Origin of the sequence: Williamsia sp., from assembly GCF_036566845.1 — a bacterium.
Classification (GTDB): domain Bacteria; phylum Actinomycetota; class Actinomycetes; order Mycobacteriales; family Mycobacteriaceae; genus Williamsia.
In genome coordinates, this window is sequence record NZ_DATCVM010000041.1 from 1 (window position 1) to 41,838 (window position 41,838).

General features: G+C 64.8%; 39 protein-coding genes and 4 pseudogenes. 18 read left to right on the forward strand and 25 right to left on the reverse strand.

All coding sequences use genetic code 11. The features are described 5' to 3' along the window. On the reverse strand, positions 1–1,322 hold a 1,322-nt coding region (dnaB, locus tag VIQ49_RS03545; RefSeq protein ID WP_331880818.1), incomplete at its 3' end, for a replicative DNA helicase. Positions 1,323–1,827: 505 nt separating this feature from the next. Between dnaB and VIQ49_RS03550 the strand changes: the two genes are divergently transcribed. Beyond that, positions 1,828–2,388 carry a hypothetical protein gene (locus VIQ49_RS03550; RefSeq protein WP_331880821.1) on the forward strand — a complete coding sequence of 187 codons (561 nt, stop codon included), beginning with the start codon at positions 1,828–1,830 and terminating at the stop codon, positions 2,386–2,388. Between the two features lie 19 nt (positions 2,389–2,407). Here the strand turns inward: VIQ49_RS03550 and VIQ49_RS03555 are convergent, their stop codons facing one another. Next, positions 2,408–2,854, reverse strand: coding sequence for a MarR family winged helix-turn-helix transcriptional regulator (locus VIQ49_RS03555; RefSeq protein ID WP_331880904.1), 447 nt, complete (start codon positions 2,852–2,854; stop codon positions 2,408–2,410). A 129-nt stretch (positions 2,855–2,983) separates the two neighbouring features. On the opposite strand from VIQ49_RS03555, the gene VIQ49_RS03560 reads away from it, so the two are divergent. Then, complete coding sequence (locus tag VIQ49_RS03560) at positions 2,984–5,119, forward strand: MMPL family transporter (protein ID WP_331880824.1); 2,136 nt, start codon at positions 2,984–2,986, stop codon at positions 5,117–5,119. 11 nt (positions 5,120–5,130) lie between these two features. Next, positions 5,131–5,748: a lipocalin family protein gene (locus tag VIQ49_RS03565; protein WP_331880826.1), complete on the forward strand. Its 618-nt coding sequence runs from the start codon at positions 5,131–5,133 to the stop codon at positions 5,746–5,748. A 165-nt stretch (positions 5,749–5,913) separates the two neighbouring features. Here VIQ49_RS03565 and rplI read toward each other — a convergent pair whose 3' ends face one another. From rplI to rpsF, 4 genes and pseudogenes are all read right to left on the reverse strand, one after another. Continuing rightward, complete coding sequence (gene rplI, locus VIQ49_RS03570; protein ID WP_331880829.1) at positions 5,914–6,369, reverse strand: 50S ribosomal protein L9; 456 nt, start codon at positions 6,367–6,369, stop codon at positions 5,914–5,916. A gap of 18 nt (positions 6,370–6,387) precedes the next feature. Then, positions 6,388–6,651: a 30S ribosomal protein S18 gene (rpsR, locus tag VIQ49_RS03575; RefSeq protein WP_020106984.1), complete on the reverse strand. Its 264-nt coding sequence runs from the start codon at positions 6,649–6,651 to the stop codon at positions 6,388–6,390. 61 nt (positions 6,652–6,712) lie between these two features. Then, on the reverse strand, positions 6,713–7,243 hold the full coding sequence (locus tag VIQ49_RS03580; RefSeq protein ID WP_331880832.1) for a single-stranded DNA-binding protein: 531 nt from the start codon (positions 7,241–7,243) through the stop codon (positions 6,713–6,715). Positions 7,244–7,483: 240 nt separating this feature from the next. Then, a pseudogene (gene rpsF / locus VIQ49_RS03585) lies at positions 7,484–7,759 on the reverse strand (30S ribosomal protein S6); the annotation flags it as partial. Between the two features lie 172 nt (positions 7,760–7,931). Here rpsF and VIQ49_RS03590 point away from each other — a divergent pair. Together VIQ49_RS03590 and VIQ49_RS03595 are read left to right on the forward strand one after the other, a co-directional pair. Continuing rightward, the gene (locus tag VIQ49_RS03590) at positions 7,932–9,389 is read left to right on the forward strand and encodes a hypothetical protein (RefSeq protein ID WP_331880834.1); all 1,458 of its coding nucleotides are present in this window, start codon (positions 7,932–7,934) and stop codon (positions 9,387–9,389) included. Next, the gene (locus VIQ49_RS03595) at positions 9,386–9,997 is read left to right on the forward strand and encodes a GNAT family protein (RefSeq protein WP_331880836.1); all 612 of its coding nucleotides are present in this window, start codon (positions 9,386–9,388) and stop codon (positions 9,995–9,997) included. Before VIQ49_RS03590 ends, VIQ49_RS03595 begins: the two co-directional genes overlap by 4 nt. A gap of 18 nt (positions 9,998–10,015) precedes the next feature. Here VIQ49_RS03595 and VIQ49_RS03600 read toward each other — a convergent pair whose 3' ends face one another. The 3 genes and pseudogenes from VIQ49_RS03600 to VIQ49_RS03610 form a co-directional block, all read right to left on the reverse strand. Further along, entirely contained in the window at positions 10,016–11,680 is a 1,665-nt protein-coding gene (locus VIQ49_RS03600) for a glycosyltransferase family 87 protein (protein WP_414731565.1), read from the reverse strand. A 40-nt stretch (positions 11,681–11,720) separates the two neighbouring features. After that, entirely contained in the window at positions 11,721–13,961 is a 2,241-nt protein-coding gene (locus VIQ49_RS03605; RefSeq protein ID WP_414731566.1) for a transglycosylase domain-containing protein, read from the reverse strand. A gap of 104 nt (positions 13,962–14,065) precedes the next feature. Further along, positions 14,066–14,455: pseudogene (locus VIQ49_RS03610) on the reverse strand (DUF5318 family protein); the annotation flags it as partial. A 348-nt stretch (positions 14,456–14,803) separates the two neighbouring features. On the opposite strand from VIQ49_RS03610, the gene VIQ49_RS03615 reads away from it, so the two are divergent. Next, complete coding sequence (locus VIQ49_RS03615) at positions 14,804–15,445, forward strand: PadR family transcriptional regulator (RefSeq protein WP_331880838.1); 642 nt, start codon at positions 14,804–14,806, stop codon at positions 15,443–15,445. After that, positions 15,438–16,535, forward strand: a complete 1,098-nt coding sequence (locus VIQ49_RS03620; protein WP_331880840.1) for an inositol-3-phosphate synthase — start codon at positions 15,438–15,440, stop codon at positions 16,533–16,535. Before VIQ49_RS03615 ends, VIQ49_RS03620 begins: the two co-directional genes overlap by 8 nt. A gap of 113 nt (positions 16,536–16,648) precedes the next feature. Here the strand turns inward: VIQ49_RS03620 and VIQ49_RS03625 are convergent, their stop codons facing one another. Both VIQ49_RS03625 and VIQ49_RS03630 read right to left on the reverse strand, forming a co-directional pair. Beyond that, on the reverse strand, positions 16,649–17,395 hold the full coding sequence (locus VIQ49_RS03625; protein WP_331880842.1) for a FadR/GntR family transcriptional regulator: 747 nt from the start codon (positions 17,393–17,395) through the stop codon (positions 16,649–16,651). Positions 17,396–17,587: 192 nt separating this feature from the next. Next, positions 17,588–17,752: a hypothetical protein gene (locus tag VIQ49_RS03630; protein ID WP_331880845.1), complete on the reverse strand. Its 165-nt coding sequence runs from the start codon at positions 17,750–17,752 to the stop codon at positions 17,588–17,590. A 586-nt stretch (positions 17,753–18,338) separates the two neighbouring features. On the opposite strand from VIQ49_RS03630, the gene VIQ49_RS03635 reads away from it, so the two are divergent. From VIQ49_RS03635 to VIQ49_RS03645, 3 genes are all read left to right on the forward strand, one after another. Beyond that, positions 18,339–18,647, forward strand: coding sequence for a hypothetical protein (locus VIQ49_RS03635; RefSeq protein WP_331880847.1), 309 nt, complete (start codon positions 18,339–18,341; stop codon positions 18,645–18,647). Positions 18,648–18,836: 189 nt separating this feature from the next. Further along, positions 18,837–20,282 (forward strand): DUF1254 domain-containing protein, encoded by a 1,446-nt coding sequence (locus tag VIQ49_RS03640; protein WP_331880849.1) that lies wholly within the window; start codon positions 18,837–18,839, stop codon positions 20,280–20,282. 16 nt (positions 20,283–20,298) lie between these two features. Further along, positions 20,299–22,536, forward strand: coding sequence for a LuxR C-terminal-related transcriptional regulator (locus VIQ49_RS03645; RefSeq protein ID WP_331880851.1), 2,238 nt, complete (start codon positions 20,299–20,301; stop codon positions 22,534–22,536). Between the two features lie 30 nt (positions 22,537–22,566). On the opposite strand, the gene VIQ49_RS03650 is transcribed toward VIQ49_RS03645, so the two are convergent. From VIQ49_RS03650 to VIQ49_RS03670, 5 genes and pseudogenes are all read right to left on the reverse strand, one after another. Continuing rightward, positions 22,567–22,875 (reverse strand): hypothetical protein, encoded by a 309-nt coding sequence (locus VIQ49_RS03650; protein WP_331880854.1) that lies wholly within the window; start codon positions 22,873–22,875, stop codon positions 22,567–22,569. Positions 22,876–23,016: 141 nt separating this feature from the next. Further along, positions 23,017–23,478: a ThuA domain-containing protein gene (locus tag VIQ49_RS03655; RefSeq protein WP_331880857.1), complete on the reverse strand. Its 462-nt coding sequence runs from the start codon at positions 23,476–23,478 to the stop codon at positions 23,017–23,019. Next, positions 23,475–23,798 carry a hypothetical protein gene (locus VIQ49_RS03660; RefSeq protein WP_331880859.1) on the reverse strand — a complete coding sequence of 108 codons (324 nt, stop codon included), beginning with the start codon at positions 23,796–23,798 and terminating at the stop codon, positions 23,475–23,477. Before VIQ49_RS03660 ends, VIQ49_RS03655 begins: the two co-directional genes overlap by 4 nt. Positions 23,799–23,827: 29 nt before the next feature. Beyond that, positions 23,828–24,829 (reverse strand): annotated as a pseudogene (locus tag VIQ49_RS03665) (FAD-dependent oxidoreductase); the annotation flags it as partial. 134 nt (positions 24,830–24,963) lie between these two features. Beyond that, positions 24,964–25,623 carry a TetR/AcrR family transcriptional regulator gene (locus VIQ49_RS03670; protein WP_331880861.1) on the reverse strand — a complete coding sequence of 220 codons (660 nt, stop codon included), beginning with the start codon at positions 25,621–25,623 and terminating at the stop codon, positions 24,964–24,966. Between the two features lie 103 nt (positions 25,624–25,726). On the opposite strand from VIQ49_RS03670, the gene VIQ49_RS03675 reads away from it, so the two are divergent. From VIQ49_RS03675 to VIQ49_RS03690, 4 genes and pseudogenes are all read left to right on the forward strand, one after another. Next, complete coding sequence (locus tag VIQ49_RS03675) at positions 25,727–26,521, forward strand: TetR/AcrR family transcriptional regulator (RefSeq protein WP_331880863.1); 795 nt, start codon at positions 25,727–25,729, stop codon at positions 26,519–26,521. Between the two features lie 76 nt (positions 26,522–26,597). Next, positions 26,598–27,344 carry a ThuA domain-containing protein gene (locus tag VIQ49_RS03680; protein ID WP_331880865.1) on the forward strand — a complete coding sequence of 249 codons (747 nt, stop codon included), beginning with the start codon at positions 26,598–26,600 and terminating at the stop codon, positions 27,342–27,344. A 144-nt stretch (positions 27,345–27,488) separates the two neighbouring features. After that, positions 27,489–27,794 (forward strand): hypothetical protein, encoded by a 306-nt coding sequence (locus VIQ49_RS03685; RefSeq protein ID WP_331880868.1) that lies wholly within the window; start codon positions 27,489–27,491, stop codon positions 27,792–27,794. Between the two features lie 47 nt (positions 27,795–27,841). Further along, positions 27,842–28,072, forward strand: a pseudogene (locus VIQ49_RS03690) (alcohol dehydrogenase catalytic domain-containing protein); the annotation flags it as partial. A 90-nt stretch (positions 28,073–28,162) separates the two neighbouring features. On the opposite strand, the gene VIQ49_RS03695 reads toward VIQ49_RS03690, so the two are convergent. Next, complete coding sequence (locus VIQ49_RS03695) at positions 28,163–29,464, reverse strand: TrpB-like pyridoxal phosphate-dependent enzyme (protein ID WP_331880871.1); 1,302 nt, start codon at positions 29,462–29,464, stop codon at positions 28,163–28,165. Positions 29,465–29,557: 93 nt separating this feature from the next. On the opposite strand from VIQ49_RS03695, the gene VIQ49_RS03700 reads away from it, so the two are divergent. Then, positions 29,558–30,463 (forward strand): alpha/beta hydrolase, encoded by a 906-nt coding sequence (locus VIQ49_RS03700; RefSeq protein ID WP_331880874.1) that lies wholly within the window; start codon positions 29,558–29,560, stop codon positions 30,461–30,463. Here VIQ49_RS03700 and VIQ49_RS03705 read toward each other — a convergent pair. The 3 genes from VIQ49_RS03705 to VIQ49_RS03715 form a co-directional block, all read right to left on the reverse strand. Then, positions 30,460–32,004: a hypothetical protein gene (locus tag VIQ49_RS03705; protein WP_331880877.1), complete on the reverse strand. Its 1,545-nt coding sequence runs from the start codon at positions 32,002–32,004 to the stop codon at positions 30,460–30,462. The two genes, VIQ49_RS03700 and VIQ49_RS03705, sit on opposite strands and share 4 nt — an antisense overlap. Positions 32,005–32,153: 149 nt before the next feature. Further along, a complete protein-coding gene (locus VIQ49_RS03710; RefSeq protein ID WP_331880880.1) occupies positions 32,154–32,948 on the reverse strand; it encodes an LLM class F420-dependent oxidoreductase in 795 nt (264 codons plus the stop codon). Positions 32,949–32,969: 21 nt separating this feature from the next. After that, entirely contained in the window at positions 32,970–34,400 is a 1,431-nt protein-coding gene (locus VIQ49_RS03715) for an NAD(P)/FAD-dependent oxidoreductase (protein WP_331880882.1), read from the reverse strand. A gap of 127 nt (positions 34,401–34,527) precedes the next feature. Here VIQ49_RS03715 and VIQ49_RS03720 point away from each other — a divergent pair, with 127 nt between their 5' ends. Further along, positions 34,528–36,606 carry a PhoX family protein gene (locus VIQ49_RS03720; RefSeq protein WP_414731567.1) on the forward strand — a complete coding sequence of 693 codons (2,079 nt, stop codon included), beginning with the start codon at positions 34,528–34,530 and terminating at the stop codon, positions 36,604–36,606. 160 nt (positions 36,607–36,766) lie between these two features. Next, on the forward strand, positions 36,767–36,925 hold the full coding sequence (locus VIQ49_RS03725; RefSeq protein WP_331880885.1) for a hypothetical protein: 159 nt from the start codon (positions 36,767–36,769) through the stop codon (positions 36,923–36,925). A gap of 39 nt (positions 36,926–36,964) precedes the next feature. Here VIQ49_RS03725 and VIQ49_RS03730 read toward each other — a convergent pair whose 3' ends face one another. The 3 genes from VIQ49_RS03730 to ggh all read right to left on the reverse strand — a co-directional run bounded on the left by VIQ49_RS03730 (position 36,965) and on the right by ggh (position 40,030). After that, entirely contained in the window at positions 36,965–37,585 is a 621-nt protein-coding gene (locus VIQ49_RS03730) for a TetR/AcrR family transcriptional regulator (protein WP_331880888.1), read from the reverse strand. Then, on the reverse strand, positions 37,585–38,628 hold the full coding sequence (locus VIQ49_RS03735) for an alpha/beta fold hydrolase (RefSeq protein WP_331880891.1): 1,044 nt from the start codon (positions 38,626–38,628) through the stop codon (positions 37,585–37,587). The genes VIQ49_RS03730 and VIQ49_RS03735 overlap by 1 nt, the downstream gene beginning before the upstream one ends. A 61-nt stretch (positions 38,629–38,689) precedes the next feature. Continuing rightward, a complete protein-coding gene (gene ggh, locus VIQ49_RS03740) occupies positions 38,690–40,030 on the reverse strand; it encodes a glucosylglycerate hydrolase (protein WP_331880915.1) in 1,341 nt (446 codons plus the stop codon). A gap of 113 nt (positions 40,031–40,143) precedes the next feature. On the opposite strand from ggh, the gene VIQ49_RS03745 reads away from it, so the two are divergent. Then, positions 40,144–40,824 carry an SDR family oxidoreductase gene (locus VIQ49_RS03745; protein WP_331880894.1) on the forward strand — a complete coding sequence of 227 codons (681 nt, stop codon included), beginning with the start codon at positions 40,144–40,146 and terminating at the stop codon, positions 40,822–40,824. Positions 40,825–40,952: 128 nt separating this feature from the next. Here VIQ49_RS03745 and VIQ49_RS03750 read toward each other — a convergent pair whose 3' ends face one another. After that, positions 40,953–41,327, reverse strand: a complete 375-nt coding sequence (locus tag VIQ49_RS03750) for a nuclear transport factor 2 family protein (protein WP_331880898.1) — start codon at positions 41,325–41,327, stop codon at positions 40,953–40,955. 110 nt (positions 41,328–41,437) lie between these two features. Continuing rightward, a partial coding sequence (locus VIQ49_RS03755; RefSeq protein ID WP_331880901.1) for a DNA starvation/stationary phase protection protein occupies positions 41,438–41,838 on the reverse strand: 401 nt, incomplete at its 5' end.

The following is a 41,838-nucleotide window of genomic DNA, read 5'->3' on the forward strand; positions in this document are numbered from 1 at the left end:
GTCGGTCCGTTACGGTGTTTGCCCACAATGATATCCGCTTCGCCGGCGCGTGGGTCGTCGCGTTCGAAGGCGTCGGGGCGGTGGAGCAGGATGACCATGTCGGCGTCCTGTTCCAGTGATCCCGATTCGCGAAGGTCGGACACCTGGGGACGTTTGTCGGTACGTTGTTCGGGACCACGGTTCAGCTGGCTGATCGCGACCACCGGAACTTCGATCTCTTTCGCCAAAAGCTTGATGCTGCGGGAGAATTCGGAGACTTCCTGCTGACGGGACTCGACCTTCTTACCCGATGACATCAGCTGCATGTAGTCGATCACGACGAGTTTGAGATCGTGCTTCTGCTTCATACGCCTTGCCTTGGCACGGATTTCCATCATCGTGAGGTTGGGCGAGTCGTCGATGAACAGTGGCGCCTCGGAGATTTCACCCATGCGTCGCGCCAACCGCGTCCAGTCGTCGTCGCTCATCCGGCCGGCGCGCATGTCACCGAGTTTGATCTTCGCCTCGGCGGACAGCAGGCGCATGACGATTTCGGTTTTGCTCATTTCCAGCGAGAACATGGCACTGGCATAGCCGTGCTTGATTGAACAGGACCGCAAAAAGTCCATGGCGAGAGTCGATTTGCCCACACCTGGTCGGGCCGCGACGATGATCATCTGGCCTGGATGCAGCCCGTTGGTGAGTTCGTCGAGGTCATGGAAGCCGGTCGGCACACCCTTGGACATGCCGCCGGCCGATGCGATGGAGTCGATCTCGTCCATCGTCGGCTGCAGCAACTCTTCCAGCGGCACATAGTCTTCGGTGGTCCGGCGCTCGGTGACCTCGTAGATCTCGGCCTGCGCGCGGTCGACCACTTCGGCCACGTCCTGGCCGTCGGCACCGGCGTAGCCGAACTGCACGATGCGCGTACCGGCCTCGACGAGTCGCCGCAGGATCGACTTCTCGGCAACGATCTCGGCGTAGTAGCCGGCGTTGGCGGCAGTGGGAACCGTGGAGATCAGCGTGTGCAGATACGGCGCACCGCCCACTCGACGCAGCTCACCCATGCGGTCGAGCTGACCGGCCACGGTAACAGCGTCGGCCGGCTCACCTTTGCCGTACAGGTCGAGGACGGCGTCGTACACGGCCTGATGGGCGGGCTTGTAGAAGTCGCCCGGACGCAGCTTCTCGAGGACGTCGGCAATGGCGTCTTTCGAGAGCATCATGCCGCCCAGGACGGATTGCTCTGCAGCCATGTCCTGCGGGGGTTGACGACCAAAATCCTCGCTCGGCGGTGCCTGATCCCTAGCTTCAGCATGTCCGCGGTCATCAACGACGGCCAAGACGCCACCCTTCGCTCGTTTGTTCGGTTCAAGTCTCGCAGGCCTGTCCGACAAGGCGGTGCAGGCATGCCGGAGCCGACTCGATTCGACACACTCCGGCAGACACTAAGGGGTGGTGCCAATCCGACCAAATGGACCTGTGGACCATCCTGTTGACCAACTGTGGACCGTCCGACGCATCTTGTTAGCGCCCTGTGTGGAACTTGTGGATAACACATATCACAGTTGGCATATGCGCAGCTCAGGTGGTGTTTGGAGATTTTAGTTACTGTGGATAGCATTCTTGCGGCGTGTCCCGAGATGTCCGATTTCGGGCGTGTTCGGTTTGACTCAGGGTGAATCACGGGTGGCGCAGGCACTTCGTGTGGTCAAACAACCGGAGACTTCGCTCCGCCAAGAAACTTGATCGTCACGATCATTCCTGCTCTGACGCCGAACCGGCCACGTGGGCGCGAGCAAAGTGGTGCAATGATGTGTTCACGGCATCGATTGCGGGGAGGCGTTCGTGCGAAAGATACTTGGGGTGATCGCTGCGCTGGCCGCGGCGGCGGTGCTGACAACGGGATCGGTGGCCTCGGCGGCTCCCACCCCCGACTACCACCAGCTGCCCGATCTGTCCGGATACTCTGCGGTTGATCCTGGGCCTTACCGCTCCCCCGACTACGCCGACAACGGCCGCACCTTCTTCGTCACCCCCAGCGGACGCACCTGCGCGCTCGGCCCCGGCTACGGCTACAACGGCTGCAGCGGACACCCGAAGACCGCACCGCCGGGGAACGTCGGCGTTGCGATCTCCGGCGGACAGATCGGCCCCAAATGGACTCCCTCCGACACCAGCTACCGAACCACGCCACACGGATGGTTCAAGGCGCCCCTTCTCGACATCGGACAATCCATCACTCTCGACGGATCAACCTGTGCGGTAAGCCCTGTCGGCGTGACGTGTGTTGCCGGACCGCGCGCATTCACCATCACCGCGTTCTGGTTCAAGTTCGTCTACCCGCCCGGCGACCAGTGGCACGACGCCAACTCCGACCCGAAGTTCCTGCCTGCCGATCAACGGTGACAGCGAGCCGCCGCCTGCCTCACTTGTCGTCGGCGGCCAGTTCTGCCGAATAGGTCTGCATGGCACCGCACATCGCCTCGAAGACGCGGTGCGCGGCTTCGAGGTCGGCGTCCGGTAGGTCCGCAAAGGCTTCGCGCATATGCGCGCCGAGCGGAGAAAAGAATCCCCGTGCTACGGACATCCCGTGATCGTCGTAGTGCAACATGACTTTTCGACGGTCGTGCTCGTGCGGCGCTCGCCGGATGTGCTTGCTCGCGATCATCCGCTCCACCAGGTGGGTCACTGCACCGCCGGTCACCTGCATTCGCTGACCCAGCGCACCGGCGGTCAGCGGTTCACCGTTGGAGTCCGCGACCATGACATACAGAAGCGCACGAAAGTCGTTTGCGGTGAGGTTGTTCCGTTGCGCGAAGACCCGCGAGATCTGATCCGATTCGGAGTTCAGTTTCTGCAGGTCGGCAGACATCCGGGCTTCCAGAGCCCCGCGTGTGTCATCGATCGGCGGTCGGTCGGACACCGTTGTTCCTCCTGACGGCCGCCTCAGCGAACCAATAGTTTAGTTGCTCAATAGTTGAGTATGTGAGACGGTTTTGCAATGGCGACCACCGAACACCCCATCGATTCTCGCACCCCCTGGCACGGGTTCGCCGCGGCCGTCACCGGACGCCGGTCGTGGTTGATCGCGCTGGTCGTCTTGATCCTCGCCGGTGGCGCGATGGGATTGATCGGCGAGAACGACTCCGCCGGCCAAGCGCCCCAGTCGCTGCCAGCATCTGCCGATTCGGCTCAGGTGAAAGACATTCTCGAGGAGTTCCCCGACGCCGGTGTCGCCCCCGCGGTGCTGGTGGTCGAACGCACAGACGGCACACCGTTGACCTCGGCCGATCAGCAAGCCGTGGTCGCCGCCCAGGAGCGCATGCTCGCCATCGAAAGATCCGTGCCCGCCGATGCCCCGGCAGGCCCGCCGGTCATCACCTCTCCCGACGGTATGGCCGCGATCTCGATCGCCCCGGTCAACACCGACCTCAGCGGCTTCGAACTCACCGACCTCGTCGACGAACTCCGCGCTGCTGCCGACAACGGACTGCCCGCCGGCCTCGAGAGCCACGTCACCGGCGGCCCGGCCTTCGGCGCCGACACCGCCAACGCGTTCTCCGGCGCGAACACCACACTGCTTGCCGTGACCGCCCTGGTGGTGGCGATCCTGCTCATCGTCACCTACCGGTCACCGACCCTGTGGCTGATTCCCCTCATCGTCATCGCGTTCGCCGACCGGTTGGCCAACTCGATCGGCACCTGGCTGTCCGAGCTCACCGACTTGTCGTTCGACGGTTCCACCGCCGGTATCACCAGCGTTCTGGTCTTCGGCGCCGGTACCAACTACGCGCTGCTGCTGATCTCCCGATACCGGGAGGAACTCCGCGCCGAACCCGAGCACCGGATCGCACTCCAGCACGCGGTGCGCCACGCCGGCCCGGCGATCCTGGCGTCCAACGCCACCGTCGTCCTGGCGTTGCTGACCCTGCTGTTCGCCGTACTGCCCAGCACCCGCAGCCTCGGCGCCCTTGCCGCCGCCGGCCTGGTGATCGCCGTACTGTTCGCCCTTCTGGTGCTGCCACCGGTGTTGGCACTCTTCGGAACTCGCGTGTTCTGGCCGTTTGTCCCCACAGTCGGTGACCCGATCCCCACCGAGGGCGGTGTGTGGTTCCGGATCGCCGGCGGCGTCTCCCGACATCCGGTACGCGTGCTGGCAGTCGCCCTGACCGTGCTCATCGGTTGCGCGCTCGGCTTGGCCGGCGCCAACATCGGACTGTCTCAGACCGAACAGTTCCGAACAAGCTCCGATTCCGTGGATGGCTACGACGTTCTCGCCGAACACTTTTCGCCCGGTCAGGCGGATCCGACCACTGTGGTGGCAAAAACCGGTTCGGCAGAACAGGTTCAGGCCGCCATCGACAACACCGGCGGTGTCGTCTCCGCCACCGAGAATGGGCAGTCCGACACCGGATGGACCAAGTGGTCAGTCGTGATCGACGCCGCGCCGGCATCGCAGCAGGCCTTCGACATCATCGACGACCTACGCTCGTCCACCGGCGACGTCGCAGGCGCGGACGCACTGGTCGGTGGTTCTGACGCCCAAGCGCTGGACACCCGAAATGCCGCTGCCACAGACCGATTCGTGATCATCCCGCTGATCCTCGCCGTCGTGTTCATCATCCTCGTTGTGTTCCTTCGAGCCCTGGTGGCGCCCGTGCTGCTGGTTGCGACCACAGTCCTGAGCACCCTCGCCGCGATCGGTATCGGCAGCCTCATCAGCGAACACGTCTTCGGTTTCCCGGCCCTCGACGACAACGTGCCGCTCTACTCGTTTTTGTTCCTGGTCGCGCTGGGTATCGACTACACCATGTTCCTGGTGATCCGAGCACGTGAGGAGACCCCCGGCCACGGAACCCGCGACGCGATCGTGCGGGCCGTCGCCGCGACCGGCGCCGTGATCACCAGTGCCGGGATCGTGTTGGCCGCAGTGTTCTGCGTGTTGGGCATTCTCCCGCTGATCACACTCACTCAGCTCGGCATCATTGTCGGAATCGGCATCCTGCTCGACACCTTCCTGGTACGCACGGTGGTGATACCGGCGATCTTCAGTCTGATCGGGCCACGGATCTGGTGGCCCGGCAACGTGGATACACAAGCGCGTCCACACTCACAGTTAGAACCGCTCTCGAAGTAGGAGACGACAATATGGCGTTTTCATCTCGACGAATCAGTCAACTGGTGACCGCAGGCCTGGCGGTGGTGTTCGCACTCGCCTGCGCCGCACCGGCATCCGCCGACACCAGCTCCGCCCCACCGCCGCTGAAGCCGGTTGCGAAACTCGACACCCAGCGCTATCTCGGTACCTGGAATCAGATTGCGGCACTTCCGCAACCGTTCAATCTCATCTGCGCCCGCGACACCCAGGCCAACTACCAGCTGATCGACCCAGCGAACATCCGGGTGGAGAACACCTGCACCACCTGGACCAACGATCTGAACCGGATCGTCGGCAACGCACGTGTCAACGACACCGTCACCGGCGCGCAGTTACACGTCAGCTTCCCCGGAGTCCCGTCGCAGGAGTCCAAGAGCGGCCCCACGAATTACGTGGTCTCCCATATCGCCGATGACTACTCATGGGCGTTTGTCGGCAACCCGACGCGCACGTCGGCGTTTGTGTTGTCCCGTGAACCGGCGGTCAGCGCCGAGCGGTGGAAGGAAATCCGCAAGGTCGCCGAGGATGACGGCTACAACGCCTGCCTGATCCTCACTTCACCGACCACCGGTGGGTCGAACGAGATCCGGCCACTCTGCACAGTCTGATCCTGACGACTCACCCATCTTGCCTCTCGCCCACCCGTTTTCGCACGGCCCAGCCACAATTGTGGCTGGATGACGCAAAAACGGGTGGGCAGCGGGCGAGGGTGGCCCCAACTACGAGAAAGACCCCCGACCAACCGGCCGGGGGTCTTTCTTGTAGAACAGCGACTACTCGGCAGCAGCCACGGTCAGGTCGAACTTCGCAACGATGTCGTTGTGAAGGCTGACCACAACCGGGTACTTACCGGTGGCCTTGATGTGCCCCTTGGGCAGGTTGATGCTGCGCTTGTCGAGCACCGGTCCACCGGCGGTCTTGATCGCACCGACAACATCGTTGACGGTCACAGAACCGAACAGCTTGCCGGAGTCATGAGTCTTGACACCCAGCTTGACCTCGGAGAGCCCTTCGATGGCCTGCTTGATCTCGTTGGCGTGCTCGACACCGCGAACTTCGCGGGCTGCACGTGAACGACGGATGCCTTCGACCTGCTTCTCTGCACCGCGGGTGGCAACGATCGCCAGTCCGCGCGGGAGCAGGAAGTTACGGCCGTAGCCGTCTTTGACCTCGACGGTGTCGCCGGGGACGCCCAGGTTCTCAACCTCTGCGGTGAGGATCAGTTTCATGTTCTTGGTCCTTTCCGCTTATCGAGAGGTGGAGGTGAAGGGCAGCAAGGCGACCTCACGCGAGTTCTTCACCGCGATGGCCACGTCACGCTGATGCTGGACGCAGTTACCGGTGACCCGACGCGAGCGGATCTTGCCACGATCCGACAGGAAACGACGCAGCAGCGCGGTGTCCTTGTAGTCGATCAGTAGGTTCTTCTCTTTGCAGAAGGTGCAGGCCTTGGCCTTCACAACCTTTTCTGCGCCACGGACCTTCCGTCCGCCTTTAGCTTTTCCAGCCATGTGTACTTACTCCAAAATGTTCAGACGCTCGGGGTGACCCGATGGTGTCTGGAAATGTTCGTCAGAACGGTGGTTCGTCGTCCCCGCCACCGAACGATCCACTCGCGGGAGCACTGCCCCACGGATCGTCGTTCGATGCAGCTGCATTCGAGTTGCCCTGACCGCCACGGTTTCCACCGCCGCCGCCGGATCCGAAGTTGCCGCCGCCTCCGCCACTTCCGCCGCCGCGTGAGGCCCGATTGACCTTGGCGGTGGCGTAACGCAGTGAGGGACCGATCTCGTCGACCTCTAGTTCCACCACTGTGCGCTTCTCGCCCTCACGGGTTTCGTACGACCGCTGCTTGAGCCGGCCGGACACGATCACCCGCGAGCCCTTGGTGAGAGATTCGGCAACATTTTCTGCCGCATCGCGCCAGATGTTGCACCGCATGAACAGTGCTTCGCCGTCTTTCCAGTCATTGGTCTGCCGGTCGAACGTGCGCGGCGTGGAGGCCACGGTGAAGTTCGCGACAGCGGCACCGGACGGTGTGAACCGGAGTTCCGGATCGGCTGTCAGGTTTCCAACGACGGTGATGACGGTATCGCCTGCCATGTGTATCTCCCGAGATCAGTTGCGGTTGCGCAGTGGTTTGGGGTCGATGTGCACCGAGCGAGCCCCTTTGTGAAAGGAGCCTAGAGCCCGGCACCGACACGCACTAGGACGTTCGCGGAGAACGTTCGGTTCTCCATGAACACCAGATAGCTACTTGGCTACCTTCGGCGGCTTGGCCGCGGCCTTGGCGGCGAACTTGGCAGCAATCTTTGCCCGTCGCACCTTGGCACGCTCGTCCACGCGCATCACCTTGGTGCGGAGCACCGACTCGTTCAGCTTGAGCTGGCGATCGAGCTCGGAGACCGTCGCCGGTTCCGCGTTCAGATCGACAACTGCGTAGATACCCTCAGTGTGCTTGAGGATTTCGTAAGCAAGACGACGCTTGCCCCAGACATCGACGCCTGCAACATTTCCGCCATCCTGGCGAATCACATTGAGGAAAGTATCCAACGATGGAGCAACTGTTCGCTCATCCAGGTTGGGGTCAAGAATGACCATCAATTCGTAGTGACGCATAAGACCTCATCACCTCCTATGGACTAGGTCGGCCACGGACGTTCCGTGGCAGGAGGGTCGCCTGCGTCGGCAACCGGCCCAGGGTACCCCACGTGACCTTGACCAGCGAAATCCCGTCGACCCCCATGGGTGGCACCGCCGGTGCGCCATCCCATCTCCTACCCTGTAGCCCATGCCTTCGCCGCCGGTCCCTTCAACGTGGGAACTGACGACTCCCGACAAACCGTCCTGGCGCACGCGTCTGAGCTCGGGTCGCGGCGAACTGGTTTTGATCCTGCTCATCGCGCTGGTGATCAGTTCACTGTTCATGTGGCTGGGCTATCTCGGCAAGGCGACCTGCGGCGGAGCACCGTTCGACGAGTTCGGCCGGAGCGCTCACTGGCCGGTCGGGACCGGCGAGATCATCATGCCGTGCTACTCCGATCTCCAGTTCCTCTGGATCGGTCGGGACATCAACAACCACGTCTTCCCGTTCATCCACGGCGGCATCACTGACAACGGCGTGCTCTTCGGCGGTGTTGTCGAGTACCCGGTGCTGTCAGGGCTGCTGATGTACTTGGGCGCCAGCGGCGCTCACACCGACTCCGACTTCCTCTTCCAGTCGGCTCTGCTCATCGCGCCATTCGGTGTTCTGATCGTCATCCTGCTCGCGCTCCTGGCCCGCTGGTGGGTGCTTCTGTGGGCGGCCGCGCCGGCGCTGATCCTCTACGCGCTCCACAACTGGGAACTCCCGGTCGTCGCAACCACGGTCGTCGCCGTGGCGATCATGGTGTTCGGTGCACGCATGAATCCCCGGACGGGATCGCCCTGGCTGTCGTTGCGGACGAGCGCGTGCTGGACATCGTTTGTCCTGGCGATCGGATTCTGTCTCAAGATCTACCCCGGACTGTTTGTCGTACCGCTGGCGATCCTCGTGCTCACCCGGGCACTCCGTCCGGCCCAGGTCTCGAAATCCGAACTGGACTGGAAGGGCGCCGGCGGTGTGGTCGGCGTGGCGATCGCGACGGTGATCGCCGTGCAGTTGCCGTTCATGATCGCCGGATTCGACGGTTGGAAGGCGTCGCTGACGTTCCAGGGCAAACGCAAGGCCGACGTCGACACCAACTCCATCTGGTACTGGGGCCTGCGCCATCTCGTCGGCGACGGACCACAGGATCCGGGCAGTCTCTACAACTCGGTCGTCGGTGTTGCCTCACCGCTGCTGATCATCGTCGGGATGGCCGCAGCCGTGTGGTTCGGTGTTCGGCATTGGCAGCAGGGCAACGTCTTTCCGTGGGTCGGCACGAGCGCCGCGATGTTGGCCGCGTTCATGCTCTTCCACAAGGTGCACTCACCGCAGTACACACTGTGGATCCTGCCGTTCTTCGTGTTGCTCGCCGTCGACTGGCGGATCATCGTGCTCTATCTGATCGGCGACATCGCCCTCGACCTCACCATCTTCCGGATGTTCGGCATCCTCACCCGTGGCGACGACATGACGTGGTGGGTGATGGGCGGTGTCCAGCTGGGCGTCTGGTCGCATGCGGTGTGCCTGCTGATCCTGATCTACCACTTCGTCGGAGCTCCGCTACGGGTACCGCCGAAAATCGCTTCGCCGGAGAAGTCCGTAGGCGCTACCGTTCCGGCATGAGCTGGTTCACCGCACCTGTCCTGACCGGAACCCGAGTCACCCTGCGCCCGTTGGCCTTGTCCGACGCAGCAGAATTATCTGCCGCCGTCGACCGGCCGGAAGCCTACGGATGGACAACCGTCCCGACCGACGTCGACAGCGCCACCCGCTACATCCAGACCGCTCACCACACCCCCGACCGGGTGGCGTTTGCGGTGGTCGACAACAACAGCGGGCGGATCGTCGGGTCCACCAGTTTCTACGACATCGCGCCCGCGAGCTGGGCGCTGGCGATCGGTCATACCTGGTATTCGACCGCGGTCCAGGGCACCACGGTCAACCCCGACGCCAAGCTCCTGCTGTTGCAGCGGGCCTTCGAACAACTCGGTGTGGTCCGGGTTGTGTGGCACACCGACGAGCGAAATGCCCAGTCCCGCGCCGGGATCGCCAAGCTGGGCGCGGGTTTCGAAGGACTCCTACGCAAGCACCGGGCGCTCCCCGGACCGCCGGAGCAGACACCGCACAACGGCCCTCGACCTTCCCTGTGGCGCACCACGGCGCAGTATGCGATGACCGACGTCGACTGGCCGGCCGCGAAGGCCGCACTCGAACAGCGCACGCTGAGATGACGAGGCCCTGATCCGCCGTCAGACCCGGGCAGCCGTCTCGAACGCCTCGGTCGGGGGATCAGCTTCTCGAGCAACAGTTTTGGTCGATCGACGGGGCCACGGCATCCGGTCCGATGCGTTGTCCAGGACTCCGCCACCGGGGTCGTCGACCACGATGCTGCGCCATCCCCGACCGCGGCGGACGAGGTCTTCCACGGGGTGATAGATCTGCCAGATCACCATCACACACAGACCGATCACGGCCAGGTCGCGAATCACCACCATCGACAGGAACCAGGGTTCGTCGAGCCCGTCGCCGGTTTCCTTGTACAGGTACCACATCATCCGCGGCACCCAGACCAGTGCGTCGATCAGCATCCAGCCCAACAGGATTCGCGTATGCGGCAATGCCAGCACCGCCAACGGCACCAGCCACAGCGAGTACTGCGGGCTCCACACCTTGTTCACCAGCAGGAAGCCGGCCACGGTCAGGAACATCAACTGCGCCAGACGTGGACGCATCGGCGCGTGGAATCCGATGAACACCACGGCAAGACAGACGAGGATGAACAGACCCATGCTGATGGCGTTGAGCAGAGCCGGTGGCTGACCTGCCTGATTGCCCCACTGATAGCCGGTGATCTGCGAGATGACGTTGAACAGGGTGTCGGGGTCGGTGCCGCGATCGGAGTTGTACCGGAAGAACTCGGTCCAACCCCGGTAGTGCGTGATCATGATCGGCAGGTTGATCAACAGCCACGTCGCAGCCGTCAGCGCCGCGGTCACACCGAAGTCCCGAACCTTGCCCGCGCGCAGGCACAACACCAGCAACGGGATCAGCAACAGCCCCGGATACAGCTTCGCCGACATGCCTATGCCCAGGAAGATCCCGGTGAGCCAAGGGTTTCGACGGGACCATGCCAGCATGGCCACCGAGAGCGCCGCGATGGCGACGGCATCGAAGTTCGTGAAAATGTGCACGATCACCAGCGGTGACGCCGCGGCCAGCGCCGCCGCCCACACCCGCCGCTGCGCCGTGAGCGCCGTCGCCCAGATGATCACCAGCCAGCACAACGCCAGCCCCAAGGCCACCAGGTTGAAGAACAGTACAACGTCCAATGCCGCAGGCACACCCCAGTTCTCGTGCGCCCACGCCCACCCCTGTGCGGTCTGGGCGGCGGCGTACATGAACATGCCCGTGACCACCGGGTACTCCATGAACCGCTGCTGCTGCCCGCCGGCGCCGTCGTCCTCGTACCAGGATGTCTTGTACGGGAAGGCGCCCTCGTCGAGGCGTTCTGCGCTGTAAAGCGGGATGGTGTCGGCGTAACACATTGCGGTGTACTGCCGCCGGTTGTCCCAGTCCAGGCCCATCTCCCCGGTGTCGGCGTTGGGGGCCTGCTGCAGACACCCGGCCTTCGCGTACCAACCAAGGGCCAGGAACACCAATGCGATCAGCATCAGTACCCGAACCGGGGTCCAGGTGCGGCTGCGCCCGACCACGGCGTGCAAGCCGATCGGACCGCCGATCACAATACTGCCGGGAGCGACGACGGGGTCGGTGCGACTGGGCAGGTCGCGGGTGGTGACCTCACGCCGATCCGCCGCGTACTCCCCCGGCGAATCGAACAGGTTCAGCGCGGCGGTGGGGTGGTTGTCGTCGGGATCTGCCTCCCGCTGCGGCACCTGGTGTTCGCCCGGCACCGCAGACCCCCCCGGCTCCCCCTCGGTAGCCACAACCCGCCTACGGATTCCTGGTGGGCGGCCCGCCCTCGTCAGAGGGCACGGCCGGTTCCGTCTCGGTCTCCGGTTCGGTCTCGGTCTCGGGGTCCGGTTCCTCGTTCGGCCCACCCGGCAACGGAAGGACGATGCCCGGCGCCAAGGTCAGACCGGGCCGGCTGGTCGTCGTCTCGGTGGTCGTGGGCGGCGCCGTGCTGCGGGTGGTCGGTGTCGATGTCTGAACCGGGGCCTCGTACGGAATACCCGACACGCCACCGATCGCAGCCGGTTTGGGGAAGTCCTCGATCGGCTGTCCCTCGAGCGCGGAGTTCATCGCCGTGCGCCAGATCTGCGCGGGCAGTCCCGAACCGTAGATCGTGGAGCCGGAGTAGTTCACCAATTCGGTGCCGTTGTCGGTGCCGACCCAGACCGCCGTGGACAGCTGCGGCGTGTAACCGACCATCCAGGCGTCCTTGTTCATCCCGGTGTCCCCGAGCTGGGTGGTGCCGGTCTTGGCGGCAGACGGCCGCTCACCCCCGTCGAGGGCGTTGCCGTTGGAGTACGCGGCGATCGGCTGTAGTGCGGCGGTGGTGTTGTCGGCGACCTCGGCCGGGAGCCGGCGTTCACCCTGGTTGTCGGTGCGTTCGAAGAGCACGTCGCCCTTCGAGTTCTCGACCTTCTGCACGAAGTGCGGCGTGTGGTACATCCCGGACGCCGCCAGCGTTGCGTACGCCGACGCCATGTCGATGACACGCGAGTCGTACTGACCCAGCACCACACCGCCTTCGACGCCACCGTCCTCGTTCTGCAGGGTTGCGGTGCCGTCGGGACGTGTCTCCGGGATGCCGGCGCGATGAGCGGCGTCGGCGACCGCGTTGGGGCCTCCGTTGAGGTCCATCATCAGCCGGTAGAACACGGTGTTGAGCGACATCTTCATCGCGGTCGCCAGGTTGCAGCTACCGCAGGACTCGCCGTCCGAGTTGTTGATGGTCACGCCGGAGCTCTCGAACGGCGCCGAGCTGTACGTCTTCGACAGTCCGATGCCCTGCTCGAGAGCGGCCACCATCGCGAAGACCTTGAACGACGAGCCGGTCTGCAGATCGGCCTGCGCGTAGTCGAAGCCGTTGCCGTCGTTGCCACCGAAGTAGCCCTTCACGGCGCCACTGCGCGGATCCACCGAGACCACCGCGGTGCGCAGATCCTTCGGTTCGCCTTCCAGCGAGCCGTTGGCTGCCTGGACGTTCGCGTTCTGCACCTGCGGATCGATCGTGGTGGTGATTTTCAGGCCGCCGGTGCGGATCTCGTCTTCGGAGATGTCGAGGCCGCCGAGTTCGGCAAGAACCTGGCGTTTGATGAGCCCGTTGGGTCCGTCGCTGGCCGGGTCGCCGGTCTGGGCCTGCTGCTCGACGACGTCGGGGTACTGCTGGGCCGCAGCTTCTTCCTCGGTGATCGCACCGGTACTGACCATGCCGTCGAGCACGTACTGCCAACGACCTTGGGCGGCTTCCAGATTGGTGGCCGGATCGTAGTACGAGGGCGACCGGATGGAACTGGCCAGCACCGCCGCCTCGGGCAACGTGATGTCGCGGATGTCCTTGTTGAAATACGCCTTGGATGCCGCGGCCACACCGTAGGCTCCGCGGCCGAAGTAGATGGTGTTGAGGTAGGCGGCCATGATCTCCGACTTGGACCACTCGTTGGCCATCTTGGTGGAGATCGCCAGTTCGCGGAACTTGCGCTGGTAGCTCGCCTCATCGCCGGTCAGGACGTTCTTGACGTACTGCTGGGTGATCGTCGAGCCACCGCCTGCGCTTTCGTTGCCGGTGATCTTGCCGACCACGGCCCGGCCGTAACCGCTGATCGAGAAGCCCGCGTTCTCCTCGAACTCGCGATCCTCGGCGGCGATGACGGCCTGCTGGAGCACCATCGGGATGTCTTCGATCGGGACGTCGGTGCGATTGCCTTCCGCGGGGACGATCCGGGCGATCTCACCGCCGTTGGTGTCGACCACGGTCGCGACCTGACTCTGCTTGATGTCGCCGGGTGCGGGCACGGTCACATCTGCGTAGGTGAAGAGGAACACCGCGGCCATCACCAGAACGAAGCCCGGCAGCAATGCGCCACCGAGCCCGAGGATCCACGCGACAACCTTCTGCCAGGTCCGCTTCTTCTGCACCGGACTCCGACCGGGAGGCGCCGTTTGGCGCGCGTCACCCGCGTCGGTGGTCCAACCGGACCGGTTCGGTCCGTCAGGGCCGTTACTCACAGATACTTCTCCATACCTTCTGTGCCCATACCTGCTGGGCCCCCATCGGCGTCCACGTTCCCGGAACGACCGGTGGTCGCGTTGTTGTTCGATGCCCGACTGCCGGCAACCCGACGGGTCCGCCGCACCGGTGGCCGCGGTGGCAATCCCGACACGTACGACTGGACCAGATGGTTCCAGCTGCAGGTGCGGCACACTTCCACCACATGTACCGAGAACTCTTCCTGGCTCAGGGCCAGGCGCTGAATCTCTTCATTTGTACGGGCCGAACCTGAAATCTGCCCAAGTTTCTCGCCGAACACCCAGGAAACGATCGTGACCTGCTCTTTTCGGCAGATCGGACAACGTTCCGAACTGGTCAGACCATGAAACTTGGCCGCCCGCAGCAGATAGGGGCTGGCGTCGCAGACCTCGGCCACACCGGTACGCCCGGCGTAGACCTCGGCCAGCCGGGACTTCCGCTGAAGCGCGTAGTCCACCACCTGTCGCTGCAATCGCACTCGTCAAGAGTACGTGGCTCCGACCAGCAGACGTTCATCGTTGCCCGCAGTGACCGCCGACACCACACTCGTCACCCCCTCCGCCGAGCGGGCCCCTGACCCCGTCGACCGGGCCTTTCCAACCACTGACCGCGCCCAACGATCGACGTCGGCACCACGTTCGACCCTGTCGGCGGGACTTGAGGCCCGGTCGGCGGTGATTTCGGCACGGTCGGCGGCGGGGACACTGCGGATCTGCACAGGTCAGCCCATGACGCCACACCGGTTATATCGGCGCGATACATATGTGTGTAGCATCAGTCGCACAGGTTTCTGCAACACGTCGGAGGAGGTGTCATCCCGATGCTCGAACTCGCAGTACTGGGGTTGCTCCTCGAGTCGCCGATGCACGGCTACGAGTTGCGCAAGCGGCTCACCGGCCTGCTCGGCGCATTCCGCGCGTTTTCGTATGGATCGCTGTACCCGTCGCTGCGCCGAATGCAGGCGGACGGTTTGATCGCTGAGGATTCGGGTGTACCGGGGACCTTGAAGCGACGTGCTCGCCGCGTCTACGCATTGACCCCGAAGGGACGGGAGCGGTTCGCCGAACTGCTCGCAGACACCGGCCCGCAGAACTACACCGACGATGGCTTCGGAGTGCACCTCGCATTCTTCAGCCGGACCCCTGCGGAGGCGCGCATGCGCATCCTCGAGGGTCGGCGACGGCAAGTGGAAGAGCGCCGCGAGGGACTCCGAGAGGCTGTCGGTCGCTCGAACCGCACAGTCGATCGCTATACCAAGCAGCTCCATCAGTTGAGTCTCGAGTCCAGCGAACGTGAAGTCCGCTGGCTCAACGAGCTCATCGCCGCCGAAGGTTCGGAGCGGACCGAGGATTCGACAACAGTGTCGAGAAACCCCGGCCCGTTGCCTTCGGAAACGGTCATTGCAGAACCCGAAACAACCTCAGTAACACCACACAAAGAAGGGGAACCCGACCATGGGTGACAACAATTCAGTTCGCGTGGCGATTGTTGGCGTTGGTAACTGCGCCTCATCCCTGGTCCAGGGCGTGCAGTACTACCAAGACGCCGACGAGAACGCCAACGTTCCCGGCCTCATGCACGTGAAGTTCGGCCAGTACCACGTCCGCGACGTGCAGTTCGTCGCCGCGTTCGACGTGGATGCCAAGAAGGTCGGTTTCGACCTCTCCGACGCCATCTTCTCCAGCGAGAACAACACCATCAAGATCGCTGACGTGCCGCCGACCGGCGTCAACGTCCAGCGCGGCCACACCCTCGACGGTCTCGGCAAGTACTACCGCGAGACCATCACCGAGGCCGACGGCACCGGCGTCGACGTGGTCCAGGTCCTGAAGGACAACAAGGTCGACGTCCTCGTCTCGTACCTGCCCGTCGGTTCGGAAGAGGCCGACAAGTTCTACGCACAGTGCTGCATCGACGCCAACGTCGCCTTCGTGAACGCCCTCCCGGTGTTCATCGCCAGCGACCCGGTGTGGGCCAAGAAGTTTGCCGATGCCGGCGTTCCGATCGTCGGCGACGACATCAAGAGCCAGGTCGGTGCCACCATCACCCACCGCGTCATGGCGAAGCTGTTCGAAGATCGCGGCGTCACCCTCGATCGCACGTATCAGCTGAACGTCGGCGGCAACATGGACTTCAAGAACATGCTCGAGCGTGAGCGCCTGGAGTCCAAGAAGGTCTCGAAGACCCAGGCCGTGACCTCCAACCTGACCGGTGCACTGGCCAACAAGATCTCCGACAAGAACGTCCACATCGGACCTTCGGACCACGTCGAGTGGCTCGACGACCGCAAGTGGGCCTACGTCCGCCTCGAAGGCCGTGCCTTCGGCGACGTGCCGCTGAACCTGGAGTACAAGCTCGAGGTCTGGGACTCCCCCAACTCGGCCGGCATCATCATCGACGCCGTTCGCGCAGCCAAGATCGCCAAGGATCGCGGCATCGGTGGACCCATCCTCCCGGCTTCGGCCTACCTGATGAAGAGCCCGCCGGAGCAGCTCGCCGACGACGTCGCGCGCAAGCAGCTCGAGGCCTTCATCATCGGTGCAGACGCCTGATACAGCTCGACAACTGACAGAACCAAGAGGCCACCCGAAAATGGTGGGTTATGGCGATGCTGACCTGGGAAAATGCTCGCCAAAGCCCACCACTTTCGGAGTTCCGGCTGGCTTCACATCTGCCAGTGCACGGGGCGCGAGATGATGTCCGCCAGACGGCGCCGGTAGTACTTCGCGGATTCCTCGTTGAATGCGTTCATGGCCGCAGCAGTGGCCTCGGAGTCCCGCTCCCGCATCGCGTCGAGCACGTCCTGTTGCATCTCGACCGCAGCGAGCCGAGTGGCCATCGGGTGCTCGTTGGGCTCGGCGTCGCGCACCAGCAGCCAGAGCGTCTCCATCACGATCTTCAGGACGGGGTTACCCGCGGCCTCATACACGCTGCGCTGAAACACGGCATTGTTCTCCTGAAAGTTGGAGTAGTCGCCGGGATCCTCATGCATGCGGTCGAGCGCGGTCTGCATCACCTCGATCTGTTTGTCGGTGACGTTGGCCGCAGCCTCCCGGGCCACGATGGGTTCGAGCATCAGCCGCACATCGATGACATCGCTGATGTTGGCGCCGTCGATCTGCAGGAACAACTTCATCGTGTTGCCGAGCGACTCCAGCTCTGGGCGCTTGGCCACCGGTCCGCCGCCGATGCCCGACTTGATCGTCACCAGGTCGCGGCTCTCGAGCAGACGTAGCGCCTCGCGAACGGTGGTCCTCGCGACGCCGTGGTCGGCCACCATCTCTTTTTCGGTGGGCAGGCGCTGACCTTCGACGATCCCCCCGCCGAGGATCTCGTCAGCGATCAGATTCGCCACACGAGCCGAGATCTTCGGCGTGCGGGCACGCGGCCCGGAGTTGTCATCGACGGTCATTTGGCCCCCAACTGGTCGGTCACGCAATAGAACGTGTCATCGAGACCTTACCCAGCTCCGAGTGTGATGCACGGCAACTCTGTACATAGTTTGCTAATTTAGATACTGCAGTCGCTGTCAGAAAAGTATGCGGAGGAGTACAGGAGGTCCCGGATGTTGCCGTCTCGGCCACCGAATGCCGAAGTCGCACAGTCATTCCGCGCGTCCGGATACTGGCAGGACCGTCCGGTGGGCCATTTCCTCCAGCGCACCGCAGCCCGCCATCCCGATGTCACCGCAGTGATCGACGGAGAGCGTCGACTCACCTTCGCCGACGTTGACCGCGAGGCCACGCCCATCACACGCAACCCTAGCCACCTTAGACGAGTCTATGTCAAGTAACTATGCGGATTCAATTCTGTACATGTTATTGGGTCGTTTCTGACATTCACTACTATTTGGATAGGTTATGAGCACCGCCACCGTCAGGCCCGGTGGCGTGCGGCGGCCACCTGCCGACCCCATTCTCTGCCAGGGAACAGCTACCGAGGCTGGCGCAACCGAAGTTCCATCCCGGCAGGACGTTCTGGATCCAACCCAGATCGGCGCCCAGGGGCGTGATCGGATCCGACAGGAATCGCTCGTATTGAGCCGTGTGTAGACGGGGAGACGGTTGCTCGGATCGGTGTCTACCAACCAACACTGCTCGGACATGTGTATCTCGTCTCTGCTCTCGCCGATCGCGCCGCGACGGGCAGTTTCTTTATTCCGAATTGACTTGCCTATGACTTATGGCACTCTACATGAGATATTGTAGTCGATCACAAGTTACTTGTCGGTGGTCCAGCCCGAAAGCGTAGAGGAGACCCTCGATGAAACTGCAAGACAAGGTCGTTGCCATCACAGGCGGCACACAGGAATCGGTCGCGGTATCGCCGAGGCGGCTTTGGCAGAAGGCGCGAAGGTGTCACTCAACGGTCGTTCAAACGAGAAGGGCGATAAAGCTCTGGCCGACTTCGGTGTCGGTGACCGCGCCGCGTTCTTCCCCGGCGACGTGACCGTGCAAAACGATGTCGAGGACTTCATCGAGCAGACCGTGGCCACGTTCGGCCGGATCGACGATCAACAGGATGACGAAGTCGATCGCCCGCGAGGTGGGCACCGCCGGCATCACCGGAGCGCTGATCAGCGTCGGCGGAGGCACCGCCTCGTACTGATACCCCGTTCGCCGGCATCAACCCGCAGGCAACGGAAAAGGTGGTCCACCGGTTGATCCCCCGCAGGGCCGGTGGACCACCTTTTTACGCAGACTCTCACCCGGTCCACAAGAGTGCGATCAGTTGAGTTCTCGACCGCCCGACCGACATCTGATCTTCCGGTACAGCTCACACACAGCGGGTGATGCCGTCGCCCTTCGTCTCTGACAAGCTCGCGAAGTATTGATTTCACGAGGAGATGAGACATGGCAATCGAAGGAATCAAGGGCCCAGGGCTGACGAAGGGCCAACTCGCGGCGGAGGTTGAACACGTCTCCACACCCGACCGGCTGACGACACCGTTCGGCGACTTCGAGTTCTTCGACGGCGTGCCCCAACCCGCGTCCGTCCAGCAGATCTTCGACGGACTCGACCTCGTTCGCGGGATCACCGCGTTCCTCGACACGGTTCCCGGCGCATCTCTGGTCGCCATGCGGCGCGGCCTGCGCTCGGCCGGGATCGATTCGCCCGACAAGATCGGATACACCGATCCGAGGTGCACATCGGATCCGATCTTCCTCACACCGAACACCGAGACGACGTACGGAATCACCTTCCTCGACCTGAAGGCGTGGGGGCCCACCGTCATCGAGGTGCCCCCGCAGTCACTTTCCGTCGTCGACGACTTCTGGTTCCGGTACGTCGCCGACATGGGTATACCCGGCCCGGACCAGGGCGCGGGAGGCAAGTACCTCTTCTTACCCCCGGGCTACGACGGCGAGCGTCCAGACGGTTACTACACCTACGAGAGCCCGACCTTCACGAACTTCGTGGTGATCCGGGCTCTCGGCGGTGTTCCCGCCATCAAGCAGTCCCGCATCTACCGCTTGAGCGACGCCGCCGCCGCGCCGGAGAACACGTTCGTGAACGTCGCCGAACAGTCGATCAATACCGTGCACTCCAACAACTTCTCGTTCTTCGAAGAGATCGCCCAGCTCGTCGCGGAGGAGCCGGTCACCGCTCTCGACCCGGAACGCGCGGGCACCCTTGCGACGCTCGGCATCGTGCACGGGAAGCCCTTCGCACCGGACGCGCGCCTGCGGGGAGTCCTCGACAACGCGGCTCGCACCGGTGCGGCGATGTCGCGCGCCATTGTCTACAAGCCCCGCGATCCCGAGACCTTCCGCTGGGAAGGGTCATCGTGGAAGAACCCCTTCGTCGGCGGCAGCTACGAGTTCCTCAACGGTGGCGCGCGAAATATGGACGCGCGCACACTCTTTCACTATGCGGCGACGGTGATCACCCCGGCGATGGCGCACGCCCAGGTCGGTGCGGGCTCCGCCTACATCTACACGGCGGAGGATGCCGACGGCGCACTCCTCGACGGAGCCGCGACCTATTCGCTGACCATTCCCGCGAATCCACCGGCAAAGAACTTCTGGTCGGTCGACGTGTACGACACGCAGACCCGGTCGCTGTTGCAGTCGGCGCCGTACCCCGCGTTGGCGAGCCTCTCGGAAGAGTTCCGCAGCGAAGACGACGGCTCGTACGTGCTGTGGTTCGGCCCGACCGCTCCGAAAGGCAGGGAAGCCAACTGGATCCCGACCCTCCCCGGTAAGTCCTGGTGGCCCGTGCTCCGTATCTATGGCCCGCTCGAGCCGTGGTTCGACATGACGTGGCGTCTTCCAGAGATTGTGCGCGAGAAGGAATGACGAATAGGATTCATCCGTGCTTGATTGGGATCTCGGCGCCGCGGCATCCGAGCGGAGCCTGAGCCACCACCTGCTGGCGACGAAGACGTCTGTCAGACCACGACGCGCCGGTGCGGTGAGCCGCCGAGCGGTCATCGATCGTGCGTGCGCGAGCCGCGCCAGAGTTGTCGCCCTCACCTCGCCTGCGGGCTACGGCAAGTCGACGATGCTCGCCGAATGGGCGGCCGTGGAGAACCGGGCGGTGGCATGGGCAACGGTCGACGAGTTCGACGACGATCCCGTTGCGCTGCTGACACTCCTGGCCACGGCCTGCGGTGACATCTCACCTCGTGCGCGCGAGGTGTCCGCGTCCATGGGCGGCATGGGGGCCGGCGTCCTCGGCCGATCCGCGCCCATGCTCGCTGCCGCGATCGGCCAGGCCCCGGCACCGTTTGTCCTCTTCGTCGATGACATCCACGCCGCATCGTCCGATGCCTGCCGCGATGTGCTGGAGGTCGTGCTCGGCGGGGTACCGGCGGGTTCGCAGGTGGTGCTCGCGAGTCGCCACGAGCAGCCATACCTGGCCCGACTCCGCGTCGACGGCACAACGTTCGAGATCACCCCACTCGACCTTCGCATCGATCACGCCGGCGCCCGGACGATCTTCCGGGGAGCGAGCGTGAGCATCTCCGACGATGCGCTGGCGCTCGCGGTCGACCGTTGCGAGGGATGGGCGACGGGACTGTACCTGTGCGCGCTGGCGACGCGCGGCGGGTCGGACATCGGAGAGATCACCGGCGGTGAGCGGTTCGTGTCCGACTACCTCTACGGCGAGGGGGTCGCCGGGCTCTCGACCGGACTTCAGGAGTTCCTGTGCCGCACCGCCGTGCTCGATCAGATGTCGGGCCCGCTGTGTGACGCGATGCTGGATCGCGATGACTCACATGCGTTTCTACGTGAGCTCGAATCCCGCAATGTCTTCATCGTCGCCCTCGACGGGCAGCGTCGCTGGTTTCGATATCACGCGCTCTTCAGAGAGTTCCTCCTCGGCGAACTCACGCGCCGGGACTCGGCGAGCCTCACCGAACTCCATCATCGTGCGGCGAAGTGGTACGAGCAGGACAGCTCACCCGACCGGGCGATCGAGCACTATCTGGCGGCGGGCGAGCGGACACGTGCCGGAGAGCTTGTCGCCGCGTTGGCAATCCAGACGTACCAAAGCGGACGAGTCGACGTCGTCGACCGGTGGCTTGCCCAACTCGGCGCGCCGATCGTCGAGTCCTCAGCGGATCTGATGGTCTACGCCACGTGGACCGCCATTCTGCGGGGCCAGTCGCCTGAGGCGGAAAAACGCTCGGCGACACTCGGTCGTGCCCGGCTCGAGTTCGACACACACGAGGAATCAGTCGCGTTCGAGTCATCGCGCGCCATGATCCGGGCTGCACTCTGCGAGAACGGACCCGAACGGCTGCTGGCAGACGCCAGGTACGGGGTGGCGAACGAACCCGAGTGGAGTCCGTGGCGGTCCGTGGCGCTACACCTCCTGGGGTCGGCGTTCTTGTTGACCGGTGACACCGAGAGGGCGCAACGCGCCCTGACCGCCTCAACCGCCACCGCGGTGCGGGCCGGAAACCACGATTCGGTTGTTCTCAGCGAAGCCGACCTGGCGATTCTGGCCCTCGACTCCGGATCGGTCGAAGCCGCTGTACGCCACTCCCAGGCAGCCGTGATGGCGATCGAAGAAAACCACCTCGATGGTTATCCGACGGCCGCGCTGGCGCTCGCGGTGAGCGCACGGGTGGCGCTTCGGCAGGGTGATACCGCTGAAACCAGCCGTTTTCTGGCTCGGGCCATGCGTGCACGAATTCACTGCACTCATGTTCTACCGTTCCTGGCGATCCGCTCCCGTCTTCAGATCGCCAAGGCATTTGCGGGGTCGGGCGACGCGGCGTCGGCGAGACAACTGCTGAAGGAGCTCGACGACCTCCTGCTGCGGCGCCCGCACGTCGGCACGCTCGCCGACCACGTGGCGGAGTTCCGGATGGTTCTCGGCGAGGACACCACGCCGACCCTCGATCTGCCCCTCACCCCTGCCGAGATGCGGCTGCTTCCCTACCTCCAAACGCATTTGATGCTCGCCGAGATCGGGAAGCGACTCTTCATCTCGCGGAACACCGTGAGCACCCAGGTGAAGTCGATCTACCGGAAGCTCGACACCACCACCCGATCGGCGGCGGTCGAACGGGCGATCGAACTCGGACTGCTCGGGGAGTGACAACCGGCGGCGCGCTGCAGTCAACGCCGCTCAGTAGAGGTCCAGGTCGACGTCCAGCGCCGATGCGACCTTCGATGCCGCCTTGACGATGCACGCCCGCCCGACGATGGGCATGAGAATGTCGAGCACGCTGACAACCTCCGATGCGCCGGCGCCGGCCGCGATGGCCGCGTCGATCTCACGATGGATGGACGACTCGGCCGCCGAAGCGGTGATGAGCGCGCCGAGACGCACGAGCGCACGTGTCTTCGCGTCCACGGTGGAATCGCGAGCCACGGCACGCTCGTCGACCCCGGGGGCATCGATGCTCAGTCGCCCCAGATGTTCCGCATAGTCCACGTCGACGCTCCTCACGGTCGGGGTGATCGTCCCGTCACTGCCGAGCTGGGGAATCTCCGCGTTCCAGTGAAGCAACTGGCGGCGTCGAGGGCATCACATGATCCGCGTGATGTCCGGTGCCGACCCCATCCGGTGCCGACATCAGGCCGCCGGGGAGATCTCCCCGGTGACGGCCCACGCCAGGCAGCGCCGCAGGATGGTGTGGAACTCGGGGACGGCCCAGCTGCCGAGATCGACCCGGCCCAGATCGTCGATGCCCAGATCCTGCACGTCGAAACGACCTCGGCAATGCCCGAGCGTGAAATAGCAGACCGTTCCGCTGCCGTGGTCCTTCAGATTCAACACCGGCCTCGGCTCGTCGACCGTGGTATGTCCTTCCTCGAAACCTGTTGACTCACCGACGAAACGGGTGTGCGCCAGTACTTCGAAAGGTGGATGGAGCTCACTGATGTAGAGCTCGTCGGTGACCTCGAACGGTTCGACACAGACAACAAACGGGTGGTCGGGCGCGGTGATCTCGACGAGATAGGGCGCAATCGGCGGATGTCCGAGGAACTGACTGCCGAGAACCTCGGGAAGGTCTCCCAGTGTTCGTGGTGTCACGTACTTGTTCGGCGAACCGGGGGGGGCGTCCGGTCGATCGCCGAGTTGGTCCCGTGCAACGCCAGCCAGCGACCGCCTGCGGATACGAAGTCCGCCAATGCCTTCTGCTGCACGTCGTCGGGCACCCGATTGCAGGTGTAGGTGATCAGCAGATCGGCCGACCCCAGGGCGTCGAGGCAGTTGTAGTCCTCGAAGACCCTGGTGCGGACGTTCTCGTACTCACTCAGCGCCGAAAGCAGCTGCAGCCGTGCGTAGTCGAAGTCGTGCCACTGACCGCCGCACACCACGACCGCGTCGAGCCGGCCTGCTGGTCCCGCCATGGTGTTTTCTTTCTTCGGGCGGTGGCCGTTCAGCCGTGCGCGTGAAGTGCCTTGCCCGCGAGGGCCAGATGTGCCTCGCCCAGGGCCTCGGCCTGCGTGGGATGGGCGTGGATCAGGGGTGCCACGTCGCCGGCTGTGACCTCCCAGTTGTAGATCAGCTGCGCTTCACCGATGAGTTCCCCGACGCGGGCGCCCACGAGATGGATACCCACCACCGGCCCGTCGTCACCCTTGCGCACCAACTTCACGCCGCCCGACGTACGCAGGATCCGGCTCTTGCCGTTGCCACCCAGGTCGTAGACGGCTGTGCTCACATCGCCGTATTCGGCCACCGCCTCCGCCTCGGTGAGACCGACCGAGGCGACCTCGGGATTGGAGTAGGTGACACGCGGAATTCCCTTGTCGGCGATGGGCATACAGTCCACACCCGCCAGTTGTTCGGCGACAAGGATGCCCTGGGCGAAACCTCGGTGGGCCAGCTGCGGCCCCGCGACGATGTCACCCACGGCGAACACTCCGGGCACCGAGGTCTGCAACCACTCGTCGGTGACGACAAAGCCACGATCGGTGTCGATGCCCGCTTCCTCGAATCCCATTGCGGCGGTACGGGGTCCGCGGCCGACCGAGACGAGCAACAGATCGGCCTCGATGTGTGATCCGTCGGCGAGTTCGACGTCGACGCCGCCGCCGGATCCGGCGGTCACCGCGCGAAAGGCCGTCTTGGTGCGAACATCGATGCGCCGCTTTCGATATGCGCGTCCGATCTGCTTGGAACTCCAGGGATCCTCGGTGGGGAGCAGTCGCTCGGCTGCTTCGACGATCGTGACATGGGAGCCGAGAGACGGCCAGACACTGGCGAACTCGCACCCGATCACGCCACCACCGAGGACCACAACACCGTCCGGGACCGAATCGAGTTCGAGTGCGCGATCACTCGTCATCACAGGACCACCGAGCTGCAGGCCGGGCAGCGAATTCGACTCCGAACCGGTGGCCAGCACCAGGGCTTCACCGCGGTAGGTCGCCGCACCCCCGGGCGCGGGACTGGTTGAGCACACGACAAGTCAAACCACAAACTGTCGTCCGTCTAAAGATACTTTCCGAAAGTTCCTGTTCAGACGGTTTCAGGATGCCCGTTACTGCTGATATACACCAGCGGCATGGATCACACGCTGCCGATGTCCGCCGCCAGTTCGCGGACCTCGTCGGAGAACTTGCGGCGCCCGAGATTGGCCAGCACCGCATCCTCGGTGAGCCACGACGAGGCCGACACCTCGAGCAGGCTCGACAACGCCGTCGCAGCGGCGGCCTGTTTGGCTCGCGCGGTGATCCCGTTGCGGGTGCGCAACTCGGCGGAGAAGAGATTGAGCATCTCCAGCCGCACCTCGCGACGCAAGGCCTCGATCGACAGGCTCCACCCGGGAGAACGCACGAAGTACACCAGCGACGCCGACCGGTGCCGATCCGTCCATTCGAGCAGCCGCACGATGATGTCCCCGAGCGCTGCGTCCGGGTCGGCTTCGAGTTCGGCCCGGAACTCGTCCAGAAGTCCGTTGGCGTACAAGCGCAGTCCACCGAGCAGGACCTCGTCCTTGGACGGGTAGTGGTAATAGACCGCGGCCGAGGTCATCTCCGCCTCGGCGGCGATATCAGCAACGGTGACGTCCTCGATCGACCGCACCGAATACAGGTGCATGGCCGCCTCGACCACGACCTCGCGGCGAGATGGGCGATGCGCCGCGCGCTTGGCCCCCTTGCCGGTCGGCGCCGCCGCGGACTTCCGTCCCGCCTCGGTCCGCCCTGACGTCACTCCCTTGCCTGCCATGGCCTTGATCATGTCAGGCAAAGGGCCGGGCCGGGATCCCGCCACCTGCCCAAAGGGGTAACTTTGGGATCAATCCAGTGATCCAGGGCCGAGGAGGACCGCTGTGCCACGACGAAGCAGCAGCACGGACAGCACAACCGCAGCAGCCGACGGTGCCGAAGCCGACCGGTTGGGCTGGGACTCGTCCCCTGCCGCCGACGACGTCTCCGCGCCCCTCGTCACCACGAACGAGGTCGAACCCGACCCCGACGAGGTGCCGCACACCCCGCCGCCACCCCAGACCAAGGGTTCCGCTCATCGGCCCTCACGGCGGCATCTCATCGTGAAGGCAGCGGTCCGGGTGTTCTCGAAGAAGGGGTTCGCCGAGGCCTCGATCCAGGAGATCGCGGAAGAGGCCGGCATGGTCCCGACCGCCGTCTACTACCACTTCGCCAGCAAGGAAGAGCTGTTCGAGAGCGCGCTGGGTTACGCGATGGACGCAAGCTCCGCGGCCGCCCAGGCGGCCCGCCCAGACGACGTCTCAGGCGATGCCGAATCCTTCAAGGACGTCGTGTCGGCGGTCTGGGACTGGACGGCCGAGCATCCCAACTCCGCGCGAATGCTCTTCCTGCAGATGGCCGGCGGCGCAACACCGGGCACGCGGTTGCTCACCAAGGAATACGAGGAACGCCACATCCGGCGCGCGTTCGACTACTTCCCGGTCGACGAGACACCGGCCAACAAGCGGTCGGCCGCCGCGCAGCAGGCGGCGCGCTCACTGCGGGTCCGGACGATGATCGCCACCACCATCGCCATCCAGCCGCTCCGTATCGAGGGCGGACCACTCTCCAACATCTCGGTACCCCGGCTGCGATCGGCGACGACGGATGTGTGCTCGAAAATGATCGAAGGTCGCTGAACACTCTCACCAGCGGCACACCTGTCAAGTAACTTGACTGCATCACCAGTTGAATTACTCGGATAGGAGCATGGCCATGCGCATTGCGGCTTTCACCGGCGGGCACTCATTCGATCGCGACGCCTTTGCCGATTTCCTGGACTCGCTGCCCGGCGAGGTCACCTGGCACGAGCATCCGGACGCCGACCTGGGTCCGGCCGACCTCGAGGCATTCGACGTCTCGCTCCACTACGACATGCCCGGCACCCTGCCCACACCGTCGGATCCGCCGGCCGCACTCCGCGCCGCGGTCGCCGCGGCACCGGAGACCGGACACGGCTACGTGGTGCTCCACCACGCCATCGCATCCTGGGCGGACCGGGACGGATGGGCGGAGTTCGTCGGCGGTCGGTACCTGTACCGACCCGGCGTCGTCCGCGGCGTCCAGTGCCCCGATTCCGGCTATCGCCATGCCGTGGAGCAGCGGATCTCTGTCGTCGACACCGCGCATCCGGTGGTGTCCGGCCTCCCGTTGACGTTCGACCTTGTCGACGAGACCTACCTTTGCGAGGTCTTCGAGGACGACCTGACCCCACTATTGCGCACCGACGCGGAGATGACCGACGCGGTGCACTGGTCGACGGTGCTCGCGATGGCCGGCCGGCGCGACGAGCGGGAAGGATGGCATCACCGGCCGGGATCTGCGCTCGTGGGGTGGACCAAGACCAACGGGCGCAGTCGGCCGGCCTACCTGCAACCGGGCGACAAGGCCCCCACGCTGTCCGATCCCCTCTACCGGCGGCTCGTGGCCGGCGCCCTCGAATGGGCCGCACGACAGCGCTGACGGCGACCTCATCCCGGCCCGCCCCACTTCGCCTCACCAGTTTTTGGAGACAGCCTAAAGAAGTATGCTCACGATCACGCTTCGCTGCTGCAGTTAGTGCATTCGGTACCAAGTAAGACCGTTCCAGCCGACAAGGAGAACGTGATGCGACAGATCAAGCATTCGATGAGCCGCGCAATCTACGAGTTCGACGAAGACTTCAACGTTCTGGTGACCACCAAGGACGGCAAGACCGGGACTTTCGATCCCGAGGGCCGATACCTGCACGGCGAGGTCAAGTCGGTGGACCCCGAGATGGCCCGGTGGGTGGGACTCGGTCCGCGAGAACCGGTTCCGATCACCCAGAACCGGCGATTCATGGGTGCGGCGAAGCTGCTCGAGAAGATGCAGGCCCACAAAATGGCAGACGAGGCCCGCGCGATCGCGCTGGAACAGGGAGGCAAACTGTGACCAACATCGAAGAGCGCCCGGCCGGCAGGCCCGCCGACGACGGTTTCATCGACAACGGCACGGGCTACCAGCGACTGCTCGACACCGACACCCAGTCCGTGCTGGTCTACGGACCGTGGGGATGTGGGCTCTGCCATTCGTGTGCAAAGGGCGACGAGAACAACTGTGTTCACGGCATCAAAGCACCCGGCATCTTCCGGCCCGGCGCGATGGCCGAGTTCATGATCGTCGACGACGCCCGCCACCTGGTGCCACTGGGCACCTCGATCCCGTCGGCTACCTCACGGTTCCCCTCAGAACCCCAAAGTGGTGGGTTCTGGTGAGGCCGACCTGCGCGAATGCTCACCAAAACCCACCAATTTCGGGGGCTACATGGTTCCGTTGAGGTAGGCCGCGTAGGCCGGCAAGTCCAGCTGGCCGTGGCCGCTGAGCCCGATGACGATGACCTCTTCAGTGTCCGAGTCTCGTACGCGGTCCACGGCAGCCGCGATCGCGTGGGTGGATTCCGGTGCCGGGACGATGCCCTGCGTCCGGGCGAAGAGCACACCCGCCGCGAACGCGTCTTTCTGCTCGATGGCCACGCCCTCCACGAAGCCGAGTTCGACGGTGTGGCTCAAGGCCGGCGACATCCCGTGGTAGCGGAGGCCACCGGCGTGAATGGGGTCGGGTACGAAGTCCATACCCAGCGTATGCATCTTGAGCAGGGGTGTCAGTCCCGCGACATCGCCGTGGTCGTAGCGGTATTCGCCCTTGGTGATCGACGGACAGGCAGCCGGCTCGGCGGCGACGATCTTCGGATTCGACCGCCCGTGGATCTGCTCGCGGATGAACGGGAACGCCAGTCCGGCGAGGTTGGATCCACCGCCGGCACAACCGAAGACGTAATCGGCACCACCGGACTCCACCAGTGCGAGCTGATCGACAGCTTCCTGACCGATGACACTCTGATGCAGCACCACGTGATTGAGGACGCTACCGAGCGCATAGCGGGCACCGGGATCCTTCACCGCCGCTTCCACCGCCTCGCTGACCGCCATTCCGAGACTGCCGGTGGTGTCAGGACTCTCCTTCAGGATCGCGCGACCGGCCTCGGTGAGCTCCGATGGACTCGAATGCAGTGTTCCGCCATAGGTTTCGATGAGGTGACCGCGGTACGGCTTCGATTCATACGAGGCCCGCACCTGCCACACCTCGACGTCGATACCGAACAAGGCGCCCGCGAACGCCAAAGCGCTACCCCACTGGCCGGCGCCGGTCTCGGTGGTCAGCCGGGTGACACCGTCGACCGAGTTGTAATACGCCTGTGCCACTGCCGAGTTGGTCTTGTGGCTGCCGACCGGGCTGACACCCTCGTACTTCACGTAGATCCGCGCCTTGGTCCCCAGCGCATCCTCGAAACGCCGGGCGCGGATCAGCGGCGAGGGCCGCCACATCTTGTAGATCTCGCGGACCGGCTCGGGGATCTCGATGTAGGTCTCCGAGGACACCTCCTGCGCGATGAGTCCCGCCGGGAACAGCGGCGCGAGATCATCGGGGCCGACCGGCTCCCTGGTGCCCGGATGCAGATGGGGCGGGATCGGCTCGGGCAACTCCGCTGCCAGGTTGTACCAGTGTGTCGGGACGTCCACGCTGATCACGTCGGAAGTGGCCTGGGGGATCTCAGTAGTCATGCATACGACTTTAGGTCGTGCCGGCAACACCGTCACCCGGGTTTAGGCCGAACCGATCCGGGTGCCCGCGATACCGCGCTAGCATCCCAGACGATGATCACCCGTATTCGTGACCGCCAGGCATTTCACCCTGACCTGCGCTTGTACTCACTGTTCATTCCGCAACGTCTGGTCACGCCAAAGACCCTGCCGGTGGTCCGGAGACTCTCGAAGCTGATCCGCGGAAGCTCCGACGCCACCGTCCACCAGGTGGCCCCCGGGGTGAGTGTGCGGCTGTTCCGGCCGGCCACACCGGCCGCAGTACCGGGGCCGGCAATCCTGTGGATCCACGGTGGGGGCATGGTGATGGGTACCGCGGCGCAGGACGATGCCACCTGCAGCCATTTTGCCGCTGCGGTGGGCGCCACGGTCGCATCTGTCGAGTACCGGTTGGCCCCTGAACACCCGTACCCCATCCCGGTGGAGGACTGTTACGCCGCACTCCGATGGCTTGCCGAACAACCCGAGGTCGACGCCGATCGGATCGCGGTCGCGGGCGCCAGCGCCGGTGGCGGACTGGCCGCGACCGTCGCGGTGGTCGCCCACGACCGCGGTGAGATCACCCCTGCCATGCAGTTGCTGGTCTATCCGATGCTTGACAACCGCTCGCTGACGCCCGATGAACGTCACCGGCTGTGGGACGCGAAGAGCAACCGCTTCGGTTGGGAGAGCTACCTCGGTGATGCCTCTCCGGAAGCCGCGGTCCCGGCCCTCCGCGCCGATCTGAGTGGACTGGCCCCGGCCTGGATCGGCGTCGGGTCACTGGACTTGTTCTACGACGAGGACCTGGCCTACGCCGCACGGCTGGAGGCGGCCGGAGTGCCCTGCACGGTGGAGGTGGTGCAGGGTGCCTTCCACGGCTTCGACGCGGTCGCCCGTTCACGTGTTGCCGCGGAGTTCCTGGCCGCCCAGACCAAGGCCCTGCGGTCCGCATTGCGTCGCGGCGAACGCCAGGACTAGTAGATCGCGGCCCGGTCCGGGTCGAAGTAGTGGCCGATCCGGCGGGCGGCGAGCTGACGGAAGATCTCGCCCGCCGCCGAGGGCCAGGCGGACGTGGTCACCGACTCGCTGGCGCGAAGGATCGTCACGGTGATGAGCCCGACGCGCCCCAATGACGTGTCGAATCCGCTCGGCGCGCCCCAGCCCTTGTTGCTCAGCAGGACACCGGCGGTGTGGTTCACCAGCCACTCCCGGGGTCCGGTGATGCCCGGCAGTTCGACGTAGATGGCCTCGGGCGCCCCGACGATCGAGCCGACAAAATCGGAACCATCGGTGGCGGCCCGTTCCGCAACCGCCGACAACACCGTGAAAAGCCAATGCTCACGGGCACTCTCATCGGCCCGGAGCGCGGGGTCGACCGACTCGATGAAGAACTCGGCGCCCACACCCAGCATCGAACCACCAGGTACCGGACCGTATGCGGTGATCGTTCCGCCACCGGTCAGGCTCGGTGCCGACAATCCGTCGGTGGCGATCAGGGTGGTGCGATCACGTCGCACCGCCCGATAGGCACGCGTTCCGCCCGGCCACAGAACCCCCGCCGGGTCGATGGGTGCCAGGGGCGCCTCGTAGAGGTGTCCGACGCTGCGCCACAGGTTGTCCCTGGCCGCCTGGGCCTCGCGCGCACCGGGCACATCCGCGGTGGACTCGGGCTCACCTCGGCCGGCGACTGCAACGCCTCCACGGTGCACCGGGGTCGGGGCAGACGGTATCTGGCTCGCCTGATGGGCCCGCTGGAAGGACCGTTGGGTGAAGGCCATCTCGTTCGCGTCGGGAGTCATTGCCGGGGTGGGTATCTCGACCACACCGTCGTCGGCGACGAGGAAGATCAGCCGCATCTGGCCACCGGCGCGCGACGGGTCGGCCGGTACCTGGGTGAAGACCCGCCATCCGGCCTGAATGCGTTGCGCGGTCAGCGAATACAAATTGTGGCCGACAAAGTCGACCCGCCGGACCCGGATGAAGTCGAGCGCGATGGCGACCGCCGCACCGGCGTCGGTGGCGTGGGAAGGCACCGACCCGGGATCCGGAAACGGGAAGTACGTTCCGGACAGCAACTGCGCCAACGGTATTCCGCCGACGTAGTCGATCAGCCATTGCGGCGCGGTTCGCGGGTACCGGAGCAGGTCGTCGCGATAGGACGCGGGATCGAAGATCAGTCCCGGATCGATCGGACCCATCTCCCCGTGGTCGTACCGAACCACCGGCGGGCCCGCACCCAGGGTGATCTCCAGGATCAGGGCCGCGTCGCGACCAGCCTGATAACGCCCGACCCGCAGATCCCGGGCCAGATCCAATGCGACCGGTGGAGCCGGTACCGGGTTCGGGGGCACCTGCCCGAAATAGGTGAGCGTGTAGCGGGTGGCGGTGCCGGCGAAGCTGAAACAGATCTTCGCACCGTTCGCTCCGGGCGGCGCAACGGCCTGGATCGAGTGTCCGATGGCGGCGATGAACTCGGCTTCAGGCAGCAGGCGAGCCTGAGACGTCGACCAATAAGTCATTGCATCCCACCTCGCTGCCTGCTTCGCCGGGCCCCCGCCGGCATGCCTGTTCGACACACCGATCGGGCGTACAGCGACCATTATCGCCGAAAAACATCCACTCGCCGCTCATCCGGGGTGGGTGAACTCGCGCCGGAACCCCCCCAGCGCTATGCGCCGTTGCGCCGATCCCGCCAGGCACACAGCTCGGTGACCAGCGACAGGTCGTAATCCGGGCCGTTGAGCCCGACGGTGAACAACGTGACACCCTCGTCGACGAGGCTGTCCGCCAAGGCGACGGTCTCGTCGAGGCTTCCCACACGGGACAGCTCGCTCGACCGGACGATCTCGCTCGGATCGCGCCCGATCGTCGCGCAATGATCGGCCAGGACCTGGGCTTTGTGCCGGTAGGTCTCGACATCGACAAGCGAATGCCAGTAGTGGGCGTGCTGGGCGACGTACTTGAGGGTCTTCTTCTCCCCGCCGCCGCCGATCAGGATCGGGATCTCGCGCGTCGGGGCCGGGTTGAGTTTCCCGAAACGGTCTTTGATCCTGGGCAGGGCCGCACCGAGGGCATCGAGCCGGCTGCCCGCGGTCCCGAACTCGTATCCGTACTCGGTGTAGTCACGTTCGAACCAGCCTGATCCGATTCCGAGGATGAGACGCCCATCGGAGATGTGGTCGACGGTGCGGGCCATGTCGGCGAGCAGTTCCGGATTGCGGTAGCTGTTACAAGTGACCAGGGCGCCGATCTGGATGTTCGACGTCTGCTCGGCCCAGGCACCGAGCATCGTCCAGCATTCGAAGTGCGCACCGTCGGGCTCGCCGTACAGCGGGAAGAAATGGTCCCAGTTGAATGCGATGTCGACGCCGGCGTCCTCGGACCGGAGCACCGCGTCGCGGAGGTCGGAATATGCGGCGTGCTGGGGCTGAAGCTGTACAGCGATCTGAATGGATGTGGTCATGCCGTCCAGTCTGCCTGAGACTCAGACTGAATTCTTTTGAGCCATCGCGGCTTCGGCCGCATACTTCCCGCACATTCCGTGGACTCCCCCACCCGGTGGCGTGGACGCCGAACACAGATACACCCCCGGCACCGGCGTTGCGTACGGTACCCGGGCGGCAATTGGCCTGGTGAATTGCTGCCGCAGATCCGAAATGCCCGAATTGATGTCGCCGCCTACGTAATTCGGGTTGTACACCGAATACTGCTTCGCCGTCATCGTGTGCCGAGCGATGACGACGTCCCGAAAGCCCGGTGCGCACCGCTCGATCTCCGCCTCCACGGCGGTGGTCATGTCGACGTCGCAGCCGTGCGGTACATGGCAATATGCCCAGGCAACGTGCTTGCCGTCCGGCGCCCGCGTCGGATCCAGCACAGACGGCGTACCGCCGATCAGGTTCGGGCGCCGCGGAAGTCGACCGGCCTGGACTGCTTTCTCGTTCTCCCGGATCTGGCTCTCGTTCTCCGCGATGTGGAACGTGACCGAGGATCCGGTGTGGGGATCGGACCACGGGATGGGTTCGGAGAGGGCGTAGTCGACCTTGAAAGTGCCGGGGCCGAAGCGAAACCTCCCGAGCCGGCCGCGATATCGGGCCGGTAGCCGCTCGCCCATGATCGCTGCAAACTGCCGGGGATCGACGTCGAAGAACTTCAGCGGCGCATCCGGCAGATCCTCGCACTTGTACACCGGGTGGTCGGTCTCGATGTGTCCGCCGAACTCACGAAGTCTGCCGGCCAGCGCATCGGCGATCGCCTGACTCCCGCCGCGCGCCAGCGGCCAGCCGCCGGAATGCACCAGCATCCCGAGCAGCAGACCCACGGCGGCCGTCGCGACCGCATCGGGTGGTCTGACCACGTGCGTGGCGATCGACGAGAACACCGTCCGCGTCCGCGGATCCCGAAAAGCGATCCGGTTGAACACATCTGCGCTCATCAGTGCCTGCGGACCGAACCTCGCGGCGACCAACGGGTGGCGCGGGATCCGGAGCGGCCCGAAGAAGTCCGCGAGCAGCTCCGCCGAATGCGCGGCCGCGTATCCCAGGGTTGCCGACCAGGCCCGGGCATCGCGTCCGAGGAACTCGGCGCTGCGGGCGAGGTCTGTGTACAGGGGCAACGCGGTGCCGTCACCGAACACGTGCGAGAGCCCCAACTCGGGGACGAGCCAACGCAGGCCGTGCCCGGAGAGGGCCATCGAATTGAATGCCGGCGATGCCATCCCGGTCGGGTGCACCACCGAGCACACGTCATGGCGAAAGCCCGGTTCTGTCAGTTCCGCTGTCCGGGTTCCGCCCCCGATCGTCGGTTGGGACTCGAGCACCAGCACCTTCCGGCCCGTCATCGCCAGGGTGAGCGCGGCCGACAAACCGTTCGGACCCGAGCCGACCACCACCGCGTCATACCCGTCTGCTCCCATATCCCCCAACGGTAGACCCCGGCGGACAAGACTTAACCGGTGATTCATCTCGGGTTCGGACGCCGGTTGGTTGCTCCGCCTAACGTTCGACCGGTTGCTCGACGTCTGACTACCAGGGGGACCCGCGGTGCGAATTCCGCTCACCATCATCGACAAGCACGAGGGCGCGTCCGCGCGTTCCATGGTCACCTGTCACTACAAGTGTGGCGACGCCTGCTGGCACGAACCACCCAACACCAGCAGTAACACCTACTTTCGTGACATCGCCCGCGGAGCCATCTCGCGGCGCTCGATCCTGCGCGGTTCGGCGGCCGCGGTGGTCGCGGTCGGCGCCACGTCGGCCCTGGCCGCCTGCGGCGACGACGGCGGGTCGTCGACCGGTGGCAGCAGCACCTCCGGAACCGGTCAGACCGGCTCGGCCGGCGCACCCACCGGGATGAACTTCGAACCGGTTGCACCGAATATCGAAGACGCCCTGCTGGTTCCGGCCGGCTACGAGCAGGCCGTGGTCATCAAGTGGGGCGATCCGGTGGTGCCCGGTGCCCCGGCATTCGACTTCGACAACCAGACCGCCGAAGCCCAGGAAAAGCAGTTCGGCTTCAACAACGACTTTGCGGGCCTGATCCCCATCGACGGGCAGGCCGGGCATTTCTACCTGGTGGTCAATCAGGAATACACAACCGAAGAGTTCATGTTCAAGGGCTACATGCCGAAAGAACCCACCGAACAGCAGGCCCGGGTCTCGATGGCCGCACACGGGATCACGGTGGTGGAGGTCCAGAGCGAAAGCGGTTCGGGCAAGCTGACACCCGTGGTCGGTGACCGCAACCGCCGACTCACCGCGATGAGCCCGTTCACCCTCACCGGTCCGGCAGCCGGCAGCGCGTTCGTGAAGACCGCAGCAGATCCGGCCGGCACAACAGTTCTCGGCACGATCGGCAACTGTTCCGGAGGACTGACACCGTGGGGCACGATGGTCTCCGGCGAGGAGAACTTCAACAACTACTTCACCGGCGCCGCATCGGTCACCGAACCCGTCGCAAAGGCACGTCTCGATCGCTACGGCTTCGACGACGAGGACGACTACCACCAGTGGGGCCGCTACGAAAGCCGCTTCGACCTGGCCCAGGAACCCAACGAGGGCAACCGATTCGGCTACATCGTGGAAGTCAACCCCCACGATCCGACCGCCACACCGATCAAGCACTCCTCGATGGGCCGGCTCAAGCACGAGGGCGCCAACATCTTCGTCACCGACGACGGCACCGTGGTCGCGTACACCGGCGACGACCAGAAGTTCGAGTACATCTACAAGTTCGTGTCCGACAAGAAGATCCAGCCCGGGCTAGGCGCCGCTGCGATGCAGCACAACATGACCATCCTGACCACCGGCACCCTGTACGTCGCCCAGCTGACGGGCAACGAGCCGGACAAGATCGATGGCAGCGGAAAACTCCCCGACTCGGGATCGTTCGCCGGCACCGGAACCTGGTTCCCGCTGCTGACGGTGACCAACGACGGCGCCCAGTCCCTCGTCGACGGAATGTCCGCCGAAGAGGTTGCGGTGTTCACCCGGCAGGCCGCCGACAAGGTCAATCCGACCAAGATGGACCGCCCCGAGGACATCGAGGCGCATCCGACAACCGGCAAGGTGTACTGCGCACTGACCAACAACGACGACCGCGGCACCGACGGCGAGGCCGCGGCCGATGAACCGAACCCGCGCAACGAGAACAAGAACGGCCAGATCATCGAGATCACCGACAACCACGCCGGCACCGACTTCACCTGGGATCTCCTGCTGGTCTGCGGCGATCCCGCAGCGGCCGACACCTACTACGGCGGTTTCGACAAGACCCAGGTCAGCCCGATCTCCTGCCCCGACAACGTCGCCTTCGACCCGCACGGCAACCTGTGGGTGTCCACCGACGGCAATGCCCTCGGCAACAACGACGGACTGTTCGCGGTCGCACTGGAGGGCGAGAACCGTGGTCAGACAAAGCAATTCCTGACCGTCCCGCGCGCGGCAGAGACCTGCGGTCCGATCATCGGGACCGATCGGGTCATCGTGTGTGTCCAGCATCCCGGCGAGGAAGACGAATACTCGGCCGACAAGCCGTACTCGCATTGGCCCGATGGCGGCGACAGCCAGCCGCGTCCGGCAGTGGTGTCGGTGTGGAAGTCCGGTGGTCAGATCGGTATGTGAGATCTGGGCAAGGACGCGGGTGCGCTGATCGCAGGTCTGTTCAGACCGGCATGAATGGGATATGTTTCCACCCGACATACTCGGGGGGGAAGTCTGCGCGTAGGAATGCGCCGGTCGCTGTTCGACCCCTCGCCATCACCAGCAACACGGAGGATCACTCATGACCGAGCAAGCCCAGGAACCCACCCGTATCCAGAAGATCATCGGGACGGTTGTCATCAAGGCTTACCAGCTCAAGCAGAAGATCAAGCCGGCTCCGGCCGCACCCGCGACACCGCCGGCCGCCCCGCAGCAGCCTGAAGGCGGCCCGGCCAACTGAGGTCTGCCGCCGGACGGCGGGCAGGGATCTTCTCGACCATCAGGTGAACAGCTTCTCCATCGCATCGACCACCTGCGTGGCGAGACAGTCCCCGGCGGTGGTGTCACCGCCGAGCCAACGGAACAACGCCTGCTGGAACAGGCCGTCGATCAGTGCGTACGCCTGCGGTGACGTCAGCCCAGGCGACGCCTGATCGAGCTCACAGAAGCGGGTGACCACCCGCCAGATCATGTCTTCGAGACCCTGCTCGATCTCCCCGACCGCCGGCCGGAAACTCTCGTCGAAATAGCTCTGTGCCCGCATGTCGTACCAGAGCCGGTGCATCGAGGCGTCTTCGACGACGGTGTCCCTCATCGCCGCGCCGAAGCGGACACACAGGTCGGCCGGACTGTTCGCAGTTCCCAGGGCAGCGTCGTACCGGGTCACGCATTCGGCCTTGTATTCGCGGACGACAAAGATCATGAGCTCGTTCTTGTCCGCGAAGTAGTAGTGCAGGACGCCGTGTGTGAAATCCGAATTGTTCGCGATGTCACGCAGACTCGTATTGGCGTAACCGCGCTGCGCCAGGGTCAACAACGCCGACTTGGCGAGCTCTCGGCGACGGTCCCCGAACTTGTCAGGACGCCGCTCCGGTCGCGACTTCCTCGTGGGCGTACTCATCAACGGGATTCTAGAGCCCGGAGATGCCCGTAACCAACACGCATCTGGCCGTCACGCGATGTCCCAAGTCTGTCGAGAACTCGATTGCCGATCATGAATTTCCGGCGCAGGTGGCCGACGATCAATTCTCCGACGACCTCGGGGCGTTCGAGATGCAGAAAGTGCCCGGCATCGGCCACCACGTGGGTCTCGCTGCCCGCCGGCAGAACCTTTGCCGCACGTCCGGCGAATCCGGATTGCATGCAGCCATCGACCTCGCCGTGGAGATACAACAGCGGCGTCAGCACCCGACCGAATGCCGCGGACCGCATCCGGTGGTCGCGGCCGTCGCCACGGGCCGGCCGCAGCGTCGCCCGGTAGTAACCGAGCACCGCACTGCGATGTCCCCTATCCGGAAGCGCGGCGAAGACCTGCCGCACGTCGCCGTCGGCGTCGTAGCCCGGCGACCAGCGGCGCCAGAGCAGCGGTATCAATCGGTCCAGTGATCGTTCCGACATCCTCGGCACCTGGACGAACATCATGTACCAGCTCATCACCGACTGACGAGCGAGCAACTTCACCAGTTGGGCTGTGTTGTCCGACACCGAGGTGAATGCCCCGACCGGTGGCACCGCCATCGACACCACCGCCGCGTACGGGGAATCCCCGTACGCAGCAAGCCCGTTGGCTGTGAGCGCGCCCCAGTCGTGGCCGATCACCACCGCCCGGTTGTCCGCCTCGAGCACCCGATGGATTTCGATGGCGTCGGACATCAGCGCACCCACGTGATAGTCGCCGTCCACCGCCACCGTCGACGGCGCATATCCCCGGGTGAAGGGCGCCACGACGCGATACCCCTGTGCCGCCAGCAGGGGGCCCAGGTGCCGCCAGCTGTGCGCCGTATCAGGAAACCCGTGCAGACACAGCGCAAGTGGGCCGTCAACGGGCCCCCAAGCGAACGCACGCAGCGTGACCGCCGGCAACTCCAAGGTGATCGCCTCGGCGCCGTCGGGGACGCCGGGGTCTGATCGACGATGTTCGGACGGTTTGCCTTCGGTGGCCATCGGACCACTCAAGTCGAAGACCCGGCCAATTGTCCAGACCCGCGACAGCGCAGAGTTCTGGTCAGTCGAGCCAGTCGAGTACCGCGGCGGCCGTCCACGACTGCTGCATACTCCCCAGCGGTGCGCCGGTGAATGGTTCGTAGTACTCGGCAAACGACCCGTCCTGGGCCTGCCGCAGACCTTCTTCGCGCAGACGCGCCGACCGTTCCGTCCACCCTCGTCGGGCAAAAGCCCACGAGAACAGCCACGTCATCACGGGCCAGACCGGACCACGCCAGTACTCGCGCGGTTTGAAGTCCGCGGAAATCGGTGATGTGGACGGGGGCACCGCGTATTTCAGATCCGGATGCCCGCAGAAGCGTGGACCCTCGAAGAGCCGCAGCAGGGCACGCTCCCGATCCCGGGGCAGACCGCCACAGAGCAGCGGCGCGAACATCGCGATGGTCTCGGTGTTGATCCATCGGTCCGCGCGGATGTCGAAGTCCCGTGCGGCCCCGTTGCGTTCCGAGGCCGATGCGGCGACCCCGGCCCGGAAGCGATCGGACCAGGCCCGCAGGTCCCGGATGTCGGCACGTGGTTTGGAGTAGTCCTCGCCGATCGCGGCCAGCACGTCGCAGGCGACCGCGAAGATCGCACTGACGAACACATCCTCGATCGCGAAACTCATCACGTCGGGCAGGACGGCGTCGTCGTAGTTGGCGCGCTTCATCTGCTCGACGAGCCACAGATACCGGTCGTATTCGATGTCGGTGGGACGCATCGATGCATCCGCTCCGTGTGAGAGATCCGCCCGGGTGTACGCCGGGAGATCGGCACCGGGGATCACGTTGTCGTAGGCCGCGTCCCACCGCGGAGAGTTGTCCATCCCGGACTCCCACCCGTGATAGAGCGTGATCCGGCCGCGGCCCTTCGGATCGCGCGCGTGCGCCAGCCACCGGTGCCAGCGCACCAGGTCTCCCCACCGTCGGTCGAGGAACTCCGCCGCCACCGACCGGGTGGTCCGTCCCTGACGGCGGGAATGATCGAGGATCCGCTGGACGGCGATCGCGTGCACGGGCGGCTGCGTGATGCCCGAGGTATGCGGTGCCCGCGGCGCGTTGAACGCCAGGTCGGCGCACTCCCATCGCGCCGGGCCGGGGAAGTAGCCGTCACGGCCGTTGGCGAACACGATGTGAGGGATCATCCCGTTGCCCCACTGCGCCGAGAGCAGCGTGTCCATCTCGACCACTGCGCGCTCGACGCTCAGCGGCGCCAGACCCACCGTGACAAACGCGGCGTCCCAACTCCACATGTGCGGATAGAGACGCGGCGCCGCACTGGTCATCGTCCCCAGATCGTTGCCGCGCAGGAGGTACGCCGCGCGCGCGGACAATTGTGTGTTCGTGAAGCCGGAGTATCCCACGCTCCACATTCTGACTCCCCGAACCCGGTTCTGCCCGGCCTGGTCGTCCGACCCGCCGGTCATCGGTGTCGCGGCACTCCGGACACCGGTGTCGGGACACTAAGGTCGAACACATGCCAACAGCGTTGATCACCGGCGCCAGCCGCGGCCTGGGTGCGGCCATCGCCCACCGGCTCGCCCCCACTCATGACCTCTTGCTCGGCGGCCGTCCCTCAACCGAACTCGACAACATGGCGCTCGCGCTCGACGGGGCGAGTACCTGGCCGGTCGAGTTGACCGATCCCGAGGAACTCGAGGCCGCGACCGAGGCGATCAGCTCACTCGACGTGCTGGTCCACAGTGCCGGCGTGATCAGCTGGGGCACCATCGAAGACTCCCCCGCCGACGAGTGGCGACGGGTCCTGGAGGTCAATCTCATTGCGGCCGCCGAACTCACCCGGCTGTTGCTGCCGGCTCTGCGCAACGCCGGCGGCCATGTGGTGTTCATCAACTCGGGCGCCGGCCGACACGTGAACCCCGGATGGGGTGTCTACGCGGCCAGCAAGTTCGGGCTGCGTGCACTGGCCGATGCGGTGCGGGTGGAAGAACCGGCACTGCGGGTCACCTCGATCTTCCCGGGCCGGATCGACACCGACATGCAGGCCGAACTCAACGCGATGGAAAGCGGCGGCGACTACGACGGCACCCGCCATCTGCGGCCGGAGACCGTGGCCGCGGCTGTGGTCACCGCGATCCACACCCCCGTCGACGCACATCCGCACGAGATCGTTCTCAAACCCACCGGGCGCCGCTGACAGCCGCCACAAATTCGCTCCACCTGCCTTCGTTCGATCCACGTGCAACAGGAGCAGACGTCGGTAAGCGGAGCGAACTCGGTGGGCGTTCGAATCCGGCGACCTGTAGTTCCCGACGGCGCACGGAACTACAGTTGCTGCAGATCCTCGGGACGCCACACCGCGCGCATCGTCTTGATCTTGCCTTCATCGTCGAACACCATGATGTCGACCGGGGTGATCTTGAACGACATCCCCGCGGTCTCGGTGATCAAACTGAACTCGAAGACCGCGGTGTCGCCGGCGATCTTGGTCCAGTGCAGTTCTGCGGTGGCCTTGTCCATCCCGGCGATCACGCCGTAGAACTCGACAAGCGCCTCACGGGTGTCCCGGATGTCGGCGCCGATGGGGTCTTCGACGGTGGCACCGTCGGCATAGAGGTCGGCGACCTGATCAGGCGTGCCGTTCGCGACCAGGTCGACATACGACTCGACAATCTTCTGCAACTCCTCGACACTCGCCATCTGGCGTCTCCCTCGATCTAATAGAACGTGTTCTAGTTTCGAGGCAGAACATTACCCCATCGGCACCATGTGCCGACGGGGAATGAGACTTCGGTGGGGACTATGCCGAGTCAGCGACTCTTGTCTGCTGCCGCTGCCTCGGTCTTGGTGCCGGCATTGGCCAGCTCACCCGAGGAGTTCTCCAGATGCGCCCGCACGAACCAGTGGAACTTCTCGAGTTCGGCGGTCTGGCCGATGAGGATGTCCTCGGTGACCGGGTCGATCTCGCCGGCGGTTGCGATCGCCTCGCGCTGCGAGGTGATGAAACCGACGTACACCAGGTCAAGTGCACCGAGGTGCGCCTGCACGGTGTCGCGGCCCACGGAGTAGTCCTTCCAGGACCGATCGTCTTCGATGGCCTTGGCAGTGCCGTTGGGCGATCCACCCAGCGTCGCGATTCTCTCCGCGAGGGTGTCCGCGTACCCGCGGGCCAACTCGACCTGTGGATCGATCATCTCGTGGACACCGATGA

Coding starts and splice junctions, on each gene's coding strand:
- VIQ49_RS03555 (WP_331880904.1), bottom strand. CDS start 2,854: ATGTCTGCCGACCTGCAGAAACTGAACTCCGAATCGGATCAGATCTCG.
- VIQ49_RS03560 (WP_331880824.1), top strand. CDS start 2,984: ATGGCGACCACCGAACACCCCATCGATTCTCGCACCCCCTGGCACGGG.
- VIQ49_RS03565 (WP_331880826.1), top strand. CDS start 5,131: ATGGCGTTTTCATCTCGACGAATCAGTCAACTGGTGACCGCAGGCCTG.
- rplI (WP_331880829.1), bottom strand. CDS start 6,369: ATGAAACTGATCCTCACCGCAGAGGTTGAGAACCTGGGCGTCCCCGGC.
- rpsR (WP_020106984.1), bottom strand. CDS start 6,651: ATGGCTGGAAAAGCTAAAGGCGGACGGAAGGTCCGTGGCGCAGAAAAG.
- VIQ49_RS03580 (WP_331880832.1), bottom strand. CDS start 7,243: ATGGCAGGCGATACCGTCATCACCGTCGTTGGAAACCTGACAGCCGAT.
- VIQ49_RS03590 (WP_331880834.1), top strand. CDS start 7,932: ATGCCTTCGCCGCCGGTCCCTTCAACGTGGGAACTGACGACTCCCGAC.
- VIQ49_RS03595 (WP_331880836.1), top strand. CDS start 9,386: ATGAGCTGGTTCACCGCACCTGTCCTGACCGGAACCCGAGTCACCCTG.
- VIQ49_RS03615 (WP_331880838.1), top strand. CDS start 14,804: ATGCTCGAACTCGCAGTACTGGGGTTGCTCCTCGAGTCGCCGATGCAC.
- VIQ49_RS03620 (WP_331880840.1), top strand. CDS start 15,438: ATGGGTGACAACAATTCAGTTCGCGTGGCGATTGTTGGCGTTGGTAAC.
- VIQ49_RS03625 (WP_331880842.1), bottom strand. CDS start 17,395: ATGACCGTCGATGACAACTCCGGGCCGCGTGCCCGCACGCCGAAGATC.
- VIQ49_RS03640 (WP_331880849.1), top strand. CDS start 18,837: ATGGCAATCGAAGGAATCAAGGGCCCAGGGCTGACGAAGGGCCAACTC.
- VIQ49_RS03660 (WP_331880859.1), bottom strand. CDS start 23,798: ATGGCGGGACCAGCAGGCCGGCTCGACGCGGTCGTGGTGTGCGGCGGT.
- VIQ49_RS03670 (WP_331880861.1), bottom strand. CDS start 25,623: ATGGCAGGCAAGGGAGTGACGTCAGGGCGGACCGAGGCGGGACGGAAG.
- VIQ49_RS03680 (WP_331880865.1), top strand. CDS start 26,598: ATGCGCATTGCGGCTTTCACCGGCGGGCACTCATTCGATCGCGACGCC.
- VIQ49_RS03685 (WP_331880868.1), top strand. CDS start 27,489: ATGCGACAGATCAAGCATTCGATGAGCCGCGCAATCTACGAGTTCGAC.
- VIQ49_RS03695 (WP_331880871.1), bottom strand. CDS start 29,464: ATGACTACTGAGATCCCCCAGGCCACTTCCGACGTGATCAGCGTGGAC.
- VIQ49_RS03700 (WP_331880874.1), top strand. CDS start 29,558: ATGATCACCCGTATTCGTGACCGCCAGGCATTTCACCCTGACCTGCGC.
- VIQ49_RS03705 (WP_331880877.1), bottom strand. CDS start 32,004: ATGACTTATTGGTCGACGTCTCAGGCTCGCCTGCTGCCTGAAGCCGAG.
- VIQ49_RS03710 (WP_331880880.1), bottom strand. CDS start 32,948: ATGACCACATCCATTCAGATCGCTGTACAGCTTCAGCCCCAGCACGCC.
- VIQ49_RS03715 (WP_331880882.1), bottom strand. CDS start 34,400: ATGGGAGCAGACGGGTATGACGCGGTGGTGGTCGGCTCGGGTCCGAAC.
- VIQ49_RS03725 (WP_331880885.1), top strand. CDS start 36,767: ATGACCGAGCAAGCCCAGGAACCCACCCGTATCCAGAAGATCATCGGG.
- VIQ49_RS03730 (WP_331880888.1), bottom strand. CDS start 37,585: ATGAGTACGCCCACGAGGAAGTCGCGACCGGAGCGGCGTCCTGACAAG.
- VIQ49_RS03735 (WP_331880891.1), bottom strand. CDS start 38,628: ATGGCCACCGAAGGCAAACCGTCCGAACATCGTCGATCAGACCCCGGC.
- VIQ49_RS03745 (WP_331880894.1), top strand. CDS start 40,144: ATGCCAACAGCGTTGATCACCGGCGCCAGCCGCGGCCTGGGTGCGGCC.
- VIQ49_RS03750 (WP_331880898.1), bottom strand. CDS start 41,327: ATGGCGAGTGTCGAGGAGTTGCAGAAGATTGTCGAGTCGTATGTCGAC.